The following is a 56,233-nucleotide window of genomic DNA, read 5'->3' on the forward strand; positions in this document are numbered from 1 at the left end:
AGAGGTCACATCTACCTTTTATAGTATATGTATCGAAGTTGTTCCTCCCTAATTTATAAGACATTCCCCAGTGTCTTAAAGCAGCTTCCATCCCTAATTAAATTGACATAAATTGTCCCCTTCCTTGACCATCTTATATATGATGGTCTTATTTTTTTGTCTTTCTATCTTTTATTTAAAACTCCCTCTCTCTTTCACTCTATATTCATACAGAGGTCACATCTACCTTTTATAGTATATGTATCGAAGTTGTTCCTCCCTAATTTATAAGACATTCCCCAGTGTCTTTGAATAACTTCCATCCCTAATTAAATTGACATAAATTGTCCCCTTCCCTTGACCATCCTAAGTGATGGTCTATTTTATTTTCCAAACACAAAATCAGTCTATCTACACTTAAACAAAAACGAAAAATTCAGAAAATATTGTCAAATTAGGTATTTTTTCGGTATAATTACTTTAGAAAGAAATTTCGCAAAAACAAAAGGGGGGATTTTATTGAAACAAACAAAAGCAATCTTAATCGCATTATTTCTAGGTCTAGTTGTTGGACTCACTCTAAATTTAGCTGCTCCATCTATCTTTGAGCCACTAAATCAATTTGTGTTCAACCCAATTGGTCAATTGTTTATTCGACTTATTAAAATGCTAGTTGTTCCTGTTGTGTTCATTTCTATCGTACTTGGTGCTGCCGGCCTTGGAGATCCGAAACAACTTGGAAGAATCGGTTTAAAATCAATTTCATTCTTTCTCGTAACAACTGCGGTTGCCATCTCTATAGCGGTTACATTTGCACTTATTATAAAACCAGGAGCTGGCGGTAATTTTAAAACAGAAGGTCTTAAGTATGAAGGTGCAAAAACTGAAACATCTTTCGTCGACACATTGCTAAATATCGTACCAGATAACCCAGCAAAAGCGATGGCTGACGGAAACATGTTACAAATCATTGCCTTTGCCGTATTGATTGGACTCGGTATAGCTATTTTAGGAAAACGAGTTCAAGGTATCCATTCATTACTTGAACAGGGCAACGAATTAATGATGTATCTTGTTAATCTCGTTATGAAATTAGCCCCAATTGGAACATTCGGTTTGCTCGCTTCATCCGTTGGTAAAATGGGGCTTGCAGGCGTCGCTGCGATGTTCAAGTATATGATTGTCGTTATGTTAGTACTCATTATTCACGGGGTCTTTGTATATGGCGGCTTATTAAAGGTATTAGCAAAAGAAAGTATTGTTCGTTTCTTTAAACATTTCGGACCAGTAATGGCAATTGGATTTAGTACATCTAGCTCTAATGCATCGCTTCCATTTGCAATGAAAACAGCACAAGATAAGCTTGGCGTTCCAAAAGCGATAAGCTCATTTGTACAACCACTAGGGGCAACTATTAATATGGATGGTACTGCCATTATGCAAGGGGTAGCCACTGTATTTATCGCTCAAGTATACGGAGTTGAACTTACATTACCGCAATTAGCTATGGTCGTATTAACTGCTGTACTAGCTAGTATCGGTACTGCTGGTGTACCTGGTGTTGGACTTGTAATGCTTACAATGGTTTTAAATCAAGTAAATCTACCAGTAGAAGGTATCGCTTTAATTATCGGTATTGACCGTATTTTAGATATGTCTAGAACAGCTGTAAACATTTCTGGTGATGCAATTTGCGCAATGATTGTCGCAAAATCAGAAGAAAAATATAATACGGATCAATCGGCAGCATCTTAAATCAAAAAAGGAGTGATGAATTTCACTCCTTTTTTGATTTACTCCCTTTTTTAGAACGATATTCTTTCCCTTTATTATCATTACCAGTTTCAAATTCAGTGCTAAATTCCTGATTAAACTGGCCGGACTTTGGTGATCCTTGATTACCGCTCCCTTTACTACCGTTACGATTCGTCATATTTCTCCCTCCCTTCCTTGTATTAGTAGTATGGCGCTCTATCTTTTTTCATACACATTTTATTTTTTAACATCTATTACACATGAAAGAAGACCTTCCATATATAAGGAAGATCTTCTCTTTCATCACGTAAGCGTTTTCTTGTTTATAATCACTTAAATAAGTTTTTTGGAAATCGAAATCATTACATTCATTTCATCTTCTGAAAGTGCAGAGAATCTTTCTTGTAAATATTGTTTTTTCGCATCTTCCATTTTCGCAACTAAATCTTTCCCTTGTTCTGTAATCTCTAAATACACAACTCGGCGATCTGATGTAGAACGTGAACGAGTTACAAAACCTTTATTAATTAATTTTTCTGTAACAGCTGTAATATGACTATTCGACACATTTAATTCATTTGCTACACGCGATACCATTTCTTTATTCGTACGATTTAATATTCTCAGGACGATGAATTCATTCCACGGTATGTAACCACCGAATATTTTTCCGATATCATTACGCAATGTGCGAAACATAGCAAACACATTTGTCGATAGTTCTTCCATTAATTGCTCTCGATTTTGAGACAACTTTGACAGCTCCTTTTATTTCATTTAGTTAAATAAAAACCTTATTAATAATTTTACATGAAATCTTACTTTTTGTCACCTTATTTTCCCATAATTCGTAGTTTTTTAATATGTATTTCATGATAAAATGAAGTTAACTTCCAGAAAAAAGGGGTATCTTAATGCATGAGGAGGAGAAATTCTCAAATCTCAGCCTAAAAGATAAAACGATTATCATTAGTATTATTGCTCTTTTTCTCATTATAATTTTTGCATTTATATTTTTTGTATATGTAGGAATCTTTCAAATTACAGGTATAGAGTATAGTTCACATATTGCGTTACTTCTCTTTTTTTATTAATCACTTTCTTAGACAGTATTACATTTTTCATCTTCAGTTTCTTCAAAGCGCTGCTATATCCACTGACACAAAACATGCCAAATTGGATTTCTATTACTCTTTTCTCATTCATTGAAATTACACTAGATTGGTTCGTCATTCATACTGCTGATGATTGGATAGAAAGCGTACAAATGTCCAACATAGCTGAATTATGTGTCGTACTATTCTTTTTCCTCTTAAATAAATCATTAAGTGACGAGAAAGAGTAAGAATACAAGCTTTTCTATATAAAAATTGGTACAATGAAAGCAAATCTTACTAAAGAGGTGTTAATTATGAACTTACAACAATGGGCTGATAAAGGTATGTCCTTTGATACATATGTGAATGAAATGCAAGTAAACCAATACGAGCTACTACACATTTACAATAACTTTTTAATTCCAAATGAATTACTTCCTGTATTAGAAGAACGTCAAAATGACGGCTGGCGTGTTATCGTATTAACTGCTGATTGGTGTGGCGATGCTCTTTTATGCGTACCTGTTATGAAACGAATTTCTGAAGTTGCAAATATTGAAATGAGTTTATTAATTCGCGACGAAAACTTAGAATTAATGGATCAATATTTAACAAATGGAACAGCACGTGCGATTCCAATCTTTATTTTCATTGATAAAGATGGAAATGAACAAGCCGTCTTTGGACCACGCGCTCCAAAAGTACAAGAATTAGTAACTTCAATGCGCGCTACATTACCCGAAAAAGAAGATCCAACATTCGAAGAAAAACAAAAAGAAATGTATGCTAATTTCCGTGCTACATTAGCTGATGATACTTCTCTTTGGGAGCATGTAATGGAAAATATGGTGGAAAAAATAGTAAAATAAAAAAACCTGCCGAGCTCGGCAGGTTTTTTTATTACATAATGAAGAAATAGAATACCGCAGCTAAAATAAAACGATAATAAGCGAACGGTGTTAGTTTCACACGAGATAATAATTTCAAGAATGAAACAATTGCAAGCATCGCAACAACGAATGCAGTTACAAATCCTGTTACAAATAGCGTTATATCTGCTGAGCTTAATACATCCCAGCTTTTAATTAAATCTAATCCACTTGCAGCTACCATCATCGGTACCGCTAAAATGAACGTATATTCAGCTGCCGCTGTATGCGACACGCGAGCTAATAAACCACCACTGATTGTAGAACCAGAACGAGAAAATCCTGGCCAAAGAGCTAAACATTGAAACATTCCAATTGTAAATGCCTGTTTATATGTGATTTCATCTAACGTTCTTGCTGTACTTGGTTTCGAAAACTTCTCAGCAACAATCATTAAAATACCACCGGCTACTAAGCTAATAACAACTGGTCCTGGACCAAATAAAACCTCTTTAATAGTGCTATGGAATAACACGCCAAGTATCCCAGCAGGAATCATCCCGATAATAATATGTAATAAATTTAACGATGGTCCGTCTGTTACTTTACCTATTCCAACTAACGACCATAGACGCTTCCAAAATATAACGACAACTGCTAAAATCGATCCCAATTGGATAACAACTTCAAAAACTTTCGCTCTCTCATCGTCAAATCCAATTAAATGTCCTGTTAAAATCATATGTCCTGTTGATGATACTGGTAGAAACTCTGTTAACCCTTCAACAGCACCCATGATTAAACCAATTAACCAATCAGCCACAAGTAGTGCCTCCTTAATAACAAATAATATGTAATTTTTTCACACCTTATCATAATACCTTATCCCTTTTCAAAGTGCATCCTTTTTTTATTGGTTTTATATGTTGTAGGCGCGTATTTCTTTTCTAATCTTTGATTAAATTGTATGATAATAAGAGTTTGTTTTTTTATATGGAAAGGGGATTTTATGAAAGAAACTACTTCATTTTCACAAAAGTTAAAGCAATTTGTATTACTATTTTTTCCGATTTTCGTAACGCAAATGTCATTATTTGCGATGAGTTTTTTTGATACAACAATGTCAGGACATGCAAGTCCAACTGATTTAGCAGGTGTTGCAATTGGAACAAGTATATGGATTCCAGTTAGTACGGGGTTAACAGGAATTTTAATGGCTACTACTCCCATTGTTGCACAGCTCGTTGGATCCAAGAAAAAAGAGGACGTTCCCCACGTTGTCATACAAGCAGTTTATTTAGCAATTTGTGCTAGCTTCGTTGTTATCCTCATCGGTTTTTTCGTCGTTTCACCTATTTTAAATGGCATGCGCTTAGAAGAACCTGTGGAACGTATTGCAGCGCAATTTTTAAGTATTATCGCAATAGGAATTATACCTTTATTCACTTACACTGTTTTACGTGGATTTATTGATGCATTAGGAAAAACTCGAACAACGATGATTATTACATTATTATCATTACCAATTAACGTAATATTAAATTACCTATTAATTTTTGGTAACTTCGGTTTCCCAAAGCTTGGTGGTGTCGGAGCAGCAATTGCTTCCACTGCAACATATTGGTGCATTTTAATTATTACAGTCATTATTATTCAGACGAAAGAGCCTTTTGCCTCTTTCAACATTTTCAAACAATTATACCGACCTTCTCTTTCAAGTTGGAAAGCATTCTTAAAACTTGGCGTCCCTATCGGATTTGCTATCTTTTTTGAAACGAGTATTTTCGCTGCGGTAACGCTCATGATGAGTAATTTTAGTACGACAACTATTGCAGCTCACCAAGCAGCTATGAACTTTGCTTCCTTGTTATATATGACTCCGCTAAGTTTAGCAATGGCAATAACTATTGCGGTCGGATTCGAAGTTGGAGCAAAACGTTACGATAATGCAAAACAATACGGATTGATTGGAATTGGATTAGCCCTTGCCTTTGCTTTATTATATTCGATTCTTCTCTACTTCTTTGATGATCAAATTGCTTCTATTTATACGACAGATGCAAAAGTTCATCATTTAGCAAAAGAATTTCTTATCTTTGCAATTTTATTTCAAATTTCAGATGCAATTGCAACCCCTGTACAAGGAGCTTTGCGTGGTTATAAAGATGTAAATGTTGCTCTAATTATGACTTTAATTGCTTATTGGATAATAGGTCTACCACTAGGTTACATATTAGCGACGTATACAGAATGGGCCGCGAAAGGCTATTGGATCGGTCTTATTATCGGTCTAGCATTTGGCGCTGCCTTCCTACTTATCCGTCTTTTTCAAGTACAACGAAAATATACAACACAAAACAGCCGCTAATAATAAAGCGGCTGTTTTCTTTATGCATATTTTTTCTTGTAACGTATAATATAATGAAAAAGAAAGGTGGGTACATATGGACGACAAAGAAAAAAAGCAATCATTCGATGAAGAATTTGCCCCTGAAATTTCACCTGGATATCGGCAAGATGTACATAAGCCACCTAAATATAAAAACACTTCGTTTTTAATGGGCATTACCATTTTCGCTGCTGTATTACTCATACTTATCATTTTCGTTTATTTTTGATGAAAGGTGGCCTATTATATGAAGAAACAAGATTCCAATCGTTCAAAAAGAACTGTTAAAACACAAAAGGGATATGCAGGAGATTCTGTTCATACTCTTAAACAAGTCGAGCAAGGGAATTTATATATTGCTCAAAAAGAACTTGGTCAACAAAATGAAAATCTTTAAAGGCCCTTTATTCCTTGAGGGCCTTTTTATTCCGCATTAAGTAATACACCCTCAAATGTTCTATTGAGCAATGAATTTCCTTTATTGTACGCGCTGCTTTTGTTCTAGCACCATAAATATATTATTAACCTTTACAATTTTCACTTCATAATTCAATTTCATTTCGCTTCTCTTACTCTTACCATTTTCAGTACCCGCAACGTACGCTACAGCTTGATAAAGAAAACTCTCATTGGTCTCTTCACGTATCTCCTCGCTTGTAAATTTATACTCTAAATCTTGAAAACGATTTGGATAATAATTTTCCATTAATGGTTCATACCCTCTATTTAAAAATATTTCTTCACCTTTTCGTTTCACATCTTCTTTATTATTAAACTCAAACACTGATAGTTGTTCAGTCACAAAATGCTCTCCTACCTTTTTCATTTCATTATGAGTTAAATTTTCTATACTTTTGTTCTTTAATTCCTTATTTAACTCGTACTGATCAATCGGTTTAAAGGTAGCAAAAACCTCCTCTTTATATGACCAAAACAATACAAAAGCGATACATAGAGAAATGATTAACAGTCTTTTTTTCGTAATACTCCCGCCCTTCTTCATAATAATAGATATATTTTAACATATAGAAAGAAAATTCTGATATCATAAAATAGAATAACTTAACTCAGAAACGAGGAACAATTATGGACTCTTACAAACATTATATAAAAGAAGCTTTGCCTAATCTTTCTATACATTCATATAAACAAAATGAAGAAGGATGGGATAATGTAGCAGTTATAGTAAATGATGAGCTACTGTTTCGTTTCCCGCGAAAACAGGAATATGCGATGCGAATTCCGTTAGAAAAAGAACTATGCGCAATTCTCACTCAATCACTACAAGAAATCGAAGTTCCACAATATCACCTAATTTATAAAAATGAATCTGATGAGGTTCCTCTTTGTAGTTACTATACTCTCATTCATGGTGAACCATTAAAAACAGAAACAGTTGCCACGCTGGAGGATACAGAGCTGAAAGCAATTATTACACAATTAGCTACTTTCCTTGCGGTACTACATAGTATTCCTTTACACCAAGTTACAACGCTATGTTTCCCTATTGAAAAAACATGTACCTACTGGAAAGAGCTACAAACAAAATTAAACCAATATCTCACTACTAGCCTTACTTCATTACAGAAACTAGCCTTAAATCGCTTATTTGAAAATTTCTTTGCATGTTTAGCTACATCCACTTTTCAAAACACAATCATTCACGCTGATTTTACTCATCATCACATTTTATTTAACAAGCATAACAAAAGCATTTCAGGTGTTATCGATTTTGGTGATGCGCAAATTGGCGATCCTGCTTTTGATTTTGCAGGACTATATTATGATTTCGGAGATGAGTTTACTACATCTGTATATGAACAGTACAGTACACTTATTTCTCATCATGATCCATTACTCATTCATCGTATTACTACCTTTTATCAATACAGTCCTTTACTACATAATATTATTTATAACTTTGAGTCAGAGAATGAACTCGAATTCATTACAGGCACAGAACAGCTAAAAACGATATTACAGGGATGAGATTACATTCTCTCCCTATATACTCTCTCCTCATACATCATTAACTTTTTATCCATTTCAACAATAACTTTATACAATTGAAACGCCTGTAAAATTTGCAGTTGAATTTCAAAAGGAGCATTTTGTTCTTTTAACCATTGAAATACTTTTGTTTCATCTTTCATTGATTATTCCTCCCTTTATTCTGCTATTTGTGGGTAGCCCGATTAATGAGGGCTGATAATCAGTGGGTGATTGACAAAACCCCCACTGATTAAAGTTTCACTTTATTAAAATCTGCTACAAATATACCGTAAATGATGAAAAGCTTTTCATGTCAATAACAAAAAAGGATGCAAAGTTGCATCCTTTAATGAACTATATTTTTCTTCTGTTTCGCTTCTGTCTTTACTTCTTCCCCTTGGCATTCACTACGAAACGCACAACTTATACACTCAGAACGAAAATGACGCTCTGTATAATGCTCAGGTTGCTCTAACATTTCTTTCATTCTAGATAAATCAGCCATTCCAGTTATAATATCTTCCTGTTTCGGAATGTACTCATACTTAGTTCCTTCTATTAAATTAATAACTTCAATTTTTCCTGGAAGAACTCCGAAAGCTTTATAACTGAATACTGTCATTAGCTTCTGACAAAGAGCAAGCATTTCCTCATCTGCATCGACAACATACTTTTTAATTACAAACGACTCAGCACTCCACTCACCAACTTCAAATGTCAATGACATGTGGACACCTAACTCTTCCATATATGTTTGAAACTTCTCGTATAAAAACAATGGTGGTGTCTGACTATCATCCTTTTCAACGAACTGTAATAAGTGATCCGTTAGCTTCGCTAATACAATATAGTACTCCGTCTTCGAAGCAAACATATTAATCCTTACTTTTTTCCAATACTTTTCTATTAATATTAAAAGTACAATTTTCGTTTGTTGACCCGCAGGTAGCGTGTAATACTCGTTAATAATTTGATTGACAATCATTTGTGCTATTTGTTGCCATTCAAATGAAGAAGGTTCTCTTCTTTTTATGTGACGAAAATAAAATTTATGCGGACAACGCATAAAATCATACAAATGATAATCTGTCATCGTTTTGATTGAGATTTTCTCATGCACTTGCTCTTCATCTCCCTTCTGCCATTAAGAAAGGTGTTTTACAAATTCAGCTCCAAACTGTAAACATTTTTCTACATCTTCATCTTCTGGCGTTAATTCTACTTTTAGTCCTTCTAACACAACTGCTGCCCCGCGCTCTTGTAGCTTTTCTATTAAAATGTCAACTGCCACTCCGTATTTCGGATAAGCCGAATCACATGATCCGAATACTGCCGCTTTTTTCCCAGTTAAATCAATAGAATCCATTGCATCATAAAAATCTAAGAAATCATCAGGAAGATCGCCATCTCCCCAAGTGTATGCACCTAAAATAATTCCATCATACTGTTCTAATATAGAAGCTTCTGGTGAATCCATAATATCAATAACTTCAATTTCATTTTCTGTTTCACGAATTACGCCGGCAATATGGTCAGCCATTTCCTCTGTATTTCCACTCATACTTGCAAAAATCATTACTAACTTACTCAACTGAACCTCTCCCTTTACTTTGTATCTCTTTTTCTGTTTGAATGCTCTTCTTCTCATCTACATATTCAGACCGAATTACATTTCTTTGCCATTCCATATGCTGATCAACATCTTTATTTTTATCTTTTAATCCCCTCCGCAGAAGGTGAAAATTCTTTCTCATTAACATGTCGCATCCATCCTATTGATAATAATTATCAATTCCAACTATATTTAGATTAATTGACATTGATTATCAATGTCAATAACTGTTTTTAAAAAAATGATTAAAATGTACAAGCTTGTCCGTTAGCTATTCATATACTATGAATGAGCATAGTTCTTTCTCAGCCCTCTCTGACGGAAAGAAATAAAAGCAACTGCAATAGAGTGCAGTTGCCTTTTTTTGTTTTTCTATGATTTTAGTAATCTTATAGTCGTCTCTAAAAATAGCTCCACTCCACAAATTAATGCTGATTCATCCAAGTCAAATTTCGGATGATGATGTGGATAACAAGTATATATATTTTCATTACCTGTTCCTAATTTAATGAAACAACCAGGTGCTTTTCTTAAATATGCTGAAAAATCTTCTCCACCCATAGAAGGTTCAAGCTTCACAACACGCTCATTCCCAAACAAATGTAGTGCACTTTCTTCTACTATTTTCGTAATATATTCATCATTAATTACCGGATCATATCCATATCGATACGTATATGTATACGATCCTCCATGTGCTTCTGTAATTCCTTTCACAATTTTCTCGATTTTCCCTTCTGCTTCCACCCTCAATGCTTGATTAAATGAACGAACAGTTCCCATTAAAGTTGCTGTACTAGGAATAATATTGTCAGCCGTTCCCCCATGAAATTGTGTAACTGAAACAACCCTTTGCATAAAAGCACTTGTATTTCTTGATACGATATGTTGTAGATTTGTAATAATCTGTGCTCCGATAGCAATAGGATCTATCGTTTCTTCTGGTCGCGCCGCATGTCCTCCTTTGCCTTGAATCTCAACTGTAAATACGTCTGGAGCTGCCATCATCGGTCCATATGCAATTCCTATCTTTCCACTCTCAAGTCCTGACATAACATGTAAACCTATTACATAATCAACACCGTCCATTACACCTGCCTCAACCATTTCTTGTCCCCCGCCTGGATACACCTCTTCTGCGTGCTGAAAGAATAGACGAATCTCACCTGCAAAATCTTCCTTTATATTTGATAACACCTCTGCTGTGCTTAATAAAATAGCTGCGTGAGCATCGTGCCCACATGCATGCATCATTCCTTTATTCACAGATGTATAAGATTTACTTGTCTCCTCTTGAATTGGCAAAGCGTCTATATCAGCTCGAATCGCAATTACTTTCCCTTGCTTCACACCTCTTTTAATTGCTAGTACACTGTATTTCGTCGGTCTCGTTACTTCAAAAGAAGAAAATGAACATAATGTATCATATATAAATTGCGAAGTTTCTTTTTCATGAAATGATAATTCTGGATACTTATGGAAATGCCTTCTCCATTTCACGATATTTTCTTCCGAAATTAGATTCTTCCACACTCTATTCATGATAATTTCCTCCTTTTCAAAAGAACTAGAAATTTAAAAGTTTACTCCGTCTTAAATGATTAATAAAAACAAACACTGTATTTTTACGTATTCTTATAGTCCACTTTTATGTATTCACACAATCCACTTTCTATTTACATGTCAAACCCATTACAAATTCATGCTGAATGTAATATAATTGCTAAGTTAGGGATTTTCTTTTTTAGTATTTAGTGCTAATATCAGAAAAGAGCCTTTTGACTTATTTTTACCTAAAATGTGGGATTTTGTTTTTTTCACAATAATGTAGGACATGATACCTACAAAGAGCTATTATTTCATTAAGAGAGGGAAAGACATGGAAAGATTAAAAGAGATATGGTCTCGACCACTCACACAATGGGTTGCAAAGACGGTTTATTATCTTGCAATTTTATTTGCATTACTTTGGTTGTATGGATTCCATGATACAAACACAAGTACATTTATTTACAATGAATTCTAGGGTGGGAACGTTATGAAGTTATTAGAACAAATTGAAAAGTGGGCTGCAGAAACGCCTGATCAAACCGCTTTTGTTTGGCGAGATGCGAAAATTACGTACAAACAATTAAAGGAAGATTCTGATGCGTTAGCACATTGGATTTCTTCTGAGTATCCAGACGATCGTTCACCAATTATGGTGTATGGCCATATGCAACCTGAAATGATTATTAACTTTTTAGGATGTGTAAAAGCTGGACATGCTTACATTCCTGTAGATTTATCTATCCCAGCTGATCGTGTACAACGTATTGCTGAAAATTCTGGTGCGAAATTACTTTTATCGGCAACAGCAGTAACTGTAACTGATTTACCAGTTCGCATCGTAAGTGAAGACAACTTAAAAGATATTTTCTTTACTCATAAAGGGAACACTCCAAATCCTGAACATGCGGTAAAAGGTGATGAGAATTTCTACATTATTTACACATCAGGAAGCACAGGTAATCCGAAGGGGGTTCAGATTACTTATAACTGCCTTGTTAGCTTTACAAAATGGGCTGTAGAAGATTTCAACTTACAAACAGGGCAAGTATTCTTAAACCAAGCACCTTTCTCATTCGATTTATCTGTAATGGATATTTACCCATCATTAGTAACAGGTGGTACACTTTGGGCAATCGATAAAGATATGATTGCGCGTCCAAAAGACTTGTTTGCTTCTTTAGAGCAATCGGATATTCAAGTATGGACTTCCACACCTTCTTTCGCTGAAATGTGTTTAATGGAAGCATCTTTCTCTGAGAGTATGCTACCGAACATGAAAACATTCTTATTCTGCGGCGAAGTGTTACCAAATGAAGTGGCTAGAAAATTAATTGAACGTTTCCCTAAAGCAACAATTATGAATACGTATGGTCCAACAGAAGCTACTGTCGCTGTAACAGGTATTCACGTTACAGAAGAAGTGCTTGATCAATACAAATCACTTCCAGTTGGCTATTGTAAATCAGACTGTCGCCTTCTTATTATGAAAGAAGATGGCACGATCGCACCTGATGGTGAAAAAGGTGAAATCGTAATTGTCGGTCCAAGCGTAAGCGTTGGATATTTAGGAAGCCCTGAATTAACAGAAAAAGCATTTACTATGATTGACGGTGAGCGCGCCTATAAAACAGGCGATGCTGGCTATGTTGAAAATGGTCTTCTATTCTATAATGGTCGTCTTGATTTCCAAATTAAGCTGCATGGTTATCGAATGGAATTAGAAGAAATTGAGCATCACCTTCGTGCGTGTTCTTACGTAGAAGGAGCAGTTATCGTTCCAATTAAAAAAGGTGAGAAATACGATTATTTATTAGCGGTTGTTGTTCCTGGAGAACATTCATTTGAAAAAGAATTCAAATTAACATCTGCAATCAAAAAAGAACTCAATGAGCGATTACCAAACTACATGATTCCACGTAAATTCATGTATCAATCTTCTATTCCAATGACACCAAATGGAAAGGTAGATCGCAAAAAATTATTGAGTGAGGTTACAGCATGACCGCATATGGATCATTTTATTTTTTCGCTATAGTGGGCATTTTATTAATACCTACTATCATAGCTGGATTAAAAGGTAAAATGTTGCGCAAATATAATGCCGTTTTAACATTAGTCATGATTGCTATTATCTTCTCAGATAAACCAAAGCAAGCAATGATGCTAGCTGCATTTATTATTTGGCAATATGTCCTTATTAAAGGCTATTTAATTTTAAGAAAACAAAATAATAGTACATTCACATTTTGCATAGCTGTTATTTTATCGATTTTGCCTCTTATTTTGGCAAAAATCGCGCCGTTTGCATCGTTTTTACCTGAGTTAAAACTTGTTGTTTTCCTAGGTATATCTTACGTAACATTCAGAGCAGTTCAAATGGTATTTGAAGTTCGTGATGGTTTAATTAAAGAGCTTTCTTTCTTTAACTTCTGGGAATTCGTTTTATTCTTCCCTGCGATTTCAACAGGACCTATCGATCGTTACCGAAGATTCCAAAAAGATATTCAAAAGCCACCTAGCGCTGAAGAATATCAAAATTTACTATATACAGGACTAAATCGTATTTTCCAAGGTTTCTTGTATAAATTTATTATTGCTTACTTAATAAAGCAATATTGTATGGATCCAGCATTCGCTCAACACGATACAATATTTTCAAATATGATTTACATGTATAGCTATAGCTTATATCTATTCTTTGATTTTGCTGGTTATAGCTCTTTTGTAATTGGTGTAAGTTATATGATGGGAATTAAAACGCCAGAAAACTTTAATAAGCCATTCCTTAGTCGTAATATTAAAGACTTCTGGAACCGCTGGCACATGAGTTTATCATTCTGGTTCCGTGATTTTATTTACATGCGTTTCGTCTTTTTTGCAACGAAGAAAAAGTTAATTAAGAACCGTTACACTATTTCGTATATCGGGGCATTTTTAAACTTCTTCATTATGGGAATTTGGCACATCCAAGGAAGCGCTGTTGCGCAGTATGTTATTTATGGTCTATATCATGCCGCACTGTTTATTTTATTTGATATTTTCGAACGAAAAAACAAAAAGCATAAGTTTTGGCCAAACAATAAATTTACACACGTCCTTGCGATTGTAATTACGTTCCACGTTGTATGTTTCGGTTTCCTAATTTTCTCTGGACACCTTAACAGATACTTTTAATGCACCCTTCTTATTCCATTAAGAAGTTGCACATATAATATATTTCGGATATAAAGGAGATTTTAAAAATGGCAGAATTCAAAGAGCAAGTATTAGATATTTTAGAAGAAGTATGTGAAAACGATATTGTGAAAGAAAACTTAGATGTTCAATTGTTTGAAGAAGGTATCCTTGATTCTTTCGCTGTAGTATCTTTATTAGTTGAATTCCAAGAGCGTTTAGATATTGAAGTTTCTATTTCTGATTTTGACCGTGACGAGTGGGCTACACCAAACATGGTTATTAAAAAGTTGGAAGAAATCCGATGAACAAAGCAAAATTTGGTCCGATGCTTTTAGCATTGGCCCTTTTTGCTGTATTCTTACTTATTCCAACGCGCTTCCTACTTCCACTTTTAAGTGATGAAAAAGTAGAACAAGCTGCTACTTCTTTAAAAGAAGAAAAAATTCAAAGTATGATTTTACAGCAAAAGATGTTAGCAGATCCAAAATATCTTCCGATGTACGGTTCATCGGAATTCGCACGTATGGATGCTTTCCATCCATCTAATTATTTTAAAGTAAAGCCTGAAGGATTTACGCCATTCCTTCTTGGACGCGGCGGAACACAAGACCTTGTACATGTATTAAACTTCGCATCTACAATGGATCAATTGAAAGATAAGAAAATGGTATTCGTTCTTTCTCCGCAATGGTTTGTACCACAAGGTATTGACGAAACGCACTTTGCACCTAACTTTTCAAAACAACAAGGTTACCACTTCATTTTCAACAATGATTTAAAACCTGAAATGAAAAAACAAATTGCAAAGCGTTTATTAAACTTTGAGATTGTAAAAAAAGAAACTTTATTAAAAATTTCGCTTGAAGGTATCGCTTATGATGATACGAAGTATAAAGTAAAAGCACTTGCTGCTAAACCTTTCGCTTATATTTACCGTAACATTTTAGATCGTAAAGATTTATTTACAGCTATGTTTAATATTAAACCGCATAAAGAGAAGCTCGATCCTTCATTAAAACAAATGAACTGGGAAGAGGCTCGTAAACATGCGGATCAAACAGGTGCAGCAGAATCTGGATCTAATGAATATGGTATCGAAGATGGTTACTTCAATAGCAAAATTAAGAAAAAATTAAAGCAACGTGAAGGTTACTTAAAAAATGATGCTTATGACCAATCGCCAGAATATGAAGATTTACAAATTGTACTTGATTTATTAAAACAATCTGGTGCAAAACCACTCTTCATTTCTGTTCCTGTCAAAGGTCCTTGGTACGACTACGCTGGCTTCCCGAAAGAACGCCGCGAAGCATACTATAAGAAAGTTCATGAGCAAATTGAAAAAGCTGGTTATCCAATTGCCGACTTCTCCAATCATGAATACGATAAATACTTCTTAAAAGATCATATGCACTTAGGTTGGAAAGGCTGGGTTTACATCGACGAAGCCATCCAACAATTTTATAAAGCAAACTAACGAAAAGACCGCTTGAATTACTCAAGTGGTCTTTTTGTATATATTTTGTAATTGCTCGATTGCATTCGCCGCTTCTTTCATAACTCGCTCCACTACATGCTGAGCTGATTCGATTCGTGCCAATGATGCTGCCTGTCCTGCCCAAAGTGACATATATTCTTCCTTATTTTGCTTCGCTGCCTCTTGGCGTATTTTAGAAGTTAATACGTTTTGCACTGGATATACCGGAAGCCCTTCTTCTTTTCCTTCATGCCTTTCTATAAATTCATTCCGAATACCGCGTGCATATTTCCCGGAAAACGCACGAGTTACAGTTGTGCTCGTATCTGTACTATGTAAAACCGCTTCTTTATACACATCGTGCGTAATACTCTCTTCACTTGTTAAAAAGGCTGATCCCATTTGAACACCTTCTGCTCCTAGTGCCAAAGCCGCAACAAGCCCTTGTCCGTTCATTACACCACCTGCTGCGACAATTGGGATATGCGGAATAACTCCTACTAACTGAGGTATTAATGCAAACGTACCAATCATAGCATCTCGTTCTTTCCCAATAAACGTTCCTCTATGCCCTCCTGCTTCGCTACCTTGCCCAATAATAATATCTACTCCTAGCTCAGCAAGTACTTTCGCTTCCTTCACATGGGTAGCTGTTCCGATAACTTTTATTCCACTTCTTTTTAAATCATTTATTTCTTCTTTTTCTAACGTTTGAAATGCAAAGCTAACGACCGGTACTTTTTCATCTAATAGCACTTGTAATTGTTCCTTATAGCTTTTTGGAAGCTTTAACGTTCCTTCTACTTCTATACCTAATTCTCTATTCACTCCGCTTAGTAATACTTTCGCCTCATTTACCTTCTCTTCTTCTATTTCTATCTCTTTCGTTACAAGTAAATTAACACCGAAAGGCTTATCTGTTAGTTCTCTTATTCTATAAATCGCTTCACGAATTTGTTCTGGGCTCATATAGCCGGCTCCAAGCGTCCCTAATCCTCCACTATTACTTACTGCTGCAACAAGTTCTGGCGTCGTAATCGCGCCTGCCATACCGGCTTGAACAACGGGATACTCAATTTTTAATATGTCTGTTACTCGACTTGTAAACATCATTTTCCCTCCTATTTCCTTTATATCTTCTTTATTTGATAAGCTTTCCCCTGCTTTTGCAAGGGTTGAACTTCATATGAAGCGAATATATTGAAAGAGAAGGAGGCTGAGCTTAATGATTTATCCAAATGCATTAAAACAAGGTGATACAGTAATGATTATTGCACCATCTGGTCCACCTACAATCGAAAGTGTATTAAAAGGTGTGAATGTATTACAAGAGATGGGGTTATCCGTAATAATCGGGAAGAGTGTTTACGAGAAATATGGATTTTTAGCCGGAAGTGATCAAGTTCGGCTTGACGATATACATGAAGCATTTACAAATAATGAAGTGAAGGCAATTTTTTGTGCACGAGGTGGTTATGGAAGTGCTCGTCTTCTTCCTCACATTCAATATGAAGTTATTAGGCAGCATCCAAAAATCTTTTGGGGATATAGCGATATTACAGCTTTACATACTGCTGTTTCACGTTATGCAAAGCTTATAACATTTCATGGTCCGATGATTGAAGAACTAGGAAAAGGCATTGATTCCCTATCTTTATCCTCTTTTAATCAGCTATTCCATCCGTATTCAACCATTTTATCTGCATCAGAATGTATCGTACCTAGCTCTCACAGTACAGTTACAAGTACGTTAGTTGGAGGAAATTTAGCTGTGTTAACAAGTATAATTGGCTCGCCCTACGAGATAATTACGAACAATACACTTTTATTACTTGAAGACATTGGTGAAGAACCGTACCGCATTGACCGTATGTTAAATCAGCTACTTTTATCTGGAAAGTTTAATGAATGCAGGGGCGTTATTTTCACAAGTTGTCACGACTGCACTCCTTCAAAGCCATCTCAATCATTGCAAACAATATTATATGAATATTTCGCGCCATATCATATACCTGTCCTATTCGATTTACCAATTGGACATATAAGTCCAAACATCGGTATTCCACTTGGAGCTACAGCGACAATAAACACGAATAATAAAACAGTCTCTATTTCTTCTGGTATAGCCACTTCATATTCAAATTAAAAAGTAAAAGGAAAAGCGATTACGCTTTTCCTTTTACTTATAATAATTAAAAATTCGTCCAGATGCGATATCTGCAATTTCTTCTGGAATAAATGTTTTACTTATATCAGTGCCAACATTTAATACAGCTGTAGCATCTTTCTCAATGCTACCAAATAACTCTTTCCCACGTATCGTAATAAGGGGCGTTCCTTCTGGCAACACATCTTTTACAAATTCCATTTGTGTAAAGAACGGAACGATCCATCTACCTTCTCCTTGGAAATGACGCAAACGAAGTATTCCTTCTGTTGCCCCGTCCTCTGCTTCTAGTGAACCAGCAACATAAAACTCAGTAGATAAGAGCAATTCATAAAATTCCTTTTGCTTCTGTTTATCATCCCCTGCTACAACAAGTACTTCTTCTATTCTCTTTACCGGAATTTGCTCCATATGATGCCACCCCTATTTTCAAAATGATTGTACTTAAATTATACGAAATATTCTTATTTTTTTCTACATAATTCGCAATTATTTTCTTAAAATAATTTTAATACTTCTTTTGTCGTCACAATCGTAGCAAACTCTTCATGTAAATTTACAAGTGTCATATTGTGAATATCTTCTGCACTATACTCTTTACCATCTAGACCTTTACGATTAAAAGTAGCCGTCGCATCACGCACTAAATACGTTGTAAATCCTAAATTACCTGCCATTCGTGTCGTAGTCTCCACACAGTGATTTGTCGTTAATCCTACAATCACTACTGCATTACATTTGTTTTCTCTTAATTGCTCTTCTAAATTTGTCCCAATGAACGCGCTGTTAACGAATTTCTGAATAACCACTTCACCAAGTAGTGGTTGCACTTCTTCTTTAAAGTTTACCGTTTCCGCTCTCTCATAAAACATTGACTGAGCATTTTCTTTATTTACATGTTGAATATGAAAAACTGGTCGTTTCCTTTTTCTCCATTCTTCTAACAAAATTCTCATGTTTTCTTCAGCAAAAATATTATTTCTCTCGCCCCAATCTGGTAATTGAAATGCCTTTTGTACATCGATTATGATAAGTGCTATTTGATTTGTCATCATTTCCCCCTTAATTTGGCTGTAATTGAAATAGAAAACCAAGTTGTTGTGACGCAGTAATAAAGCAAACATAGGCGCAAAGCTCTACAATTTCTTTTTCTGTCCAATATTGTTTTAATACGTGAAACATATTATCATCTATTGCTTTTCGGTCATGAACAAATGTATGCGCAAAAGTAACAGCTACACCAATCTCCTCTGCCTTTTGCACATCATCAGGTCTTCCCTTTGCCATACAGTACGGACATTCATTCCCATACGCTAATGTTCTTCTCACTTGCTCCTTCAACTCTGCTGAAAGAGTTCCTTTATTGTACAGTGTATCTTCTAACGTACTCCATGAGTGTAATATATCCGAATTATGCCCTAATAACTTTTGAAACTTTGTATCTCCTACATTTGATAATGAAATTCTCTCCATCATTTCCCCTCCTATTTCCTTCTGTTTTATTGTAAAATAAATAACGTTCACTTTACATTTCATATGAATCTTAATTTATATTTTTCCTTTACAAAAATAATTATTTTACTGGAGGTATATTTACAAATGCAACTAGACCGTGTTGATCGAAAAATTTTAAATGAATTATATAATGATAGTCGCCTTTCTATGCGTGAATTGGCGAAACGAGTAAACTTATCTGCTCCGTCTACTGCAGAACGTGTTCGTAAACTTGAAAGTGAAGGCGTTATTCAAAAATATACAATCGATATCGACTATAAAAAAGCAGGACTAGTTTTAGATTGTATTTTAGAAATCACTTTAAAAAATGGTGATACAACACGTATGCAACAGTTTATTCAGTCTTATCCATCTGCAAGTTTTTGTTACCGAGTAACAGGAAGCTTATGCTACATTGTAAAAATTTCTGTTCCTTCACTCGTTGAACTTGAAGAATTTATCAATGATGTTTCTTCATATGCAACGACAGTTTCTCATATCGTATTATCAGAAGTATCTCTTACTCCTGATATTGAACATATCTTCCCAGAAGATTAATTTATTTTTATTCATAAATTATAAAAAAACCCCTTACAATAAGAATAAAAATAATATATTATGTATTAAAATACATAATATTCGAGAAAGGGGCTTTACATTGAAAATCTGGTTTTATGAAAAAACGGCACAATTAGATGACTTGCTTGGTATTTGGGACAATGTTCCGACCATCCCGCGAATTGGTGAAAAAGTGGAGATTTTAAAGACAGTCCGCACTGTTACAGATATTAAATATGTAAAGAACGGTAATAATTTTCGTGTAGAAATTATTACAAATTAAAAAGTAGCTCCTAAGAGCTACTTTTTAATTATCTATTATGTGCTTTCTTTATAACGATTTTATCTTCTTCTACAGCTACTGTTACATAATCATTTTCTTCTAACCGAAGCTTATTTACAGCCTCATCTGGTAACTCTATGGCCATCAATCTATCGGTTACGATCACTTGACTATACACTTCATTTTCTTGTGATGAATTCACTACTTTTTGCTCATTTATAAAACGTACTGGTGGCACGCCAACTTCTTTTACTGTACGCCATTGTTTCCAAACATACGGAATTAACCATAGTAATCCAACAACTGTAAGACCGATACCAATCCATAAATTACTTTGCGCTTGTAATTCAGTAATTGAGATTGTACCACTTTCTTCTCCACCGAAAAATTGCATACTTGTTGCAATCAAATTATTTAGAGCGTGCACAGCTATATTCGTCCATATATTTTTTGTCTTTATGTATAAAAGACACATAACGACACCAAACATGAACGCACCAATAACATCAAAATGTCCTAAGCCAAAAATAATGGAAGATATAATTACAGCTTTTTTAATTCCCCATTTATGAGCCATTCGCTGTAAGAAAAATCCCCTAAAAATAACCTCTTCCATAATAGGTGCTAACACACATGCTGAAATGAAAGTAAATATCGTCATATATACGTTACTCGTATTAATAACATTTCCGTCTTCTAGCATAGTAACTAAGAAATTCGGTAACGTATGTGCTAATATGTAAAATTGAATCTGAGATATGCCAACTGAAAAAATCATCCCCATTATCGTTGCTAATACAATTAATCCCCAAGATAAACGTCCTGGCTTATCAAAAAAACTGTTAAATACAATATTATTTTTATTTGTTTTTACGTATAGCCAAAGTAACGGAAATACAAAAAATACAGTTATTTGTGAAATAACCTCCATCGTATTCTCAGAAACATTTGCTAGACCTAATGGTATCATTATAAGGAACACCCCTATAATCATCCATCCAAAAAAGCTACGTAGCCTTATACGTGAAAATGCATAGTGCATATAGAACACCTCCAAAGATAGTAAAAATAAAACTTTAATCAGTACTTTATAGGCAATCCTTTCCCTATAAATAGCAGGATAACTAAATTATAATATGAATATAGTTGAAATCCTTCCTATTTTTCTCATTTTTTTAAACAGCATATCTCTTAAAATACCATATCGCTGTTCTTCAAGTTGCAATCCAAGTGAAATTTATGTAATAAAAATCCCCGTTTTTACAAGCGGGGATTTCTTTTATTATAATACGTCACGTTTTTGGAATAATGCACTTGATGCTACAAGTAACACAACAAAGTATGCAGCTACAAGTAATAATGAAGTTGTAAACGTAAATTCTGTAAATGTTGGTTCCATTCCACCATTGATTAATTTATTGCTATCGTAAGCTCTTAAATCCAAATGGTTGAATACTACAAACTTCGCTACACCTTTTGCAAACATTATTAATACCATATTAATTGCACCTTGTAAGAAGAATAGGAACATCGTAATAATTAATGGTAATACAGATTTTCTAAATACGTTTGCTAAGAAAAATGCAAGTGTTGCAAAGAAAAATGGTGATAGCAGCTGATATAATATTGTTTTTAAAACAATTCCTAACGTTAATTCAGTTTTACTACCGTCCATTACAATTAATCCAATAATCATAGCAATTAACGTACTAGCAAATACAATAAATAACATCGTTAATAACACTGTAATATATTTAGAAAATAAAACTGTCATTCGTTTTCTTGGACGAATTAATAATTGTTTAATCGTTCCTTTTTGGAATTCATCTGTAATTGTACGCGAAGCTGTTGTAATTCCAAAAATCGTTGCGAATATCATAATTAAGCCGATATCTGAACTTACAAAATCTAAGTAAGATCCATTTAAACTACCAGCTTCACCCCATTTCGCCAGTACTACTGCTCCTAAAATCTCCAATAAAGCAATGACACCAATTAAAATATACATACCTTTTTTCGCATGCAACTTTAAAAATTCATTTTGAATTAATTTAAACATTACGCTTTCACTCCCCCAGTAATCGCTAAGAACTCATCCTCTAAAGTTTTATTTTGAACAGTAACTCCGTATACAAGCACATCAGCATGAACAAGTTTTTTTACAAGTTGCGGAATGTTGTCTTTTGTTACAGATGCTACAATTACATTCCCTTTTGCATTACCTTTAATGATTTCATTCGCTTTCTGAACTTCATCTACTTCAAACGCTACAACGACTGCCTCATCATGTTTCACTTTTTCATGTAAGTTGTACTCTTGTACAAACTCACCTTGTTTAATAATAACGACGCGATCACACATTAATTCAATTTCACTCAATAAGTGACTTGATACGATTACAGCAATATTCTCTTCTTTCGCTAAACGTTGTAAATAATCACGAATTTGGCGAATACCAGCTGGATCTAATCCATTTGTCGGCTCATCTAAAATTAAGATTTTCGGCTGATGAAGTAATGCCTGTGCAATTCCTAAACGTTGTTTCATACCAAGTGAATATGTTTTCACTTTTTTATGAATCGCATGTTCTAATTCAACAAGCTTTACAATCTCAGCAATGCGCTCTTTACTAATTGGTGTAATGGCCATGTTTGCAAAATGCTTTAAGTTTTGCATTCCTGTCATATAATCATATAGTTCAGGATTTTCTACAATCGCTCCAATTTGCTCTAGTGCCTTTTCACGCTCCGAGCGAATACTATGTCCACAAATTGTAATATCGCCCTCTGTCATTGAAATAAGACCTGTCATCATACGGATCGTCGTCGTTTTACCGCTACCGTTCGGTCCAAGGAATCCGTATACTTCTCCTTCACGAACCTCAAATGATAAACCACGAATAATTTCCGTTCCACCAATCTTTTTTCGAACATTCTCTAACTTTACTACTACGTTTCCCAATGCTGATTCCTCCTTTAGACTTCTAGTTTTTTATCGATAATATAAGCAATTCCATATATTATGAGAGCACTAACAATCACCATGAAACTTATATTAAAAATATTAAATCCATTTGCTTGAAACATATCAATAAAAAGACTCTTACTTTCACTACGATATTCTATTCTTCTTAATCCTTGGAAAGCTGGAGCTAATTTTCCTAGCAAGGTTGTCGCTAAAGTAATCGTTATATTTATTACTAGAAAAATAATAATGATTAGTATATTTTGCGCCTTTTTCTTTTTGGTAAGTAACTTAACTAGTGTAATTACTAATATGATTTGTAACACAACACACAAAAAATCAAACAAATCGCTCATGGCATATATTAAATTATTCATTATACCCGCTTGCATAATCTCTTTTGCCTCTACATATACAGAAGTCGTAGGAAAAGCTAATACATAACTTACATAGAAAAGAATTCCACATATCCCATACCATATAGCCATTGCGATAAACGAGAAAATAAGCATAGAAATTACATATTGTTTCCCAGATATTGCTGTAAGTCGTAACATTGGATTAGTTAGTAAGCGTGAATATGATTTCATTGTTTGTATAAACATATAAACAATATAAAAGAAAAATATAATCATAATGATTCCAAATATACCCTCTTGTCTACTGATAGCCGCATCACTTTTTCTTACAATCATTTGTGAAAATAACACAGCTTCAATTAGCACAAAGAGTAAAAAAGTAACAATATATCTTTTCTTATTTACATTCCATAAATAGGAAAGTACTGACTTCACTTATTAAACACCTCCTTAAACAATTCATGAACTGCTTTTCCTCTTTGAAAACGAATTTCTTCTACATTTTCATATAGAACCATTTCTCCATCTTTTAAAAAGACCACTTCATCAAAAATATTTTCAATTTCATTTATTAAGTGAGTGGAAATTAATATCGTACAATCTTCTCTATAGAACTGTAGAATTAGATCCAATACATGTTCTCTAGAAACAAGATCAATCCCGCCCAATGGCTCATCCAGTACGTATAGCTTCGCTTTTCGAGAAAACGTTAAAATAATCTGCAGCTTCTCAACCATACCTTTTGACAATGCTGTAATTTTTTCTTCTAACGGTATTTTAAATTCTGCAATCGTATCTACCGCTTTTTGAATATCGAAGTCTTTATAAAAATCTCGATAGAAAAATAAAGCGTCTTTTACAGTCATCCAATCATCAAAGACTGGCTTATCGGACATAAATGAAACGATTTCTTTCGTCTGTAATCCTACCTTTTTACCGTCTATTGTAATCCTACCTTCAGAAGGATGTTGCAAGCCTGCAATCATTTTCAATAACGTCGTTTTCCCGCTCCCGTTATCTCCAACAAGCCCAACGATTTTCCCTTCCGTAATCTCTATGTTTAATTCACGGATCACTGCTTTTAATCCGTATCTCTTCCATAAGTTTTCTATTTTCAATAGCTCTGTCATTGGCTCTCCTCCCTCTTATCATGTAATGAAGAACGAAGAATTGTAAGAATTTCTTCTTCTGAAAAACCTAAATTGTCCATTCCATCTATAAAAGAATGAAGTAATTCTTTCGCCATCTCTTTTCGCAGCTCCATAATTTTCTCCCCTTCATTCGTTACATACCGTCCCATTCCTCTACGTGTGACAACAACTCCATCCCGTTCTAGCTCTTGAAATGTACGCTGAATCGTATTTGGATTCACTTGTAATTCACTCGCTAATTCACGGACAGAGGGAATTTTATCACCAGGTAATAAATGTCCTGTTACGATCTCTTTTTTTATGTATTCCATTACCTGAATGTAAATTGGTGTATTTGGAGAAAACTCTATTTTCATTTCTTCCCTCCTTTTGTATCAGTGTACTAGTTAAATAATACACCGATACAAAAAGTTTGTAAATACCCATTTAATTACAAAAAAGTTCTATCCGTTAAACGAATAGAACTTCCCAAATATAAATCGCTATACAAAAATAATAGTGTTATGTAAACAAAATTATAAAGAAAAACTGTCTTATCAATGAATAAGACAGTTTTTCTTTATAATCCTATATTAAAAGTTAAACACGAAGTCATCGTCAGCTAACTTTTCAACGTTCGTTGCTTTTACGTAACCATTTCCTTTTACAGAGAAGAAATCATGGTTTTTCGTATCTGTACGTAAACCATTTAAAACGATTGGGTTAATTTCTTCTTCTTCAAACTTCGGCTCAAGTCCTAAGTTCATAAGCCCTTTATTCGCATTGTAACGAACGAAACGATTTACATCTTCTACAAGACCGATAGAAGTGTAAATTTCTTCTGTATAGGCCATTTCAATTTCATATAGTTCCATTAATAACTCTTGTGTTTCTTTTTGCACTTCTTGTTGCTCTTCTGCAGAAAGTTCTGCGAAGATTTGTTGTGCTAAAATACCGACGAATACGCCGTGAATTGACTCATCCTTTACCTTCACATAAGTTCGCTACTCCTATGCCGTTTATACAGCTTACAGTTTCCTGTAAGAAGAGACTATATCATCTACCTTCTCAGGTAGCCCTCCATTTCGATTTAAGGGATTCTCACCCACCGCTTGGCCCTACTCCTCTTGCGGAATTTCACCGCCATTGGGATAGTCGTTGAACGTTCCTTTATCTACGTATCGCACCCACCACTGTTTATACAGTTTTCGATGTCTGATACTTCCGTACATGTTATCGCTAGATAAAGGCTTCGCTGCTGATTGCCCTATCAGCTATTCTCCTTTCCATCTATTGATAGTTAGAGAATAACCTGAATGCATATATTCATCAATAATAATACAGATAAATTTACAATAGGGGGTCCCAGCAATTAAAAGGGTTTTTCAATTGGTATCTCTACCAAAAGCCGCCATAAGTTAACGGATAATAAGGTTAATAATTTCACCACTTGCCGTCAGTTTACCTTGACCAGCTAAGTAAAGTGGATAGAAAAATCCACTATAGAATAAGTAACTTTCTAAGAACACACTTGCTACCATTGCCATGTATAACTCTTTTTTCGTTACTTCAGGCTTTAATAAACGACGATAGTAACTAGTAATAATACCAGCTTTTTTCTCAAGTAACGGATGATTGTCTACCCAGTCAAAAATATCATCAATTTCTTCTTCTGTAGCTAATGTTGTGAAAATGTGACTATAACTTTTCGCATGTACTTCTTCCATAGCTCCCATGAAAGCTAATACACTTTTCGCTTGTAAATTTTCAAGATGAACAAGTACAAGTGGCATTCCTTCGCCACCTTGTTTCGTATCTAAAAGTGTTAAACCACCTAATACACGCTTATAAGCAATTTGCTCTTCTTTCGATAATTGCACCCAAGTATTTTTGTCAGAAGAAACCGCGATTTCTTCTTCTGTCCAAAACTGAGCGATGTTTTGCTTCCAAAACATTAAACTGAAATCATCTTCCTTTTTATTCCAGTTAACAGCGCGCATTGAATCACCCCTATATCTATTATTGTTCTACTGAACGGTTAAATTTCCATCTAACAATGAAAAGCTAACCGTTTAGTAGAACAAACCAAGTATGAGCAGGGTTCATAACCCTGCTCATACTATTGGGTTATTCATTTAGTATGGCAATATGCCATTAAACGGTACAAGCCACACACTCTTCCACGCTTAATTTACGTGTTCTCGTATAATACAGACTCTTTAAGCCTTTTTTATGTGCATAGATGTAGTAACGTGCTAATTCACGTGTTGAAATATCACTATTAACGTAAAGAATTGTACTAATTCCTTGGTCAATATGTTCTTGAATTTCTGCGATTAAATCAATTAATTTAAACTGATTCATATCGTAAGAAGATTTATAGTACCAGAACGTATCTTTTGATAAATACGGCATTGGATAATATGTTGTCGCATTCGCATATGTTCTTGATTCGATTTGACTTACGATCGGCATTACGCTTGAAGTTGCATTTTGAACGTAACTGATTGATTGTGTTGGAGCAATGGCAAGACGATATGAGTTGTATAAACCATTCTTCTGCACTTGCTCTTTTAAACTTGTCCAATCTTCTTTTGTTGGAATATGAATTCCTTCAAATAGTTGCTGAACTTTTTCAGTTACTGGGCTGTAATCTGTCGTTTCATACTTTTCGAAGTATGTGCCATTCGCATAATCAGATTTATCGAAGTCCTTAAATGTCTCGCCTTTTTCTGTAGCGATTTCCATACTTTTCTCAATAGAGTAGTAATTTAACATCATAAAGAATGTACGAGCGAATTCTTTCGCTTCTGCACTTTCATAAGCGATTTTATTTTTTGCTAAATATCCGTGTAAGTTCATTGCTCCAAGTCCAACTGAATGAAGCTCGTCATTTGCTTTTTTCACAGTTGGTGCATTCGGAATAATCGTCATATCAGAAACAGCTGTTAAAGCTTCCATTCCCGCATGAACTGCTTCACGAATTTCTTTATTTTCCATTACGTTTACGATATTTAACGATCCTAAGTTACAGTTAATATCACGACGGATAATGTCATCTGTACCGTAATCATTTATTTCTGAAGTTTCTTGAAGCTGGAAGATTTCTGTACATAAGTTCGACATCTTCACAGTTCCAATATCCTTCAATGGATGTTGATTATTTGCATTTGATTTAAACATTAAGTATGGGTAACCAGACTCAAGCTGAATCATAGCGATTTTAATAAGCATATCACGTGCACTAATATCTAGTGGCTTCTTCTTCACTTTCGGATTGCTCATTAATTCATCGTACATTTCATCGATATCAATGTCATCTAAATGCTTTCCGTATTCTTTATACACCGTGTAAGGCGCGAAAACATGGAAAGGTTCGTTTTTCTCAGCAAGCTCAAAGAACTTACTTGGAACGATAATTCCGATTGATAGAGACTGAATACGGCTCTTCTCATCGGCATTTATTTTTTTGGTCAACTCGTCTTCATATTTCTATGAAGGTTGGACTATATCATCAACCTGTAACTGGTTGCCTTGCACTTCGACTGGTACCTATTTCCAGCCTACTCTACTAGCTTTCGTCTAATGACGCGCGTTCGATAGTCTCTACACCTTCTTGAAAGTATTGATAATTAGGGAGATTATTAGAACTACCAATATAAAACTTCCTATTTTCCTTATTAATTATCAAATAAATTCCACAGTTCATGGAATCTCGCCTCCGGTGAATATAAGATTCCACTTCACCCAAGTAATATTTCTTTCAAGCTTGGCACGGTATTACCTGCTATCCACTTGCATGGACCGTAGGCTCTCTTAGTCAGCTTCTTCGCGGGTTCTTTTTCTTTTACCCCTTATTCAACTGATACCGTTAGCCGCTAATGCGACACCCTATTGGTTAGGTTCACAAGGTTTTCTCATACACATTACTGTGTAGAGGGACTACCAATTAATCCAGGAATTCAATAATATCCCAATGGAAAATGTTTAAATATACTGCACCGGCACCTTTTCGTTGGCCAAGCTGATTCGCATATGAAAACGAATCTTCAAGCAATTTCATAACAGGTACTACGCCACTTGCAGCGTTGTCGATACCTTTAATTTGCTCACCGCGTGCGCGTAGCTTAGATAAGTTTAAAGCTACTCCCCCGCCGATTTTCGATAATTGCATCGCAGTATTAATGTTAAAGCCGATCGAATTTAAGCTATCGTCCATCTCTAACAAGAAACAAGACACCATTTCTCCTCTTCTGCTTCTTCCCGCATTTAAAAAGGTTGGTGTCGCTGGTTGGTAGTTTTGTTTTACAATCATGCTTGCGAATTGTCTTGCCTTCGAAACATCACCGCGTCCTAAGTATAATGAAACAATTGCTACACGATCTTCATAGCTTTCTAAGTATTGTTTTTGATCATTCGTTTTTAACGCATAATCTTTGTAGAACTTAGATGCTGCCATATAAGATTGGAACTCGAAGTTTTCACCATAAGCGATGTTATATACTTCCTCTACTTCCTCCAAGCTATACTCGTCCAGAACGTTGTAATAGTAATCATGTTCTTTCATATACTCCATTCGCTCTGCCACGCTATTAAAAGGAACGGTATTCTCTCTAGCTTCTTCCATAAAGACTTCTAATGCCTCTTTATCTTTATGAAGCTGATAAAAACCGTCCTGCATTTGCGTGATTTCATTATTCAGTTCAATGTGTCGCAATCTCCCGCACCCTTTCCTTAAAATATTCTACATCGTTATTTGTTCCAGATAACTCAAATTTTGATACAATAGGCACTTCATATTTAGTAGAAATCTTGTCAGCACTTGCACCGAACATGTCTCCCCAGTTACGATTGCCGCTTGCAGATACGCCTTTTAATTTTTCATTATTGCGCTCTAAAAAGTCTAAAACACGTTCTGGTACATTGCCAAAACCTGTTGTATACGTAATAAGAATAAAGTCTTCATCTATTACTAGATCTTCATCAATTTGAACGGCCGGCATATTTAATTTGTGAATGAAACGCTTCACGTTTCCTGTCATAGAATCATATGCAACTAACATTTCCGACCCTCCCTCTCAAATCTATATTCTCTATATGTTGTTCTTGTTTTCTCTATATATTGTATTACGTTTCAAAATAAGACACAAGATATATGTATAAATTCTTTCTTTTTTTAACTTTTACTTTTCGACATGATAGCCGTTTTTTTTCAATACAATGACTATGAAACAACATTCTAAAACTCATGTCAATAAAGTGCTTTTCAAAAAAGTTGTCAACGAATTTAACCTTATTTTTAAAAAAGTTAACAATATATTTTGTCATAAAACGGTAGATACTGAAGAAATATATTTCTCCAGCATCACGCAAAAAAGAACAGACATGAAACGATAATCTGCTCTAAAAAACGATTACATTTATCAATTTTACTTTATTAAATATTATACATATAGTTTCGGTTCGCGTTACATACTAAAAGATAGCTATTATAGAAAAAGATTATTATTATGGAAATTCAACTTATTTATGAAAAGATTATTCAGAGTGCTCAATACGCAAAATATCTTTTACAAATATATGATGCGGATTTTCATCTTTATCAATCATTGTACATACAGGAGCTTCTTCATCAAAGTATACAATCATTCCTTCTATGTACTGATACGTATGTTGAACTTGTACAGTTACTTTAATTTCTACAGCCTCTTCATATGCTCTTTTTATTTTCTGAAGCATTTTTGTGGAACACTTTCTTTTCTCTGGATACATGACCATCCCCATAAATCGGTTGCCAGCTCTATCTTTCCACATATAATCCCAATGCGGTAGTATGCTTTGTTTAAAATCGCCCATAAGTCTCCCCCTATATTCTTCTAGTTACGAACGTGGCGTTTCTGAATATGTATAAATGACCTGTCCGCCGCGCTGTGCGTTACCAATGAAATGTTTAAAGTCTTCTCGATTTACTAAAACTTCTCTAAACGTATAAAATACATCTTTCGTAACAACATACTCCTTTATTTCACCATTTTTCAGCTGATCCAAAATTGTATTTGCTAATTCTTTATCCATGTATTTCACCTCTATGCAATATTTTATTTTATCTTATATTCTATAGGTCAACAACTGTAAAATTATCCAGATGCTATACCTTCATTTCATTTTCATTATTTTTCAAAAGATATCTTTTTACTATATGTCCACTAAATATCATATACTAACATAGCTACTTCTCTATATCAAACATTTCGGCATTCAATTATGCAAAGTTCCATACCACTATGCTACAATATACAAATAGAACTAGGAGGGATACTATGATTCGGAAAGCAAAAAAGACAGATGCAACGGCAATAGCTCCTTTATTGTATAATGCTCTGCATGAAATTGCTGAAAAAATCACAGGTAGCACAGATGAAGCAGAAGTATTACTAGGACTTGAGACATGGTTCTCAAAAGAAAATAACCGTCTGAGCTACGAAAACTGTTTTGTCTATGAACAAGACGAGAGTGCAGTTGGAGTTATTGTCGCTTATCACGGTAGTGAAGCAACACAGCTTGACGCACCAATTGTACATCACTTAAGAGAATTACATAAAGATGAATCAATTACGTTAGAAAAAGAAGCTGAGCTTGATGAGTATTACATTGATACACTATCAGTTTCAAGTGCACACGGCGGAAAAGGTATCGGTTCTAAATTAATTGAAGCTGCCGAAATCTATGCAACTGAAAAAGGGCATGAAAAAATCGCTTTACTTGTTAATTTAGAAAACACACGCGCCTATTCACTATACGAAAAGTTAGGTTATAAAAAAGATGAAATTGTTATGCTAGTAGGCGAACCTTATGCTCATCTCGTAAAACCATTAAACGTCAAAATTTCTGTATCTTAAAAAGAAAGCACACGATTTATATAAATCGTGTGCTTTTATGTTAAATTCGTATTTAATATATTTCCATCCATCGCCTCGTGAAACGTATATGTTGTACATCCCCATGGCTTTCTATGCAAAATAGGCGAACCAGACCATCCCATTGCCCTCAGCTCCGTTCCAATCATCGAATTAAAATAATTATGACCTACAAGAGCAATACTTCCATGTACGAGAGCATAACGATGTAATACGTAAGCTGCTTGCCTTGCCCTCTCTCTTACTTCCTTATAAGATTCAACATTTTTATGGTAACCAAGTATCCATAATGCTCGTCCAATACACATCCATACGTTAAGTTTACACTTCAACCATTTTGGCGCATAAAAGCTCGCTGGAACTGCCGCTTCCCTAAAAAGAGAATTTTGTATAAAACATAAAGAATCCATTAATTCAGCTGCTGACTGTACAGCACACTTTTGATCACTCGTTACAATCAATTTCGCTACTTCAACCGCTTCTCTTGTTTCCAATGGTATAGGTTGTTTTTCTGTTATAGTATGTAAGTCATATCCTTTTATCCATTCATGAAAGGATGTAACCGTCATTGGTTCTATAGTACAATCTAAGCGACCATGACGAATAAAAGAAATCTTCATTCTTTTCACTCTCCATTCATCACTTATGAACTCTATTATGCACTAGTTCTAAACATCATACCACGCAAGAAAATAAAGTTATATACCTTTACATCTCCCCACCACTATCATGTGTTATCGAAGCATGGATACCATCCATCCCATCAAAATATGTACTCGTATCATATTGACGAATCTTTTTTAAATGCATATAAGAAAATAAAAATAAAATTAAAGCTATAACACTCCCCACAAATTCAAACATCATTTTACCGCCTCTAATTTCTCCCACTTCAGCAGGTTATTCTACTTTTTCATTATACCTCGATATAAAGATTCTCGCATTTTTGCTATTTTTTTCAAAAAACATGGATTTTCTACATATTTTCTTACAAAAAGTGAATATTTTTCGAATTTTTACTTTGGAAACATTTACAAAGTAGGAAATATGGTTCAAAATAGGAGGAAATAAAAAAACCCAAATTTATTCTTTTTTTGGGAAAACTGTAACAAGGAGAGTTGCTTATGCAGATCGCAGAAACTGGAGATATCATCGAATTTAAAGGTGGAATGCAAGGCCGTGTTCAAAAAGTAAATCAAAACTCTGTTATTGTTGATATAACAATTATGAAGAATTTTAGAGAACTAGATATGGAACCTCTTACAGTTGTAAGTCATAAAAACTATACTGTCATTAATCAAAATGCATAATATAATAGAAAGAAAGGGCCTGTATACTATACAGGCCCTTTCTTTCTATTAACGATTATCAATTGTTTCCGGATATAGATCGTGGTTCATCATGCGGTAATCAGCCATTTGTTCATACTTCGTCCCTGGGCGCCCGTAGTTGCAGTATGGATCAATTGAAATGCCACCACGTGGTGTGAATTTCCCCCATACCTCAATATAACGTGGATCCATTAATTTAATTAAATCGTTCATAATAACGTTCATGCAATCTTCATGGAAATCACCATGATTGCGGAAACTAAATAAATACAACTTTAAAGATTTACTCTCTACCATTTTTTGCTCTGGAATATAGCTAATATAAATTGTTGCAAAATCTGGTTGTCCTGTTTTCGGGCATAAACTTGTAAATTCAGGACAATTGAATTTTACAAAATAATCACGGTTTGGATGATTATTATCAAATACCTCTAATATTTCTGGGCTATATTCAAATAAATATTTTGTATTTTGATTCCCTAGTAATGTTACATCTTTTAAATCTTCATCTAATCTTCCTGTCATTTTAAACATCCCTTCTCGTTATACGCCGCGCTTATTTCCCCATACTAACGCATGAAGCTGAGGCAATACTTTTGCATCATTCATCTCTTTACAATTTACAGCTTTATCAATCAGCCATTCATACTTATCTAATAATTTTTTTATAAGCATCGCATCATCCACTGTTTTTGTATCATCGTTTCCTACTTGTAAGAAAAATGGTACCTTTGGATAACGTTCGTGCATCTTAACTGCATATTCAAAATCATGATCATCGAATACTACTACTTTTAAACTAATATCTTTTCCTGCTAGTTTCTGAATAATAGCATCTAATCTCTGAAAATCTGTTTTCATCGTTGAACTTGGTGGTTTTGGAGAAATTGTTATCTCATCAATTTGAAGTAACCAATCTTGCCATTTACTCCCTTGCGTTTCAATTGCCGTTCGCATTCCATTTTCTTTTAATATAGAAAGAAGAAACTCAATATTTTTCAATAATGCCGGATTTCCACCTGAAATCGTAACATGAGAAAAATTTTCTCCTCCAATTGCAACAAGCTCATCCCAAATATCTTCTGGTGTCATCTGTCTAATTTGATCTTTAGCTGATCCATCCCACGTAAAAGCAGAATCACACCAAGCACAGCTATAATCACAACCAGCTGTACGGATAAACATTGTCTTTTGCCCTACAACCATTCCTTCACCTTGAATAGTCGGACCGAATATTTCTAAGACAGGGATTTTACTCATCAAGCATCCACTCCCGTCTTACTTCCGCATAACTAGTCGGCGTCTCAAATAAACGAACAAATTCAACGCGAGCTCCTTTATATTCGTTCACTCGATTCTCTTTTGTTAGTGCTTCTGCCATCTTTTCATAAATCCAAACGACCATATTTTCAGCAGTCGTATTCATTGCAGGTAACGTTTCGTTTAAATAACGATGATCTAGATAAATTTCTATTTCATTCTTCCAAATTTCTTTTATATCTCCAAAGTCAATTGCAAGACCTATTTCATTTACATATCCACTAATTCCAAATACAACTTTATATGTGTGACCATGTAAGTTTTTACATTTCCCTTCATAACAGTGTAAATGGTGTGCTGCATCAAATGTAAATTCCTTGCTGACCATTACTCTTTTATTATGGTATTTGAGTTGTTTACGCTGAATATCCTTGTCCATTTTTTGCAAATTCTCTACGATGCGAAATCCAAAAAAGTTATCCATTAGTTGTTCGCTCCTTCGCGTTCTTGTAGGTACGTATCTAATCCTGCTTTACGAAGTTGACATGCTGGACATTCACCGCAACCATCACCAATAATTCCGTTATAACATGTTAATGTTTTTTCTCGAACAAACTCAAATGCTCCAAGTTCATCTGATAATTTCCATGTTTCAGCCTTATCAATCCACATAAGTGGCGTGTGAATGACAAACGGGTAATCCATAGATAAATTTAAAGTAACATTTAACGATTTCACAAACACGTCACGGCAGTCTGGATAACCACTGAAATCAGTTTCACATACACCCGTTACAATATGACGTGCTCCAACTTGTTTTGCTAATACAGCAGCAAATGATAAGAAGAGTAAATTTCGTCCATCTACAAATGTCGATGGCAATTCACCTTCTTCATGTGTAATCTCCATATCCGTTCTCGTTAACGCATTTGGAGCAAGTTGATTTAATAGACTCATATCTAGTACCGTATGCTTTATTCCTAGTTCTTTTGCAATTTCCGCTGCACAATCAATTTCTAGCTTATGACGTTGATTGTAATTAAACGTTACAGCTTCTACCTCTGCAAACTGCTCTATTGCCCAAAATAAACATGTCGTACTATCTTGTCCTCCACTAAAAACAACAACTGCTTTTTCTTTTTTCATTTCACTCATTCTCCTTCTCTACTATAAATAAGAAGAAAGAACGTTCTTGAACTGTCACAATAAAAAAACAAAACAATACCTAAGGATATTGTTGTTTCCATAGTTTTTTATAGAGGGAGTTCGCGAACCTCTCCCGCGCGGTGCACGGAATTTCTTCTTTCATTGACATAGCTTATTGTAACATATTGTATACTAGCGTAAAAATTTCTGATTTTTCCGCTATTTATTATTTCATTTCTTTCATTTTATAGTATGATTAATTTAATATAAGAAGAGAGGAGGCATCCCACTGAAATCCTTTATTATTTATCTCTTTTTAAATATATTATTCATCCTGATTACAATGCTCGTATATCATTTATTTTGGAATCAAAAAGGGAAACGCTCTCCTAAATTAAATTCAGCTATATTCATTGTACTCTGTTGCCTCGCTACCGTACTCTGTATTACATTTGCAGCAAAAACAAATAATGGTTTTCAATTTGATATGCGCCATATTGTATTAATTGTCGGTACATTAACGGGAGGGCCTATTGCTGGTGGTTCTATCTTAGTTGTATTAAACATATATCGCTTATTATTAGGTGGGGTAGGTGTTTTCCCATCTCTTATCGGTTCTGTTCTTCTATTTATTGTTCTATTATTAACATATAAATTTTTCAATCGAACTTCTAATCGTATAAAAATAACACTTGCTATTATCTACAGTCTCACATACGGATTTAGTTGGATACCCTTCTTCCTTTCAAAGGTTACAAATAAGACTGATTATATACCGCATATTATTGTGTATGAATTATGTTCAATGCTTGGTACGATTCTAATTTTATATTTACTACACATATTACAAACTCAAGTTCGTCTCCAAAATGAACTTATAAATGCTGAAAAGTTTCATTTAATTGGTGAAATGGCAGCGTCTATCTCTCATGAAATTCGCAATCCATTAACTTCAACGAAAGGTTTTTTACAACTGTTACAATCAGATACATGCACTGAGCAGGAACGAAAATTATATATCGACATTGCCATTAATGGCATCGAACAAGCAAATCATGTTCTTACAGATTATTTAACCTTTGCTAAACCAAGCATTGAAAAAGAACAAATATTACAGTTAGAAGAAGAATTACTCCATGCATTGTCGCTAATTACACCGCTTGCTAATTTAACAAATGTACGTACTCATTATATAAAGCAAAGCACTTCTTTTTTTATCGCTGGAGAAAAGCAAAAACTAAATCAATGTTTATTAAATATTTTAAAAAATTGCATTGAGGCTATGCCAAAAGGCGGTGATCTTTATTTCACATTAGTTCCTGATCATAAGCATATTCAGTTATATATAAAAGATACAGGAGTCGGTATGGATTCAGAACAAGTAAAACGTCTTGGTTCGCCCTTTTATTCAACGAAAGAAAAAGGTACTGGACTTGGAATGATGGTCGTATTCAGTGTTGTTCAAGCTATGAATGGAAAGATTGATATTATAAGTGAAAAAGGAATCGGTACAACCTTTTTATTAACTTTTCCACTCATACAAAAAACGTGATGAAATACTCATCACGTTTTTTCTGTTCCTTCAACTAATTCAGCAAAAGCTTTCACTTTTCCGTGCGGTTGTTGATTTTTTTTACGTGCTTTCCAGGCGCGCTCTTCTTCTCGCTTCTTCTTAGACATGTTTTTTTCAACTCCTTCTTTTCTTTCTTATTTCTCCATGTAGTATTCCAAAATAAGAAAGAAAACTATGCACGTATCAAAAAAGAAGTGGTTTCCCACTTCTTCCACTTTAGCGTTGCAAAATTGCATGTTTCGCCTCTTTTAACTGCGTAAGATGTCTTTGTTCATGCAAATCAAGAAATTGAACCCATTGATACAAATTCAGATCATTAAAAACAGGATGCTTTAATCCATTTTCAAATAGATCTTTTTCATCTATAACACTATGAAGCGCGTGTAATAGTTCTTGGCGTGAATGTTCTAGCAATTGAATTCCTTGCTGTTTTTTCATTAAAGTTTCTGTTGGTTGCATTTGCTGAGGAGCTTCTCGTTTATGTGTGCGATCAAGCGTAAGTTGGAGGTCTTTAAATGGAGTCATGTTTCTTTCATTTTTTTGTAAAGCATATACAAGGGCAGACGTGACAGATTGTTCAACTAAATGCAAGTGGTGTAAAATTTGAATAATACTCCATTTATCACGGCGTGGCTTTACATTCACTTCTGTGTCATTTAACATTTCAATTTCTGATAATAGCGTGCTTCGAGTAGCCTGTAATGAGTTTACTAAACTTTCTAAACTTACATCCATATTAGATTGAAGCATACTTGTTCCCCCCTTTTGTTGGTGAAAAGAGGTGCTCCTTATTAGAAACACCCCTTTAGTATTCTGAATTTTCTTTTATTATCTCATCATTTTCCCATTATGTCGATGTTAAACATGTGAAAAAAAGCGCATGTTTTTTACAATTTTGTGTCGTCAATCGCATGTAACCATGCTTCAATTTCTGTAATAACACTTTTCACACAGCCTTCAGCAAATGGTGATGTTAAATTTGCAACCTCTACTAATTCTAAGAACGATTTACTTCCACCTTGTTGGCACAGATTCACATAATCTTCCCACGCCTCTTGTCTATTATCTCTTGCACGTTTCCAAAATTGTAGCGCACAAATTTGAGCAAGCGTGTAATCAATATAATAGAACGGTGAGCTATAAATATGCCCTTGACGTTGCCAAAAACCACCGCGCTCTAAATAATCATTCTCCTCATAATCACGATGTGGTAAATATTTCTTCTCTATGTTACGCCATGCTGTCTTACGCTCTTCAGGTGATGCTTCAGGATTTTCATATACATAATGTTGATATTCATCAACAGATACACCATAAGGTAAAAACAGAAGTGCTGAACTTAAGTGAGAGAAGTAATATTTATCTGCATCTTCTTCAAAGAATAGCTTCATCCATGGCCATGTAAAGAATTCCATACTCATAGAGTGGATTTCACACGCCTCATATGTTGGCCAATTATATTCTGGAATTTCAAATTTACGACTTTCATATACTTGGAAAGCATGACCTGCTTCATGTGTTAATACATCAATGTCACCAGATGTTCCATTGAAGTTTGAGAAAATAAATGGCGCTTTATAATTCTCAATATATGTACAATATCCGCCACCAGCTTTTCCTTTTTTCGCAACTAAATCTAATAAATCATTATCTAGCATGAAATTGAAAAATTCATCTGTTTCAGCCGATAACTCTTTATACATTGTCTTTCCATGATCAACAATCCAATCCGCATCTCCTTTTGGAGTTGGGTTACCTGTAGCAAACTCAAAGTTTTCGTCGTAATAAGCTAACTTCTCTACACCGATACGTGCTTGTTGTCGCTTTCTTAATTCCGTTGTAACGGGAACGATATAATCTAGCACTTGCTGACGGTAATTAGCCACCATCTCCGCATTATAATCTGTACGGTACATTCTTGCATATCCAAGTTCAACAAAGTTTTTGAAACCTAAAGATTTTGCGATTTTCGTTCTCACTTTAACAAGCTCATCATAAATACGATCTAGTTCTTCCTCATTTCCAGCTAAAAATCCGTAGTATGCTTCACTTGCTGCTTTACGTTCGCTTCTTTCTTTTCCTTGCATAAACGGAATCAGTTGCGATAACGTTCTTTCTTCTCCAGCAAAGTCAATTTTTGCAGATGCTAATAACTGTGTATATTGCGATGATAATTTATTTTCTAATTGTAAATCTTTCACGACTTCATCTGAATATGTTTTTAAATCACATTCTGCTAGAGCAAATAATTGTTTTCCATAATACGCCTCTAATTCTTCACGAAATGGAGAATTAATGAGTGCCTTATAATATTTTGTACCATATCCTTGTACAACTGGAGAGAATTCATCAAAGAAATCCTGCTCCTCCTTATAAAAAGTATCCGTCGTATCAACAGAATGGCGAATGTAACAAAGGTTTCCCATTGTACCAAAATCGTTGCGAATCTCATTAATTGAATGAATGACTTGTTTTTGTTCTTCTACAGTTTTTGCGTTATCAAACTTCTCTAAAGCAACAGTAAATTTCTCTTTTAACTCTTCAATATTTGGGCGTTTATATTCATAGTCTTTAAATGACATGAACGAGCCTCCTCTCCATTACATACCTTTATTATAATTCAATACGTATTCTTGAATTCCCTCTTAATTTTCAACAAATTTCGGCAGTGATTGCCCTGAGCTCATTACAAATAAAAAAGCCTTGGATTTATTTATCCAAAGCTCCTTTGGAACATATTATTTTTCATACTTCCCAATTTTTTTTAATAAATCAAGTAATTCATCTTTTTCATCTTTCGTTAACATTTCAAAAGACTGATGTATAACTTTCTCATGCCCCGGAAAAATAGAAGCAATAAAGTTCTCGCCAGACTCAGTTAATTGCGCGTAAATAACACGTCTGTCATTCGGACATGGAATTCTCTTTACTAATCCCTTTTTCTCCAGCTTATCTACAACATATGTAATGCTGCCACTAGCTATTAAAATACGCTCACCAATTTGCTGAAGTGGTTGACCGCCTTTATGATATAGCAGTTCTAATACAGCAAATTCAGTTGGATTTAACCCGTTACTTTGTATAGATTTATTTGTAGTATCCATAACAGAACGATGTACACGAGATAATGCAATAAATACTTTTAAAGATTGAGAAATATCTTCTCGTTCATTATTTGATGTCATACAAATTTCAACCCTTCACTTAAATTCTCAGCAATAAAAAGAAAATGCCAGTTCATACTTCCTGTGAATTCCGAATGAGCATTCACTCATCCATTTCCTCTCCCCTAATATATTAAGAATCATTCTTGAATAAAAACATGACAATTTTAACATAGTTTATATATAATGATAATAAAAAAAGAAGGAGTACCACATTTGAAAGTCAAATTCCAAAGCATAATTGTATATATATTGCTTGTTATCCTACCGACAATAGGGATTGGTGCTACATTTTATTCGTATCATACATATAAAATGAAACAGGAAAACAAATTATCTGCTCATACAGTTCTCTTTTTATATAGAGATTATTTGGATCATCATCTTGGTGAAGCAATTTCTGCTTTAGACATGCTTGCAAAAGTTGTAGGCACCGAGACTGGTAATATAAATGGTATTAAACAAATTGTACATGATACAGATGGAAACGATGCACGCTTTTCTGGTCTATATTACGCTACACCAGAAGGAGTCATTACAATCGCATCTGAAGATGAATCAAAGCCTATAGATGTTTCAGACCGTAAATATATTCAAGACGCGCTCCAAACTAAAAAAACCACTGTATCATCAGTCATTACTGATCGCGTTCTTGGACATAAAGCTATTATGATTGCTGCCCCCATATTTAATAAACAGAAGGAGCTCTCAGGATTATTATTAGCTAGTTTACGCTTTGATTACATTTCATCTTCTTTAAATGCCATTAAACCACAATACCATTTTGAGGTAACTGATAAACATGATGTAGTTTTTCTAACCGATGATAATAGCGACACAAGTGATACGCATTCTAATATGCTTACTACCCCACTCCAAAGATTAAATTGGAAGGTCTCTGTTTCTCCATTACCTATTCATCAAAAAACCTTATACCAGTGGGTTGCAATAGAGTGTATAGCTACTTTATTTTTAATGTCTATTTTATTTTTACTTGCTCAATATATGTTGTTAAAACGTCAAACAAAAATTGAAAGGCAACAAAATGAACTACAAAAAATTGAATTAGTTGGAACTTTTGCAGCGAGTACAGCACACGAAATCCGTAATCCTCTTACTGGAATTAAAGGACTCGTCGCTCTATTAAAAGAGAAATATAAAGATGAGCAAGATCAGTTCTACTTTTCCGTAATTGAACAAGAAATAGAGCGAATCAATGAAATTGTAAGTGAATTTCTTATTCTCGGAAAGCCAACCGCCATCATCGAACAAACGTATGATGTAAGAAAAATTCTAAATGAGGTAGCATTAATTATTCAATCTGAGGCGAATTTACATAACATTGTATTCCATTTACATCTGCCAGACCATCCTGTTCATATCCGTTGTTCGAAAGACCATATGAAACAAGTGGTTTTAAACATTACAAAAAATGCAATTGAGGCCATGACTTCTAGTGATACACTAACCATTGTAGTAAAAAACAATGAAACACACGCACAATTGCAGATTATAGATACTGGAAAAGGGATTCCGCAACATATTCAAAAACACCTCTTTCATCCGTTCTTTACTAATAAAGATACTGGAACAGGTCTTGGACTTGTCATATGTAAACGAATTGTAGAGATGTATAATGGGCATATTTTTATTGACAGTACAGAAAACGAAGGAACAACAGTTCATATCGAAATTCCGTTACACATAGTATAATTATCCTTATCCCATAAGGGTAATTATACTTATTTCATAAAACCAGCCACAAGCATTCGCCAAAAATTATTTGATTTTCCTTCATACCCGATTTGGAAAATAGGTATTTTTATAATTGAAAACCATTTCGGTGTTTGTTTTTCTTTATAACATTGATATTGTAAAATAAGCTTGTCCAATTCTTGACTAACTTGAATTGTCTCCCTACTATTTAGCCCACTTGTTAATCCTAGTTGAATCATTTCTTCACGTTTCATATGAATATCACGTGAAAGCTTTTCTAATGTGTACTTCCTTTTTACAGTAAACATCCATATCCCCCTTATTATACTTCCATGCTCTTAACTTCACTTCTCCATTGACTTTTTTAACTACTTAATCATATGCAAATTTGAAGAATCAGAAATTTTAACATTTTCTCCCTGTAATTTACAAATCTTTACCCTCACTTTGAGAATTATTACAAATTATTCTATCTTTGTAAATACATTCGCAATAATAGACATTTTTTTCATCTTGTTTTTTTATAAATGCTACGTAAACCGTGGATTCTTAATTTTCCACCTACTTTTCTTCGACATTTTTTGTTTAATTTATATAAAAAAGCAAAACATAATGATGATTGATAAAGTGAAACTTTAATCAGTGTTTTTTGTTCAGCCCCCACTGATTATTAGCATTCACCAATCGGGTAGGCAGTGAATCTCCCACCTATCCAGCCCAATGTTGAGGTGGGAGTCTTACTCCCCCACAAATAGCGGGATAACAATAGAAAGGAAATATTTATATGCGAAAATATACGATTGCATTATTCATCATTGTTTTGTTTTTACCGTCCTTCTTATTTCCTATTCAAGCAAATGCTCATACGAATAAAGTTGCTATTGTCATTGATGATTTCGGAAATAATATGAAGGGGACTAATCAAATGTTATCACTTCCCATTCCACTCACTGTTGCTGTTATGCCTTTTCTTCCTTCCACAAAAGAAGATGCAATAGCTGCCCATAAGAAAGGCCATGAAGTTATTATACATATGCCAATGGAACCTATAAAAGGTAAAAAAGAATGGCTTGGGCCGAAAGCAATTACAACTGATTTAAGCGATGAAGAAATAAACAACCGACTTGAACAAGCGATTCAAGAAGTACCGCATGCAATTGGAATGAACAATCATATGGGGTCAAAAGTAACAGCGGATGAAAGAATTGTTCGCCTTATACTTGCTGCTTGTAAAAAACACGGTTTATTTTACTTAGATAGTAAAACGAATCCTAATAGTGTCGTCCCAAAAATCGGAAAAGAATTAGGAGTTCCTATTATTGAAAACCAACTATTTTTTGATGATGTGTATACAGCAGGACATATTTCAAAACAAGCCCAATTACTCATCAAAAAAATTCAAGAAAAACCTATTATGGTAGCTATCGGGCATGTGGGCCCTCCAGGTGAAATTACATCACGCGTTATTGAAACTTCTATCCCTAAAATTCGTGAGCATGCAGACTTTATTTTCTTATCTGATCTAGCATTATCCCCGCCTCCTGTTTCAAAATAAAGTTCATTACTCACATAAAGTAAAACTTTAATCAGCCCTCACCAATTGGGCTTTTATGGGCAATCCGTCCCCCACTTAACTTCTTTACTTGCGCTGAATTTTGAGGCTCGGATTTTACTGCCCACAAATGACGGGACAAAAAAGTACCTATCTATATATAACAGATAGGTACTTTTTTTAACTTAAATATAATCTACATGACTCACTCTGAATCCTTTTTTCTCTATTTTTCCGATTAATTGCTTTAATCTTGTTTCATCTAACTCATCTGATATATTTACAATAACGCGGCGGATATATTGATCACCGTTATCTAACGTAAATAGGCCACCGATATTATATGCTTTTAACAATGTCCCAAGCTCTTTAATCGTTCCCTTACAATCTTGTGTTGCAATTGTTAATATATAACCACCTGTTCGCATACCAAATGAATCTTCAATAACATCAAATATATTCGAATGCGTTAACATACCGACAAATTCATTATAATCATTTAGCACGGCTAAAAACGGAAGCCGACGAATTACATAAAAAGCTCTGAAGAATGAATCCTTTTCAAAAATAAATGCATTGGAATCATCAAGCATATCCCCTGCACTTACATGCTCTAATCCGCTATTGCATTTTTTTTCTAATAAATCTACTTTATAAATAATCCCCGTGAATTTCTTCTCATCTTCTGCTAATACCGGGATGGCTCGAAATCCCGTTTCGTTCATCATTTGCAGTGCCTCTTCACCAGAATCATTTATCTTGCAAAATGTTACTTGCTGCTTTGGCAGAAAATGATATTTAACTCGCAAAATATGTTCCTCCTTACATGTCAACATGTAATCTATATATAATAAGGAGACCTATATTTTATGAGTGAAATTATTTTTAAAACGCTTTCATTTGTTTATTAACTTGTAGCCATATCACATCCATTTTTATATAACAGAGCTCCTTGCACCCTTAATCATTAATAACTTTACATGATAGTTCATTAAATATTCTATACCCTCTAGCCATTTTTTCGCTTCTTCTGGCGTTTTTCCCCACACAATCATGCCGTAATTATGAACAAGAACTACTCCTCCACCTTCAATGAAATTCGGAACATTGCTTTCTAATAAATCAGCGAATTTTTTTTCATCTTCTACAATTGGAATTGTCATTTCTGTTATACCTTCTTTTCCGAAAACACGCTCCACACTGCGTTTATCGAACGTTACTTCTCCTTCTTCCCCATATAACTCTGATATTAAATGACTATCTACAGTCTGCACTTGTAAAATACATCCTGCACTACTTTTTTTATAAATATCCGCATGCATGAATGACTCTGCAGCTGGTTTTTCTTCATTTTCAAATACTGACTCGCACATGCAATTTACGACAATAAAATCTTCTTCCGAAAATAGCCCTTTATCTCTTCCCTCAACATTTACTAAAAATGTTAACGGCTCTTTTGACGTACATAGCGATAAGCTAATTTTGGTACCATAAAACCAATCACGAAGTGCCAATTCAGATTTCACATCTTTTAATTCATTCCATTTCTTCAGAAAAAATAACATTTCGTCACCCCCGGCATAATATTCATATAAGGTTCGAATCCTTTCTATGTAAAAGGAATATTTTTTGATTATTCTAAAAATTTAATTGAATTATCACATGAGAACGCTTTTTTGTCAATATAGTTTCGTGGTTCTTCTTTAAAATAGGCTATTCATATGTCTATACTCCTATCTATTTCATTTTGCACATAAAAAATACGCTATTCTTTAATTAAAGAATAGCGTATTTTCCTCATTTTTTATTCCGCATTAACGGGCAGCCCGATTGGTGAGGGCTACTAATCAGTGGGGAATGAACAAAACCCCCACTGAATAAAGTTTCACTTTATTTCTTTATTGCATTATACAAAAACTGCGCGTATTGTTCACGTGTTACGAAATTATCTCCTAAAAAATTCCCTTCCCCGTTGCCTTTTGATATTTTATTATCCACTAAAGCTTTCACATATCCTTTCGCCCAATGGCCATTTGGTACATCTTTAAAATTCTCTGCACTATTTTCATTTTCTTTTAACTGAAATACTCTTTGTAGTACTACTGACATTTCATATCGAGTTAATACTCCATCCGGACGGAACATACCATTTCCATAGCCTGTCATAATTCCAGCTTGAACCACTGCATCAATAGCCGTTTCATACATATTTCCTTTCGTATCTGTAAATGCCGTTTTTTGTTCTAGATTATTTTCTAATTTTAAATACCTTTGTATTAGAAGTGCTACTTGTCCACGAGTAATGTTATCACCAAATCCAAATTCACCATTTCCATAGCCTATAAATAATTTTTCTTTCGCTAAGTAATTAATTGCTTCTTCTGACCAATGTCCCTTTGGTACATCTTTAAATTCTACCACTTCTGTTTTCTCATCTTCTTTAGATGTATTACCGTCTTTACTTTCTACTACATTTTGAATAACAGATCCTGTAAAGAAGATTCCTGTATCCGCGAATGGATCTTTCACACCAAATTCATATACTTTCTCACCTGGTGTACTCCATTTCACTACACCATTACTATACGTACCATTATCGCTCTTCAGACGGATTTTCGTAGAAATCTCACCATCTTTTTCATATATAGGTACTTTTACTTCTTTATTTACTTCTGTTTCCTCTAAAAATACTTTTTGATTTTGGACATTAATATAAGCCGTCTTACTTAGTTCTATAACTGGTCGGACATCACGGATTTCATTTGCAACAAAACTTAGAAATACTAATTTTTTTAAATTACTAACTGGTGATAAGTCTGAAATATAATTCGCTTCTAAATCAAGCTTTTGTAAGTTTACTAAACTTGATAATGGAGTAATATCCTTTAACTCATTGTTAGGTAAGTGTAATTGTTTTAACTGTGTCATCTTACTTAGAGGAGTAACATCTTTTATTTCATTTTTCCCGATCCACAATTCTTCTAATTGCTTCATTTGCTCAATGCCGGATAAATCTTTAACTTTATTACGTGTTAATACTAAGTCTGTTAAAGGTAATGAATATAACGCTTTAATATCTTCAATTTGATTACCTGCTAAAGTTAAGTATGTTACATTTTTTAAAGCGCTTAATGGAGCAACGTTCTTAATTTTATTATTTGCTAAATTCAAGTAATCTAGTTGTTCCATTTTCGCTAATGCTGTTACATCTTCTATTTGATTGCCTGATAGATATAAACTTTTTACATTTTTCATTTCAGTTAGTGGTGCAACGTTTGTAATTTTATTATTACTTAAATCAAGAGATTCTAAATTATCCATCTTAACAAGTGGCGTTACATCTGCAAATTCATTACCACGCAAAGCTAAATGATTTAATTGCTTTAAGTTCGCAAAGAACGACGGGTCTTTTATCTTCGCATTCGCAACTGTTAAAGATTTTAAATTTGGCATATATTTTAATGCACTATAATCAAGTATCTCATTTGTATTTAAAAACAAATCCTTTACTTGTAATAAATCTTCTTTCGTAATTGGTGTATTTAAATCTTTTCTATTAAATACTTTTTTATTAACAAGCTCTCTTAATTTGTTATCTGTTATCATATTTTGATTATCAACTGGATTATCCGTTTCCGTATTTCCTGAATTAGAGTTATCATCTGGTTTCTCTGTTTCTTTGTTACCTACAGTTGGATCTTTAATTTCAAATTGAACTTGATATTTGTGATCATATCCAATAGCTGGAATAAGTATATGCATTTGCATATTGTGTTTCTTCTCAAACTCGCCAATTTCAAATTGAACTACTTTCGTTCCATTCTTCCTCTTATCTTCTGACAAAACCTTCACATCATGAAATACACCAGGCTGGTTTTTATCTTCTATTCTAAGATATTGAAAATAATCGCTATCTTGCATTGTTACAGTGACAATTTTTTTGCCAGCTGCAATCGTTACTTTAGGATCTTTTATATATTGAGAAACCATAGATGGCTCGTCTTTTTGGTCCTTATATATTTTAATTTCAGTATCATACGTGCGATCACTCGCTGCTGCTACCGATTGATTTGCTTCAACTTTTAATGCCGCTAATGCTGGAGTAGAATACGTAGCAAATGGAATTGCTAATGTTGTCGCTACTACTAGCGCCTTCATATAATTTTTTTTCAAAATAATATCCCCTATCATATACAATTTTTATAATTGATAACCCTTATCAATTACCCACAAATAAATGATAATGAATATCATTATCATTGTCAATGAGAATATTATATTAAATTTATATTTTTAAAGATAAAAAATAAAAAGCCCTTTATTCAAAGGGCTTTTTTACCTATCGTATGAAGAATTTCACTTTTTTCCTTCTCATTGATGACACCAATTTTTTGCAAAATATTCGCGTACAATACAAGTTTATTATATATTCGTTCTGACATGTTCTCCCTTCTTTCCTTCGACCAACTTTTTTTGTATTGGTAAATTATATGAAAGAGATGAGAAAATGTGTCCACTTTTTGCATAAATGCAAATCTTTTATTTTACGATTTGCAGACAATAAAACTCCCTCCTAAAAATTAGGCGGGAGTTTAGGTACTTTCACTTTATTTAACAAACTGTCCACTGAATATTATGCTTCATAAGTTCTTCTTCAAAACTATATGGCATTTTTTTATCACAAATTACATGTTGAATACGTGAAAATGCTGCTATACGATAATTCCCTTTCACGCCTACCTTCGTATGATCACATAAAATATATGTCTTCTCAGCTAATTTCATCATCGCCTCTGACAATTTCGCTTTCTCTAATTCAAAGCTGGAAACTCCAAAACTAGGTAATAACCCATCAATCGAAACGAACGCTTTATGAAAATGGAATTGCTGTATTACTTGCTGAGAAATAGACCCTGATACACGCGAATGCTTTGGAGATACTTTTCCACCTATAAATAAAACTTCACCGTGAAACATCTTTTTATTAATAGAAGAAATTAATTGTGTTGCGACTGGAAATGAACTTGTTACAATCGTTAAGTTTTTACGATGAACAAGGTATGGAACCATTTGAAGCGGTGTACTTCCATCATCAATTGCAATGACATCACCATCTTCTACAAATGTCGCTGCTTTATAACCAATTCTTTTCTTCTCTTCTATATGTAGCATTTCTCTTTCTAACATTGGCGCCTCTACCCCAGCGCCTGGAAGTTGAACAGCTCCACCATACACTTTTTTCAGCTTCTTTTCACGATCTAATTCTTCTAAATATCGACGAATCGTTTCTGTTGATACAGCAAATTCTCTCGCTAATTCTGAAACCTTTACTTTTCCTTTAAATTCTACCTTTTCAAGAATGGTTCGCTTTCTTTCTTCTCCTACTACAGACATAGATTCACCTCATTTATATCTCCCTCATAAGCTTCCTTGCTTATACAAAGTTATAATTTTCTTTGTAAGTAGAAACTTCTTCATGAATATGAATACCGCGCTTTGCTAGTTCATCAAAAATTAATTGTGGATTTTCAAAAGCTTCTTCAGGCGTAACAACACCCACCCTACTTGCATTTCCAGTTGCAATTAACTCTGCAGCAACCCCAAATGGAATACCGACGTTTCTCGTATACGCCCTTAATTTTTCCCATCCTACAACAGAACCATCAGATAACGGATGTGTATGATATAACACATGTCTTTGCTTCTCATTATTTTTCATACCTATTACTTCTACATGAAGTGCATAACCATAAAGCTCTGTTTCTTGTCCTTCTTTCGATTGCAATAAATACTGCGAAATACAATCCATAATGCCTATTTCTTTCCCGTTTATTTCAATCTGATCATTACGCAATATGCCGTAATCATATAAAGCACGTACAAGTTGCATATTTTGCTTCGGCCAAGTTCCTCTCGTCTCTATCAGTTTGACACCTTTATTTTCTAGTGCCTTTGCTAACGTAATCGTTTCAGAATGCGGAATGATATACTGCGTTTCCTTACCATAAGGCGCTGGCAATTCTATTTCTCTCGGACGCGCAAACGGAAGTACTTGTTTAAATTCACCATCTTCATACACTGTACGCGATGGTAAATGTGGATCATATTCATATGTCGTTGTCTCTGTAATTGAAGCAGAAAAAGCAATCGGACGATACGAACCGTGACTTACGCGGACAGACTCTACAGTATCCAGTTGATTTGCTGCATGCATTGCCATCATTTGCGTTACACCTGGCGTCATGCCAAACCCAGGCAAACATGTTTTTTCATTTTGAACAAATATAGCATGCGATTCATTTTCTTCACCAAATCCATTTAAGTTCACACCGTGGCAGCCTGCTTCTGCAATACAGCGAGTCGACAATCCGTTTAGCTTTATCGTCGTACCATCCAATACAATGTCATAACCTTTCATTTTTGCAACCGTATCCTCGTGATTCGTTACATCTACTTTTACAAAATCAACACGAGGATCGTTGAGCCATTCTACTACTTTACGGCCTTCTTCCTCGTTAAAATCGGCTACAGTAATCGTCTCAAAAGATGAAAATTGAATTAAATCCAAAATAGCTTCACGACAAATTTTACCTGCTCCACCTAAACAAAATACTTTCACCCAATAACAGCTCCTTTAGCAATACTATCAACTAAGCGATTAATATCTTCTTCATGTACATCACCTATATTTCCAATCCGGAACGTATCTACTTTCGAAATTTTCCCAGGGTAAATAACAAATCCATAGCATTTTAATTCGTTATATAACTGTTGAAACTCGAACTCCCCTTTTGGATAAATGAAAGATGTAATAATAGGAGATTGATATTTCTCATCTACTAGTGGCTTAAATCCGATTTCTCCCATTCTATTCACTAGTAGTTTTTGATTGTTGTAATATCGATTGTAACGCGCTCTTACTCCACCCTCTTTTTCTAGTTCAAGTAGTGCTTGATAAAAAGCATGTACAACATGTGTAGGTGAAGTAAAACGCCATTTCCCATTTTGTTTTTCCATCGTTTCCCATTGATCATATAAATCAAGAGATAAAGAGCGTCCTTGCCCTTTACACTTCAATAATTCATCACGTTTTGCGATTACAAATCCGAATCCAGGAACCCCTTGAATACACTTATTCGCACTACTAATTAAAAAATCAATTTGTAAATCAGCAATGTCTATTTCAATCCCGCCGAAACTACTCATCGCATCAACAATTGTAACCTTTCCATACTGCTTTCCTAATTTACATACATCTACAATTGGATTTATAATGCCTGTCGTTGTTTCACAATGAACAACTGCAATATGCGTAATCTCTTTATCTTCTTCCAATAACTTTTCTACTTCTACAATATTAGTAGGTTCCCACTCTTCTGTTTGGCTGACCACTACATCAATCTGTAACATCTCTGCCATTTGTACAATGCGCTTACCGTACGCACCATTTGTACAAACGAGAAGCTTCCCATTTCCCGGAATAACAGAGCCAATTACTGCTTCAACTGAAAACGTACCGCTTCCTTGCATTAACACTGTTGTATATTTCTCTTCTTCCTTCGTCGCTAACGATACAAGTTTAGCTCTTACTTCTTGCACCATCGTATTATATTCAACATCCCACGTACACCAATCGTATAGCATAACTTCTTTTACTGATTTTGTTGTCGTTAATGGTCCTGGTGTTAATAATAAGTAGTGATTTTCATTCATGATCCCGTACCCCTTTTATGAAATAATAAGTTCTTGTTTCTCGATATGTTCCATTACGTTTTCGAGCTCCTGCATCGTTTCAATCGTAAAATGAGCCCCATTTTCAACAAACCGATTACGAACTATTTCTATTTTTTCACGAAGCTCTACCGAATCCATACTCTCCACTTCCTCTTCCGTTAAACCGAGCTCACTACTTCCAAGAATTACACCAACTGTCCACATTCCAGCATTTCTACCTTCTTTCATATCTGATACTGTGTCCCCTACTTTTATCATATGGTTCATCGGATACACACCAAGTTCCATTGCATTTTTATAGCACATCCATGGGTATGGGCGGCCTGCTGGAACATCATCTGGCGTAACAAGAAAATCAGGTTTATATCCTTGTAACGCTGCTTCCTTTGCTACAATTTCCATCATTTCTCTCGTATAGCCCGTTGTTGAACCGATTTTAATGCCTCTCTCACGTAAAGAAGCGATTACTTCTTTTACCTCATCAATCGGCGTAGCATAACTTGGTAAAATAGAAAAGAGAATTTCTTCAAACTCTTCATACATCTCATGAATGTCTGCTTCTGTTGGTAATTGACCGAAGACACGCTTCCACTCATCCGCAATACGAGGCATTTCTGTTAGTGCCCTTACATGATCTATTTTTAATAATCCCATTGGCTTACGTGCTTCTTCTGCTGTAATTTCAACGCCACGTTTTTGAAAAATCTTCATGAATACTTCTAGCGGTGCAAAACATCCGTAATCAACCGTCGTACCTGCCCAATCAAAAATAACTGCTTCAATTTTCATTCTGTCCATCACCCTTCTTACTTATCTTTTTTGCCATTGTGAAGTTCGGTTACGAAGTGCTTTCGTTCCCCATTCATATACAACTCTCACTACAATATTTGTAACAACAATAAGTACACTCATTGCAGCTGCTGGTGGTACATTTCCTGCATCATCCATATTTACGATTGATACGGCAGCTAGTTTAAAATCAGCTGCATATAGGAATACAACTGCCGATACAGTTACCATTGAATTTACGAAGTAGTACATTACCATTTCTAAAATTGCTGGTAAACACATTGGTACTGTTACTCGGAAGAATGTTTTATAAAACGGAATACCCATCGACTGCGAAACAAGCTCAAACTCTCGGTCTAATTTCTTTAAGGCAGTCGTTGCCGTGACAAATGTTACAGAATAAAAATGAATGATATTTACTAGTACTAATACAGCGATTGTTCCGTATAAAGAATGAAACGGATTCGTTACTGATAGTCCAAGAATTTGAATCGTTGGTTGACTAAAGAAAAAGACATATCCTAATCCGAGTACTAAACCTGGTATCGCTAACGGCACTATAGAGAAAAAGTAACCTGTTTTTCTGAAAAATTGTAGCTGGTCTATTTTCTCAATTGCATATGCGAATACAAATGTTAAAATCGCCCCAATAACTGCTGTAACTGCTGAAACAATTACGCTATTTTTAAATGCTTCAAGTCCATCTCCTGTTAAACTTGAAAAATTAAAATGCTCAAATGTAAAACTCATATTATATGGCCATACTTTCACACTTGCAGCAATACCAACTGCAACAAATAATAGAATGATCATAAGTGTAATCACACTACAATATATGAATGAGATTACATCTCTTTTCTTATTAGCTATTATTCTGTATGGTACTGCTTTTGAAGATAAGAAATTCGCCTGCTTTCTTTGCGTAATACGATCAACTACAAATGCGAATATAGCTGGGATTAATAAAATCATTCCGACAGTTGCACCCATCGGCATATTTTGCTGTCCAATTACTTGTTTGTATACGTCAGTAGCAAGCACATTATATTGACCACCAACAATTTTTGGTGCCCCAAAATCAGTAAAACTAAGTGTGAACACAACAAACATTGCACTAATTAATCCGTACTTTACACTAGGTAAAGTAACCGTGAAAAATTGCTTTGTTTTACTCGCCCCTAACATATTAGAAGCTTCATATAAACGATAATCAGATCCTTGGAAGGCAATTAGCAATATAAGAAAGGCTTGTGGAAATGTATACATAACTTCAGCTATTACAATTCCTACTGGTCCATATAAAGGGATTTGTATACCTTCAAATAAACCAAACATTCCTTTCGTTACTAGCCCTTGATTACCAAATAAATATGTAAGTGCTATACCGTGCATCATCGTTGGTGCGAACAATGGTAATAACGCTACATACTGAAATACACGCTTTCCAAAAACATTCGTACGGGCAATTGCATATGCGTAAACGAATGCGATTGCAACTGAAATAATTGTTGTTGCGCCAGAAATCCATACTGTATTTTGTAAAGACTGAACTAAAGTTGGTGTTGTGAAATATTTACTGAAATTCGCTAAACCAACGAAAACTCCATCTTTATTATAAAAAGCTTGTGTAAATAGTTGTAATAGCGGTAATACAAGTATGATAAGGAAAGAAAAAATCATAACGATAATTACGAGCCTTTGGATCCATTCCTCTTTCCCTATACTTCTCTTAATCTTTTTTTTCGTACTTTCTACCTTATAGTTTTCTAACATCTCCATCTATACAATGACCTTCTTTCCATATGACAACATATGATTTTCTGAGAAAGAGATTTGAATCGGCTTTCCTTTTCTAATAGCCGTTGCTTCTACTTCTGATGCTAATATATCCACTACAATTTTCTCATTATAAAGGTGTGTGTTTTCTTCTAAGACTCGCACTTCCGTCCGATATACAGATCCGCGAAATTCCATACTTTCCACAACTGTTTTAATACCGTCCTTTTGTACAATTGTTACATGTTCAGGACGAATTGCATGTTCTTCGTTATTTTTCGAAAAGAAATTAATAGAACCAATAAAATCTGCCACAAACGGATTGGCTGGTCTTTGATAAATCTCCTCTGGTGTTCCAATCTGCATAATTTCCGCATGATTCATTACAACAATTTTATCAGCCATCGTTAATGCCTCTTCTTGATCATGCGTGACCATAATCGTCGTTACTCCTATTTTCTCTTGCAAATCACGCATTTCTCTACGTAACTTTTCACGTACTTTTGCATCTAAAGCAGATAACGGCTCATCGAGTAACAAAATATCCGGAGACAGAGCGAGCGCACGTGCAAGTGCTACTCGCTGCTGTTGTCCACCAGACATTTGAGCAGGATATTTATCTTTTACATTCAGTAAATCAACTAGTTCTAACGCCGATAGCGCCTTCTCTTTTACTTCTGCTTTTCCATACTTTTTTGTCTTTAAGCCGTATTCAATGTTTTCAAGTGCTGTTAAATTCGGAAATAATGCATATGATTGAAACACCATTCCGAAATTCCGCTTTCCAGGAGGTAATGCTGTAATATCTTTTCCATTCACAGCTATACTACCTGTTGTCGCCTCTTCTAGCCCTGCTAAAATTCGAAGCAATGTTGTTTTCCCACAGCCACTTGGGCCTAATAAACATACAAACTCATTTTTTTTCACAGTAAAAGAAATATCCTTTAACGCTGTAAATGCATCAAACTGTTTTTGAATGTGTTGAATTGATAAATATTCGCTCATTTTTTCTCTCTCCCACTCACTTACTTTTTCGGTTCTGCTTTTTGGCCAAACTCTTTTTCCCATTTTTCTAAAATTTTGTCGCGATTTTCTGCTGCCCACTTAAAGTCATTCTTTTTATATAACTTTTCCGTCACATCTTTCGGGAATCCATCTGGAAGTTTATAATCATTTTTAATTGTTGCAAATCCATTTTTCTCGAAGTATAACTTCATTACATCATCAGTAATTGCCCAATCTAAAAATGCTTGCGCTAATTTTTCATTTTTTGCATTATCTTTTTTAATAAGTGCGTTCGCTTCTACTTCCCAACCTAATCCTTCTTTCGGCAATACAACTTCAACTGGTGCACCTTTTTGTTTCTCTTTTAAAGCACTATAAACCATCGATACGCCAACTGGATATTCACCTGCACCTGCTAATTTCGCTGGTTTTGAGCCTGAATGCGTATAAGTTGCCATATTATCATGAAGTTTCTTCATGTAATCCCAGCCTTTATCTTCACCCATAATTTGTAGCCATGCAGAAACTGTTAAAAATCCTGTTCCAGAAGAAGCCGGATGTGGCATAACAAGCGTTCCTTTATATTCTGGTTTCGTTAAGTCTTCGTATGATTCTGGCATCGGTAAATTTTTCTTCTTTAATTCTTCTTTATTTATAGCAATCCCCGTCATAAATGCAGTATTTCCTACCCATTTTTCAGGTTGTTTGTCATCTTTAAATTGCGAAAGAACGCGGTCCGCTCCTTTTGGAGAGTACCCTTTTAACATATCTTTTTTATCTAAAGCTAATAGACTTGATGCCGCAGTTCCCCATACAACATCTGCTTGTGTATTTTTTCCTTCAGCTAGCAATTTCGCAGTAATAACTCCTGTTGAATCACGTACAATGTTCAATTTCACATCAGGATATTTCTTTTTAAAAGAATCAAGATAAATTGGTACAAGCTCTTCTTCAATCGCTGTGTAAACAGTTAATGATCCAGATAATTTGTCATCTTTCACTTTCGCTCCAGCACTTTCTTCCTTCTTTGCACCACAACCCATTAATAACGAAAATACCATTCCAGTCGCTACAGCTTTAAAGATTGTTTTTTTCACTGTTTCTCTCTCCTTTTACAAATCTTATGTACAACTCAAATATAAACAACTAGTGTAAAAGCAGTATTAAACCAACATTAATCTTTTGTTTGTTGTTTGTTTTTGTGTAATACGTTGCTACTTCTATGTTTTTTCGCATTTTTCTGCTAATAGAAAACACTAAATTTACAAATAATTAAAAAAACCTTTATAATCCCACAAAAAAATGAGGCGTTTGTAAAAAACGCCTCATTTTTGTTTACCTTTTTTTGAATTACGATTAGCATACTTTGCGCTATTTTCTCCTTCATACTCTAATGCAAATTCTGCATCTGGTAAGC

64 protein-coding genes, 6 pseudogenes and 1 riboswitch (1 of these 71 cut by a window edge) are annotated in these 56,233 nt (G+C 34.5%); of the genes and pseudogenes, 20 read left to right on the forward strand and 50 right to left on the reverse strand.

Annotated features, from left to right (window positions below; all coding sequences use genetic code 11):
* Positions 1 to 498: 498 nt before the first annotated feature.
* Complete coding sequence (locus ACS2QP_RS10010) at positions 499 to 1,734, forward strand: dicarboxylate/amino acid:cation symporter (protein ID WP_000814802.1); 1,236 nt, start codon at positions 499 to 501, stop codon at positions 1,732 to 1,734.
* A 22-nt stretch (positions 1,735 to 1,756) separates the two neighbouring features.
* Here ACS2QP_RS10010 and ACS2QP_RS10015 read toward each other — a convergent pair whose 3' ends face one another.
* Both ACS2QP_RS10015 and ACS2QP_RS10020 read right to left on the reverse strand, forming a co-directional pair.
* Positions 1,757 to 1,912, reverse strand: coding sequence for a hypothetical protein (locus ACS2QP_RS10015; RefSeq protein WP_000184928.1), 156 nt, complete (start codon positions 1,910 to 1,912; stop codon positions 1,757 to 1,759).
* Positions 1,913 to 2,067: 155 nt separating this feature from the next.
* Positions 2,068 to 2,487 (reverse strand): MarR family winged helix-turn-helix transcriptional regulator, encoded by a 420-nt coding sequence (locus ACS2QP_RS10020; protein ID WP_000081432.1) that lies wholly within the window; start codon positions 2,485 to 2,487, stop codon positions 2,068 to 2,070.
* Between the two features lie 161 nt (positions 2,488 to 2,648).
* On the opposite strand from ACS2QP_RS10020, the pseudogene ACS2QP_RS10025 reads away from it, so the two are divergent.
* Both ACS2QP_RS10025 and ACS2QP_RS10030 read left to right on the forward strand, forming a co-directional pair.
* Positions 2,649 to 3,079, forward strand: a pseudogene (locus ACS2QP_RS10025) (YrvL family regulatory protein).
* A gap of 33 nt (positions 3,080 to 3,112) precedes the next feature.
* A complete protein-coding gene (locus ACS2QP_RS10030) occupies positions 3,113 to 3,700 on the forward strand; it encodes a thioredoxin family protein (protein WP_002040836.1) in 588 nt (195 codons plus the stop codon).
* 31 nt (positions 3,701 to 3,731) lie between these two features.
* On the opposite strand, the gene uppP is transcribed toward ACS2QP_RS10030, so the two are convergent.
* On the reverse strand, positions 3,732 to 4,523 hold the full coding sequence (gene uppP, locus ACS2QP_RS10035; RefSeq protein WP_000796253.1) for a bacitracin resistance undecaprenyl-diphosphatase: 792 nt from the start codon (positions 4,521 to 4,523) through the stop codon (positions 3,732 to 3,734).
* A 186-nt stretch (positions 4,524 to 4,709) separates the two neighbouring features.
* Here uppP and ACS2QP_RS10040 point away from each other — a divergent pair, with 186 nt between their 5' ends.
* From ACS2QP_RS10040 to ACS2QP_RS10050, 3 genes are all read left to right on the forward strand, one after another.
* Positions 4,710 to 6,068: an MATE family efflux transporter gene (locus ACS2QP_RS10040; protein WP_326263550.1), complete on the forward strand. Its 1,359-nt coding sequence runs from the start codon at positions 4,710 to 4,712 to the stop codon at positions 6,066 to 6,068.
* A gap of 76 nt (positions 6,069 to 6,144) precedes the next feature.
* Positions 6,145 to 6,318, forward strand: coding sequence for a hypothetical protein (locus ACS2QP_RS10045; protein WP_000341062.1), 174 nt, complete (start codon positions 6,145 to 6,147; stop codon positions 6,316 to 6,318).
* Between the two features lie 18 nt (positions 6,319 to 6,336).
* A complete protein-coding gene (locus ACS2QP_RS10050; RefSeq protein ID WP_000743742.1) occupies positions 6,337 to 6,486 on the forward strand; it encodes a hypothetical protein in 150 nt (49 codons plus the stop codon).
* Positions 6,487 to 6,567: 81 nt separating this feature from the next.
* On the opposite strand, the gene ACS2QP_RS10055 is transcribed toward ACS2QP_RS10050, so the two are convergent.
* On the reverse strand, positions 6,568 to 7,092 hold the full coding sequence (locus ACS2QP_RS10055) for a biotin transporter BioY (RefSeq protein ID WP_438882396.1): 525 nt from the start codon (positions 7,090 to 7,092) through the stop codon (positions 6,568 to 6,570).
* An 83-nt stretch (positions 7,093 to 7,175) separates the two neighbouring features.
* Between ACS2QP_RS10055 and ACS2QP_RS10060 the strand changes: the two genes are divergently transcribed.
* Positions 7,176 to 8,078, forward strand: a complete 903-nt coding sequence (locus tag ACS2QP_RS10060; protein WP_000378985.1) for an aminoglycoside phosphotransferase family protein — start codon at positions 7,176 to 7,178, stop codon at positions 8,076 to 8,078.
* 2 nt (positions 8,079 to 8,080) lie between these two features.
* Here ACS2QP_RS10060 and ACS2QP_RS10065 read toward each other — a convergent pair whose 3' ends face one another.
* From ACS2QP_RS10065 to amaA, 5 genes are all read right to left on the reverse strand, one after another.
* The gene (locus tag ACS2QP_RS10065) at positions 8,081 to 8,242 is read right to left on the reverse strand and encodes a hypothetical protein (protein WP_000651086.1); all 162 of its coding nucleotides are present in this window, start codon (positions 8,240 to 8,242) and stop codon (positions 8,081 to 8,083) included.
* A 185-nt stretch (positions 8,243 to 8,427) separates the two neighbouring features.
* Positions 8,428 to 9,201, reverse strand: coding sequence for a hypothetical protein (locus ACS2QP_RS10070; RefSeq protein WP_000544574.1), 774 nt, complete (start codon positions 9,199 to 9,201; stop codon positions 8,428 to 8,430).
* Positions 9,202 to 9,225: 24 nt separating this feature from the next.
* The gene (locus ACS2QP_RS10075) at positions 9,226 to 9,672 is read right to left on the reverse strand and encodes a flavodoxin (RefSeq protein ID WP_000041153.1); all 447 of its coding nucleotides are present in this window, start codon (positions 9,670 to 9,672) and stop codon (positions 9,226 to 9,228) included.
* Positions 9,665 to 9,841, reverse strand: coding sequence for a hypothetical protein (locus ACS2QP_RS10080; RefSeq protein WP_000929023.1), 177 nt, complete (start codon positions 9,839 to 9,841; stop codon positions 9,665 to 9,667). Before ACS2QP_RS10080 ends, ACS2QP_RS10075 begins: the two co-directional genes overlap by 8 nt.
* 224 nt (positions 9,842 to 10,065) lie before the next feature.
* Positions 10,066 to 11,235: an N-acyl-aliphatic-L-amino acid amidohydrolase gene (amaA, locus tag ACS2QP_RS10085; RefSeq protein WP_001082783.1), complete on the reverse strand. Its 1,170-nt coding sequence runs from the start codon at positions 11,233 to 11,235 to the stop codon at positions 10,066 to 10,068.
* Positions 11,236 to 11,572: 337 nt separating this feature from the next.
* Here amaA and ACS2QP_RS10090 point away from each other — a divergent pair, with 337 nt between their 5' ends.
* From ACS2QP_RS10090 to dltD, 5 genes are all read left to right on the forward strand, one after another.
* Positions 11,573 to 11,719 carry a teichoic acid D-Ala incorporation-associated protein DltX gene (locus tag ACS2QP_RS10090; RefSeq protein ID WP_000440293.1) on the forward strand — a complete coding sequence of 49 codons (147 nt, stop codon included), beginning with the start codon at positions 11,573 to 11,575 and terminating at the stop codon, positions 11,717 to 11,719.
* Between the two features lie 12 nt (positions 11,720 to 11,731).
* Complete coding sequence (dltA, locus tag ACS2QP_RS10095; protein WP_000770505.1) at positions 11,732 to 13,246, forward strand: D-alanine--poly(phosphoribitol) ligase subunit DltA; 1,515 nt, start codon at positions 11,732 to 11,734, stop codon at positions 13,244 to 13,246.
* The gene (gene dltB / locus ACS2QP_RS10100) at positions 13,243 to 14,418 is read left to right on the forward strand and encodes a D-alanyl-lipoteichoic acid biosynthesis protein DltB (RefSeq protein WP_063535947.1); all 1,176 of its coding nucleotides are present in this window, start codon (positions 13,243 to 13,245) and stop codon (positions 14,416 to 14,418) included. Before dltA ends, dltB begins: the two co-directional genes overlap by 4 nt.
* A gap of 68 nt (positions 14,419 to 14,486) precedes the next feature.
* Complete coding sequence (gene dltC / locus ACS2QP_RS10105; RefSeq protein ID WP_000807310.1) at positions 14,487 to 14,726, forward strand: D-alanine--poly(phosphoribitol) ligase subunit DltC; 240 nt, start codon at positions 14,487 to 14,489, stop codon at positions 14,724 to 14,726.
* Positions 14,723 to 15,898 carry a D-alanyl-lipoteichoic acid biosynthesis protein DltD gene (gene dltD, locus ACS2QP_RS10110; RefSeq protein ID WP_001030268.1) on the forward strand — a complete coding sequence of 392 codons (1,176 nt, stop codon included), beginning with the start codon at positions 14,723 to 14,725 and terminating at the stop codon, positions 15,896 to 15,898. Before dltC ends, dltD begins: the two co-directional genes overlap by 4 nt.
* Before the next feature lie 21 nt (positions 15,899 to 15,919).
* On the opposite strand, the gene ACS2QP_RS10115 is transcribed toward dltD, so the two are convergent.
* Positions 15,920 to 17,008, reverse strand: a complete 1,089-nt coding sequence (locus ACS2QP_RS10115; protein WP_000495279.1) for an NAD(P)H-dependent flavin oxidoreductase — start codon at positions 17,006 to 17,008, stop codon at positions 15,920 to 15,922.
* 115 nt (positions 17,009 to 17,123) lie between these two features.
* Here ACS2QP_RS10115 and ACS2QP_RS10120 point away from each other — a divergent pair, with 115 nt between their 5' ends.
* Positions 17,124 to 18,044, forward strand: a complete 921-nt coding sequence (locus tag ACS2QP_RS10120) for a S66 peptidase family protein (protein ID WP_098583247.1) — start codon at positions 17,124 to 17,126, stop codon at positions 18,042 to 18,044.
* Positions 18,045 to 18,077: 33 nt separating this feature from the next.
* Here the strand turns inward: ACS2QP_RS10120 and ACS2QP_RS10125 are convergent, their stop codons facing one another.
* The 3 genes from ACS2QP_RS10125 to ACS2QP_RS10135 all read right to left on the reverse strand — a co-directional run bounded on the left by ACS2QP_RS10125 (position 18,078) and on the right by ACS2QP_RS10135 (position 19,538).
* Positions 18,078 to 18,476 (reverse strand): SseB family protein, encoded by a 399-nt coding sequence (locus tag ACS2QP_RS10125; RefSeq protein WP_016133957.1) that lies wholly within the window; start codon positions 18,474 to 18,476, stop codon positions 18,078 to 18,080.
* 86 nt (positions 18,477 to 18,562) lie between these two features.
* Positions 18,563 to 19,117, reverse strand: a complete 555-nt coding sequence (locus tag ACS2QP_RS10130) for a cysteine hydrolase family protein (RefSeq protein ID WP_416809734.1) — start codon at positions 19,115 to 19,117, stop codon at positions 18,563 to 18,565.
* Positions 19,118 to 19,127: 10 nt separating this feature from the next.
* The gene (locus tag ACS2QP_RS10135) at positions 19,128 to 19,538 is read right to left on the reverse strand and encodes a carboxymuconolactone decarboxylase family protein (protein WP_000439755.1); all 411 of its coding nucleotides are present in this window, start codon (positions 19,536 to 19,538) and stop codon (positions 19,128 to 19,130) included.
* A gap of 126 nt (positions 19,539 to 19,664) precedes the next feature.
* Here ACS2QP_RS10135 and ACS2QP_RS10140 point away from each other — a divergent pair, with 126 nt between their 5' ends.
* Entirely contained in the window at positions 19,665 to 20,117 is a 453-nt protein-coding gene (locus ACS2QP_RS10140) for an Lrp/AsnC family transcriptional regulator (protein WP_001175498.1), read from the forward strand.
* Between the two features lie 100 nt (positions 20,118 to 20,217).
* The gene (locus ACS2QP_RS10145) at positions 20,218 to 20,400 is read left to right on the forward strand and encodes a DUF3913 family protein (protein ID WP_000707107.1); all 183 of its coding nucleotides are present in this window, start codon (positions 20,218 to 20,220) and stop codon (positions 20,398 to 20,400) included.
* A 28-nt stretch (positions 20,401 to 20,428) separates the two neighbouring features.
* Here ACS2QP_RS10145 and ACS2QP_RS10150 read toward each other — a convergent pair whose 3' ends face one another.
* The 15 genes and pseudogenes from ACS2QP_RS10150 to ACS2QP_RS10220 all read right to left on the reverse strand — a co-directional run bounded on the left by ACS2QP_RS10150 (position 20,429) and on the right by ACS2QP_RS10220 (position 30,928).
* Positions 20,429 to 21,442, reverse strand: a complete 1,014-nt coding sequence (locus ACS2QP_RS10150) for a CPBP family intramembrane glutamic endopeptidase (protein WP_000558808.1) — start codon at positions 21,440 to 21,442, stop codon at positions 20,429 to 20,431.
* 240 nt (positions 21,443 to 21,682) lie between these two features.
* Entirely contained in the window at positions 21,683 to 22,459 is a 777-nt protein-coding gene (locus tag ACS2QP_RS10155; protein WP_000475435.1) for an ABC transporter permease, read from the reverse strand.
* Positions 22,459 to 23,361 (reverse strand): ABC transporter ATP-binding protein, encoded by a 903-nt coding sequence (locus ACS2QP_RS10160; protein WP_416809735.1) that lies wholly within the window; start codon positions 23,359 to 23,361, stop codon positions 22,459 to 22,461. The genes ACS2QP_RS10155 and ACS2QP_RS10160 overlap by 1 nt, the downstream gene beginning before the upstream one ends.
* Positions 23,362 to 23,375: 14 nt before the next feature.
* Positions 23,376 to 24,158: an ABC transporter permease gene (locus ACS2QP_RS10165; RefSeq protein WP_088350600.1), complete on the reverse strand. Its 783-nt coding sequence runs from the start codon at positions 24,156 to 24,158 to the stop codon at positions 23,376 to 23,378.
* Positions 24,155 to 24,853 (reverse strand): ABC transporter ATP-binding protein, encoded by a 699-nt coding sequence (locus ACS2QP_RS10170; RefSeq protein WP_088350599.1) that lies wholly within the window; start codon positions 24,851 to 24,853, stop codon positions 24,155 to 24,157. Before ACS2QP_RS10170 ends, ACS2QP_RS10165 begins: the two co-directional genes overlap by 4 nt.
* Complete coding sequence (locus ACS2QP_RS10175; protein WP_000687512.1) at positions 24,850 to 25,230, reverse strand: GntR family transcriptional regulator; 381 nt, start codon at positions 25,228 to 25,230, stop codon at positions 24,850 to 24,852. The genes ACS2QP_RS10170 and ACS2QP_RS10175 overlap by 4 nt, the downstream gene beginning before the upstream one ends.
* 216 nt (positions 25,231 to 25,446) lie before the next feature.
* Positions 25,447 to 25,842, reverse strand: a pseudogene (locus ACS2QP_RS10180) (ribonucleotide-diphosphate reductase subunit beta); the annotation flags it as partial.
* A gap of 129 nt (positions 25,843 to 25,971) precedes the next feature.
* Positions 25,972 to 26,073 (reverse strand): annotated as a pseudogene (locus ACS2QP_RS10185) (nuclease); the annotation flags it as partial.
* Between the two features lie 201 nt (positions 26,074 to 26,274).
* A pseudogene (locus tag ACS2QP_RS10190) lies at positions 26,275 to 26,853 on the reverse strand (ribonucleotide-diphosphate reductase subunit beta); the annotation flags it as partial.
* 154 nt (positions 26,854 to 27,007) lie between these two features.
* Positions 27,008 to 28,327, reverse strand: a pseudogene (locus tag ACS2QP_RS10195) (ribonucleoside-diphosphate reductase subunit alpha); the annotation flags it as partial.
* A gap of 97 nt (positions 28,328 to 28,424) precedes the next feature.
* On the reverse strand, positions 28,425 to 28,562 hold the full coding sequence (locus tag ACS2QP_RS10200) for a GIY-YIG nuclease family protein (RefSeq protein WP_078438401.1): 138 nt from the start codon (positions 28,560 to 28,562) through the stop codon (positions 28,425 to 28,427).
* Between the two features lie 243 nt (positions 28,563 to 28,805).
* Positions 28,806 to 29,570, reverse strand: a pseudogene (locus tag ACS2QP_RS10205) (ribonucleotide reductase N-terminal alpha domain-containing protein); the annotation flags it as partial.
* Positions 29,557 to 29,916, reverse strand: coding sequence for a class Ib ribonucleoside-diphosphate reductase assembly flavoprotein NrdI (gene nrdI, locus ACS2QP_RS10210; protein WP_000959447.1), 360 nt, complete (start codon positions 29,914 to 29,916; stop codon positions 29,557 to 29,559). The pseudogene ACS2QP_RS10205 and the gene nrdI, both read right to left, overlap by 14 nt.
* A gap of 475 nt (positions 29,917 to 30,391) precedes the next feature.
* On the reverse strand, positions 30,392 to 30,709 hold the full coding sequence (locus ACS2QP_RS10215; protein WP_000502216.1) for a hypothetical protein: 318 nt from the start codon (positions 30,707 to 30,709) through the stop codon (positions 30,392 to 30,394).
* Between the two features lie 24 nt (positions 30,710 to 30,733).
* Positions 30,734 to 30,928, reverse strand: coding sequence for a hypothetical protein (locus tag ACS2QP_RS10220; protein ID WP_000356683.1), 195 nt, complete (start codon positions 30,926 to 30,928; stop codon positions 30,734 to 30,736).
* 245 nt (positions 30,929 to 31,173) lie between these two features.
* Here ACS2QP_RS10220 and ACS2QP_RS10225 point away from each other — a divergent pair, with 245 nt between their 5' ends.
* Positions 31,174 to 31,752 (forward strand): GNAT family N-acetyltransferase, encoded by a 579-nt coding sequence (locus tag ACS2QP_RS10225; RefSeq protein ID WP_153581450.1) that lies wholly within the window; start codon positions 31,174 to 31,176, stop codon positions 31,750 to 31,752.
* A 35-nt stretch (positions 31,753 to 31,787) separates the two neighbouring features.
* Here ACS2QP_RS10225 and ACS2QP_RS10230 read toward each other — a convergent pair whose 3' ends face one another.
* Together ACS2QP_RS10230 and ACS2QP_RS10235 are read right to left on the reverse strand one after the other, a co-directional pair.
* On the reverse strand, positions 31,788 to 32,390 hold the full coding sequence (locus ACS2QP_RS10230; RefSeq protein WP_000703101.1) for a hypothetical protein: 603 nt from the start codon (positions 32,388 to 32,390) through the stop codon (positions 31,788 to 31,790).
* Positions 32,391 to 32,478: 88 nt separating this feature from the next.
* Positions 32,479 to 32,661 (reverse strand): hypothetical protein, encoded by a 183-nt coding sequence (locus tag ACS2QP_RS10235; RefSeq protein WP_002004691.1) that lies wholly within the window; start codon positions 32,659 to 32,661, stop codon positions 32,479 to 32,481.
* A 233-nt stretch (positions 32,662 to 32,894) separates the two neighbouring features.
* On the opposite strand from ACS2QP_RS10235, the gene ACS2QP_RS10240 reads away from it, so the two are divergent.
* Positions 32,895 to 33,080, forward strand: a complete 186-nt coding sequence (locus tag ACS2QP_RS10240) for a YkvS family protein (protein WP_001165082.1) — start codon at positions 32,895 to 32,897, stop codon at positions 33,078 to 33,080.
* A 48-nt stretch (positions 33,081 to 33,128) separates the two neighbouring features.
* On the opposite strand, the gene queF is transcribed toward ACS2QP_RS10240, so the two are convergent.
* The 4 genes from queF to queC are packed head-to-tail and all read right to left on the reverse strand — an operon-like array spanning position 33,129 to position 35,507.
* The gene (gene queF, locus ACS2QP_RS10245) at positions 33,129 to 33,626 is read right to left on the reverse strand and encodes a preQ(1) synthase (protein WP_001986050.1); all 498 of its coding nucleotides are present in this window, start codon (positions 33,624 to 33,626) and stop codon (positions 33,129 to 33,131) included.
* Positions 33,627 to 33,644: 18 nt separating this feature from the next.
* Positions 33,645 to 34,361 carry a 7-carboxy-7-deazaguanine synthase QueE gene (gene queE / locus ACS2QP_RS10250; RefSeq protein WP_000036294.1) on the reverse strand — a complete coding sequence of 239 codons (717 nt, stop codon included), beginning with the start codon at positions 34,359 to 34,361 and terminating at the stop codon, positions 33,645 to 33,647.
* Positions 34,354 to 34,845 (reverse strand): 6-carboxytetrahydropterin synthase QueD, encoded by a 492-nt coding sequence (gene queD / locus ACS2QP_RS10255; RefSeq protein ID WP_000368414.1) that lies wholly within the window; start codon positions 34,843 to 34,845, stop codon positions 34,354 to 34,356. The genes queE and queD overlap by 8 nt, the downstream gene beginning before the upstream one ends.
* Complete coding sequence (queC, locus tag ACS2QP_RS10260) at positions 34,845 to 35,507, reverse strand: 7-cyano-7-deazaguanine synthase QueC (protein ID WP_000711595.1); 663 nt, start codon at positions 35,505 to 35,507, stop codon at positions 34,845 to 34,847. The genes queD and queC overlap by 1 nt, the downstream gene beginning before the upstream one ends.
* Positions 35,508 to 35,600: 93 nt before the next feature.
* A riboswitch (PreQ1 riboswitch) is annotated at positions 35,601 to 35,644 on the reverse strand.
* A gap of 206 nt (positions 35,645 to 35,850) precedes the next feature.
* On the opposite strand from queC, the gene kinB reads away from it, so the two are divergent.
* On the forward strand, positions 35,851 to 37,059 hold the full coding sequence (kinB, locus tag ACS2QP_RS10265; RefSeq protein WP_000964154.1) for a sporulation sensor histidine kinase KinB: 1,209 nt from the start codon (positions 35,851 to 35,853) through the stop codon (positions 37,057 to 37,059).
* A gap of 11 nt (positions 37,060 to 37,070) precedes the next feature.
* Here kinB and ACS2QP_RS10270 read toward each other — a convergent pair whose 3' ends face one another.
* The 4 genes from ACS2QP_RS10270 to ACS2QP_RS10285 all read right to left on the reverse strand — a co-directional run bounded on the left by ACS2QP_RS10270 (position 37,071) and on the right by ACS2QP_RS10285 (position 40,265).
* A complete protein-coding gene (locus ACS2QP_RS10270; RefSeq protein WP_000038356.1) occupies positions 37,071 to 37,187 on the reverse strand; it encodes a DUF6254 family protein in 117 nt (38 codons plus the stop codon).
* 109 nt (positions 37,188 to 37,296) lie between these two features.
* Positions 37,297 to 37,830, reverse strand: coding sequence for a DinB family protein (locus ACS2QP_RS10275; protein ID WP_000941961.1), 534 nt, complete (start codon positions 37,828 to 37,830; stop codon positions 37,297 to 37,299).
* A 137-nt stretch (positions 37,831 to 37,967) separates the two neighbouring features.
* On the reverse strand, positions 37,968 to 39,662 hold the full coding sequence (locus ACS2QP_RS10280; protein WP_000008577.1) for a M3 family oligoendopeptidase: 1,695 nt from the start codon (positions 39,660 to 39,662) through the stop codon (positions 37,968 to 37,970).
* Positions 39,663 to 39,818: 156 nt separating this feature from the next.
* A complete protein-coding gene (locus ACS2QP_RS10285; RefSeq protein WP_000203336.1) occupies positions 39,819 to 40,265 on the reverse strand; it encodes a MarR family winged helix-turn-helix transcriptional regulator in 447 nt (148 codons plus the stop codon).
* A gap of 195 nt (positions 40,266 to 40,460) precedes the next feature.
* Between ACS2QP_RS10285 and ACS2QP_RS10290 the strand changes: the two genes are divergently transcribed.
* Positions 40,461 to 41,957 carry a DUF3149 domain-containing protein gene (locus ACS2QP_RS10290; protein WP_438882397.1) on the forward strand — a complete coding sequence of 499 codons (1,497 nt, stop codon included), beginning with the start codon at positions 40,461 to 40,463 and terminating at the stop codon, positions 41,955 to 41,957.
* A gap of 29 nt (positions 41,958 to 41,986) precedes the next feature.
* Here the strand turns inward: ACS2QP_RS10290 and ACS2QP_RS10295 are convergent, their stop codons facing one another.
* A complete protein-coding gene (locus tag ACS2QP_RS10295; RefSeq protein ID WP_000495536.1) occupies positions 41,987 to 42,268 on the reverse strand; it encodes an aspartyl-phosphate phosphatase Spo0E family protein in 282 nt (93 codons plus the stop codon).
* Positions 42,269 to 42,744: 476 nt separating this feature from the next.
* Here ACS2QP_RS10295 and ACS2QP_RS10300 point away from each other — a divergent pair, with 476 nt between their 5' ends.
* The gene (locus ACS2QP_RS10300) at positions 42,745 to 43,515 is read left to right on the forward strand and encodes a divergent polysaccharide deacetylase family protein (RefSeq protein ID WP_001234107.1); all 771 of its coding nucleotides are present in this window, start codon (positions 42,745 to 42,747) and stop codon (positions 43,513 to 43,515) included.
* A gap of 182 nt (positions 43,516 to 43,697) precedes the next feature.
* Here the strand turns inward: ACS2QP_RS10300 and cbpA are convergent, their stop codons facing one another.
* From cbpA to ACS2QP_RS10355, 11 genes are all read right to left on the reverse strand, one after another.
* Complete coding sequence (cbpA, locus tag ACS2QP_RS10305; protein ID WP_001264208.1) at positions 43,698 to 44,321, reverse strand: cyclic di-AMP binding protein CbpA; 624 nt, start codon at positions 44,319 to 44,321, stop codon at positions 43,698 to 43,700.
* 126 nt (positions 44,322 to 44,447) lie between these two features.
* Entirely contained in the window at positions 44,448 to 45,077 is a 630-nt protein-coding gene (locus tag ACS2QP_RS10310) for a class II aldolase/adducin family protein (protein ID WP_000896006.1), read from the reverse strand.
* 325 nt (positions 45,078 to 45,402) lie between these two features.
* Positions 45,403 to 47,703 carry an NEAT domain-containing leucine-rich repeat protein gene (locus ACS2QP_RS10315; protein WP_438882398.1) on the reverse strand — a complete coding sequence of 767 codons (2,301 nt, stop codon included), beginning with the start codon at positions 47,701 to 47,703 and terminating at the stop codon, positions 45,403 to 45,405.
* 420 nt (positions 47,704 to 48,123) lie between these two features.
* The gene (locus ACS2QP_RS10320) at positions 48,124 to 48,906 is read right to left on the reverse strand and encodes a DeoR/GlpR family DNA-binding transcription regulator (protein WP_000117666.1); all 783 of its coding nucleotides are present in this window, start codon (positions 48,904 to 48,906) and stop codon (positions 48,124 to 48,126) included.
* Between the two features lie 40 nt (positions 48,907 to 48,946).
* Positions 48,947 to 50,131: a saccharopine dehydrogenase C-terminal domain-containing protein gene (locus tag ACS2QP_RS10325; protein ID WP_326263411.1), complete on the reverse strand. Its 1,185-nt coding sequence runs from the start codon at positions 50,129 to 50,131 to the stop codon at positions 48,947 to 48,949.
* On the reverse strand, positions 50,128 to 51,225 hold the full coding sequence (phnW, locus tag ACS2QP_RS10330; protein ID WP_001004784.1) for a 2-aminoethylphosphonate--pyruvate transaminase: 1,098 nt from the start codon (positions 51,223 to 51,225) through the stop codon (positions 50,128 to 50,130). The genes ACS2QP_RS10325 and phnW overlap by 4 nt, the downstream gene beginning before the upstream one ends.
* A 15-nt stretch (positions 51,226 to 51,240) precedes the next feature.
* On the reverse strand, positions 51,241 to 52,035 hold the full coding sequence (gene phnX / locus ACS2QP_RS10335; RefSeq protein WP_000687399.1) for a phosphonoacetaldehyde hydrolase: 795 nt from the start codon (positions 52,033 to 52,035) through the stop codon (positions 51,241 to 51,243).
* 21 nt (positions 52,036 to 52,056) lie between these two features.
* Positions 52,057 to 53,814 carry a putative 2-aminoethylphosphonate ABC transporter permease subunit gene (locus ACS2QP_RS10340; RefSeq protein ID WP_438882399.1) on the reverse strand — a complete coding sequence of 586 codons (1,758 nt, stop codon included), beginning with the start codon at positions 53,812 to 53,814 and terminating at the stop codon, positions 52,057 to 52,059.
* Positions 53,815 to 54,816 (reverse strand): putative 2-aminoethylphosphonate ABC transporter ATP-binding protein, encoded by a 1,002-nt coding sequence (locus ACS2QP_RS10345; RefSeq protein ID WP_438882400.1) that lies wholly within the window; start codon positions 54,814 to 54,816, stop codon positions 53,815 to 53,817.
* A 20-nt stretch (positions 54,817 to 54,836) separates the two neighbouring features.
* Complete coding sequence (locus ACS2QP_RS10350; RefSeq protein ID WP_063535928.1) at positions 54,837 to 55,913, reverse strand: putative 2-aminoethylphosphonate ABC transporter substrate-binding protein; 1,077 nt, start codon at positions 55,911 to 55,913, stop codon at positions 54,837 to 54,839.
* Positions 55,914 to 56,141: 228 nt separating this feature from the next.
* Positions 56,142 to 56,233, reverse strand: the 3' portion of a protein-coding gene (locus tag ACS2QP_RS10355; RefSeq protein ID WP_000240799.1) for a hypothetical protein. It continues 61 nt past the right edge of the window; the window shows 92 of its 153 coding nt (coding positions 62–153); its start codon lies beyond the right edge, outside the window; it ends in the stop codon at positions 56,142 to 56,144.

Origin of the sequence: Bacillus cereus group sp. Bce019, from assembly GCF_051781745.1 — a bacterium.
Classification (GTDB): Bacteria; Bacillota; Bacilli; order Bacillales; family Bacillaceae_G; genus Bacillus_A; species Bacillus_A cereus.

What these genes read in the sequence shown, in the direction of transcription:
- ACS2QP_RS10125 (WP_016133957.1), bottom strand. Translation starts at nt 18,476, where the DNA reads ATGGAGCAAATTCCGGTAAAGAGAATAGAAGAAGTACTTGTTGTAGCA.
- phnX (WP_000687399.1), bottom strand. Translation starts at nt 52,035, where the DNA reads ATGAAAATTGAAGCAGTTATTTTTGATTGGGCAGGTACGACGGTTGAT.
- queD (WP_000368414.1), bottom strand. Translation starts at nt 34,845, where the DNA reads ATGGATAACTTTTTTGGATTTCGCATCGTAGAGAATTTGCAAAAAATG.
- ACS2QP_RS10040 (WP_326263550.1), top strand. Translation starts at nt 4,710, where the DNA reads ATGAAAGAAACTACTTCATTTTCACAAAAGTTAAAGCAATTTGTATTA.
- ACS2QP_RS10215 (WP_000502216.1), bottom strand. Translation starts at nt 30,709, where the DNA reads ATGGGCGATTTTAAACAAAGCATACTACCGCATTGGGATTATATGTGG.
- ACS2QP_RS10135 (WP_000439755.1), bottom strand. Translation starts at nt 19,538, where the DNA reads ATGGAGAGAATTTCATTATCAAATGTAGGAGATACAAAGTTTCAAAAG.
- ACS2QP_RS10345 (WP_438882400.1), bottom strand. Translation starts at nt 54,816, where the DNA reads ATGAGCGAATATTTATCAATTCAACACATTCAAAAACAGTTTGATGCA.
- ACS2QP_RS10090 (WP_000440293.1), top strand. Translation starts at nt 11,573, where the DNA reads ATGGAAAGATTAAAAGAGATATGGTCTCGACCACTCACACAATGGGTT.
- ACS2QP_RS10015 (WP_000184928.1), bottom strand. Translation starts at nt 1,912, where the DNA reads ATGACGAATCGTAACGGTAGTAAAGGGAGCGGTAATCAAGGATCACCA.
- ACS2QP_RS10175 (WP_000687512.1), bottom strand. Translation starts at nt 25,230, where the DNA reads ATGAAAATAGAGTTTTCTCCAAATACACCAATTTACATTCAGGTAATG.
- ACS2QP_RS10055 (WP_438882396.1), bottom strand. Translation starts at nt 7,092, where the DNA reads ATGAAGAAGGGCGGGAGTATTACGAAAAAAAGACTGTTAATCATTTCT.
- ACS2QP_RS10315 (WP_438882398.1), bottom strand. Translation starts at nt 47,703, where the DNA reads ATGATAGGGGATATTATTTTGAAAAAAAATTATATGAAGGCGCTAGTA.
- ACS2QP_RS10240 (WP_001165082.1), top strand. Translation starts at nt 32,895, where the DNA reads ATGCAGATCGCAGAAACTGGAGATATCATCGAATTTAAAGGTGGAATG.
- ACS2QP_RS10230 (WP_000703101.1), bottom strand. Translation starts at nt 32,390, where the DNA reads ATGAAGATTTCTTTTATTCGTCATGGTCGCTTAGATTGTACTATAGAA.
- ACS2QP_RS10300 (WP_001234107.1), top strand. Translation starts at nt 42,745, where the DNA reads ATGCGAAAATATACGATTGCATTATTCATCATTGTTTTGTTTTTACCG.
- ACS2QP_RS10220 (WP_000356683.1), bottom strand. Translation starts at nt 30,928, where the DNA reads ATGGATAAAGAATTAGCAAATACAATTTTGGATCAGCTGAAAAATGGT.
- queC (WP_000711595.1), bottom strand. Translation starts at nt 35,507, where the DNA reads ATGAAAAAAGAAAAAGCAGTTGTTGTTTTTAGTGGAGGACAAGATAGT.
- dltD (WP_001030268.1), top strand. Translation starts at nt 14,723, where the DNA reads ATGAACAAAGCAAAATTTGGTCCGATGCTTTTAGCATTGGCCCTTTTT.
- ACS2QP_RS10225 (WP_153581450.1), top strand. Translation starts at nt 31,174, where the DNA reads ATGATTCGGAAAGCAAAAAAGACAGATGCAACGGCAATAGCTCCTTTA.
- ACS2QP_RS10140 (WP_001175498.1), top strand. Translation starts at nt 19,665, where the DNA reads ATGCAACTAGACCGTGTTGATCGAAAAATTTTAAATGAATTATATAAT.
- dltC (WP_000807310.1), top strand. Translation starts at nt 14,487, where the DNA reads ATGGCAGAATTCAAAGAGCAAGTATTAGATATTTTAGAAGAAGTATGT.
- amaA (WP_001082783.1), bottom strand. Translation starts at nt 11,235, where the DNA reads ATGAATAGAGTGTGGAAGAATCTAATTTCGGAAGAAAATATCGTGAAA.
- ACS2QP_RS10060 (WP_000378985.1), top strand. Translation starts at nt 7,176, where the DNA reads ATGGACTCTTACAAACATTATATAAAAGAAGCTTTGCCTAATCTTTCT.
- ACS2QP_RS10150 (WP_000558808.1), bottom strand. Translation starts at nt 21,442, where the DNA reads ATGCACTATGCATTTTCACGTATAAGGCTACGTAGCTTTTTTGGATGG.
- ACS2QP_RS10065 (WP_000651086.1), bottom strand. Translation starts at nt 8,242, where the DNA reads ATGAAAGATGAAACAAAAGTATTTCAATGGTTAAAAGAACAAAATGCT.
- queF (WP_001986050.1), bottom strand. Translation starts at nt 33,626, where the DNA reads ATGACAGGAAGATTAGATGAAGATTTAAAAGATGTAACATTACTAGGG.
- ACS2QP_RS10310 (WP_000896006.1), bottom strand. Translation starts at nt 45,077, where the DNA reads ATGTTATTTTTTCTGAAGAAATGGAATGAATTAAAAGATGTGAAATCT.
- queE (WP_000036294.1), bottom strand. Translation starts at nt 34,361, where the DNA reads ATGAGTAAAATCCCTGTCTTAGAAATATTCGGTCCGACTATTCAAGGT.
- ACS2QP_RS10115 (WP_000495279.1), bottom strand. Translation starts at nt 17,008, where the DNA reads ATGTTTACAAGTCGAGTAACAGACATATTAAAAATTGAGTATCCCGTT.
- ACS2QP_RS10295 (WP_000495536.1), bottom strand. Translation starts at nt 42,268, where the DNA reads ATGTTTACTGTAAAAAGGAAGTACACATTAGAAAAGCTTTCACGTGAT.
- ACS2QP_RS10285 (WP_000203336.1), bottom strand. Translation starts at nt 40,265, where the DNA reads ATGACATCAAATAATGAACGAGAAGATATTTCTCAATCTTTAAAAGTA.
- kinB (WP_000964154.1), top strand. Translation starts at nt 35,851, where the DNA reads ATGCTCGTATATCATTTATTTTGGAATCAAAAAGGGAAACGCTCTCCT.
- dltA (WP_000770505.1), top strand. Translation starts at nt 11,732, where the DNA reads ATGAAGTTATTAGAACAAATTGAAAAGTGGGCTGCAGAAACGCCTGAT.
- phnW (WP_001004784.1), bottom strand. Translation starts at nt 51,225, where the DNA reads ATGAATGAAAATCACTACTTATTATTAACACCAGGACCATTAACGACA.
- ACS2QP_RS10155 (WP_000475435.1), bottom strand. Translation starts at nt 22,459, where the DNA reads ATGTTTAAATTAATTCAAAATGAATTTTTAAAGTTGCATGCGAAAAAA.
- ACS2QP_RS10130 (WP_416809734.1), bottom strand. Translation starts at nt 19,117, where the DNA reads ATGACAAATCAAATAGCACTTATCATAATCGATGTACAAAAGGCATTT.
- ACS2QP_RS10320 (WP_000117666.1), bottom strand. Translation starts at nt 48,906, where the DNA reads ATGTCTGTAGTAGGAGAAGAAAGAAAGCGAACCATTCTTGAAAAGGTA.
- ACS2QP_RS10080 (WP_000929023.1), bottom strand. Translation starts at nt 9,841, where the DNA reads ATGTTAATGAGAAAGAATTTTCACCTTCTGCGGAGGGGATTAAAAGAT.
- ACS2QP_RS10200 (WP_078438401.1), bottom strand. Translation starts at nt 28,562, where the DNA reads ATGAACTGTGGAATTTATTTGATAATTAATAAGGAAAATAGGAAGTTT.
- ACS2QP_RS10120 (WP_098583247.1), top strand. Translation starts at nt 17,124, where the DNA reads ATGATTTATCCAAATGCATTAAAACAAGGTGATACAGTAATGATTATT.
- ACS2QP_RS10045 (WP_000341062.1), top strand. Translation starts at nt 6,145, where the DNA reads ATGGACGACAAAGAAAAAAAGCAATCATTCGATGAAGAATTTGCCCCT.
- ACS2QP_RS10170 (WP_088350599.1), bottom strand. Translation starts at nt 24,853, where the DNA reads ATGACAGAGCTATTGAAAATAGAAAACTTATGGAAGAGATACGGATTA.
- ACS2QP_RS10270 (WP_000038356.1), bottom strand. Translation starts at nt 37,187, where the DNA reads ATGTCTAAGAAGAAGCGAGAAGAAGAGCGCGCCTGGAAAGCACGTAAA.
- nrdI (WP_000959447.1), bottom strand. Translation starts at nt 29,916, where the DNA reads ATGTTAGTTGCATATGATTCTATGACAGGAAACGTGAAGCGTTTCATT.
- ACS2QP_RS10030 (WP_002040836.1), top strand. Translation starts at nt 3,113, where the DNA reads ATGAAAGCAAATCTTACTAAAGAGGTGTTAATTATGAACTTACAACAA.
- ACS2QP_RS10280 (WP_000008577.1), bottom strand. Translation starts at nt 39,662, where the DNA reads ATGTCATTTAAAGACTATGAATATAAACGCCCAAATATTGAAGAGTTA.
- ACS2QP_RS10275 (WP_000941961.1), bottom strand. Translation starts at nt 37,830, where the DNA reads ATGCTTCAATCTAATATGGATGTAAGTTTAGAAAGTTTAGTAAACTCA.
- ACS2QP_RS10340 (WP_438882399.1), bottom strand. Translation starts at nt 53,814, where the DNA reads ATGGAGATGTTAGAAAACTATAAGGTAGAAAGTACGAAAAAAAAGATT.
- ACS2QP_RS10050 (WP_000743742.1), top strand. Translation starts at nt 6,337, where the DNA reads ATGAAGAAACAAGATTCCAATCGTTCAAAAAGAACTGTTAAAACACAA.
- dltB (WP_063535947.1), top strand. Translation starts at nt 13,243, where the DNA reads ATGACCGCATATGGATCATTTTATTTTTTCGCTATAGTGGGCATTTTA.